The organism is Salmonella sp. 741265116_PST, from assembly GCF_046567715.1.
Classification (GTDB): domain Bacteria; phylum Pseudomonadota; class Gammaproteobacteria; order Enterobacterales; family Enterobacteriaceae; genus Salmonella; species Salmonella enterica.
The window spans coordinates 1-42,957 of sequence record NZ_JBKFPH010000032.1; the positions used below are offsets into that span (position 1 = coordinate 1).

Consider the following 42,957-nt stretch of genomic DNA (forward strand, 5'->3'; position numbering starts at 1 on the left):
GAATATGCGCTGGAGCCAGTTCTGCAATATACATCGGTGAGAGCATCGAGGCTAAACCTACGCCAATACCGCCGATGATGCGATAAATAACAAATTCGGGGACGTATCCGGCCAAATAAACAGGTACGGCATTATCTGGGTTAATCGTGGTAAATCCTAATTCTGGCCATGCGGAACCAATACCAGAAATAAAGAACAACAGGGCGGCGATTTTCAGCGAGTCCCGACGACCAAAGCGGTTACTGCAATAACCGCCCAGCGCACCGCCGATGATGCAGCCAATCAACGCACTGGCGACGCAGAAGCCCAATAGCGAGTTGGCGGCGGGTTCACTTAAATGTTGCGGAGCGACAAACACGGTATTTAAGGATTCTACCGTTCCGGATATGACGGCAGTGTCATAGCCGAATAATAACCCTCCTAATGTTGCGACTAAGGTAATGGAAAAAATATAGCGGGAATTATAGTGGGTGTTCATTCAGACCTGCCTTAGAGGATACAGCTCTTTTGATCAGTGTCGTGATGGTGAATTTAACAGGCAGGGAAGACAATTATCATTTTTTACATTGCAATTATGTTTTGTCTTTTCTGTGATCTTAATTCTGTTTAATTTGTCTGTTTTCAGGCGGTAAATATAATTGCAGTGATGGGGGCCACGAAAGGAAATAATCGTAACAGCAATGTAAAATAACATAAAAAAAGCGCTCCGAAGAGCGCCAAAATACGACCATAAGTGGGGATAACATAAGTTGAGGGCAGTGGCATTGCCCGTTGCCGGGCAGGTATAACGAAGATTAGCCTTTTACACCCCCTGCCGTCAGGCCGTTGACCAGCCAACGCTGCGCCAACAGGAACACCAGGGTGATAGGAATCGCGGAAAGGACGGCGGCGGCGGCAAAGTCGCCCCACAAATAGTTTTGCGGGTTGAGATATTGCTGCATACCCACGGCCAGCGTATAGCTGTCCACATCACGCAGTAACAACGAGGCGACCGGAACTTCGGTAATCGCCGCGATGAACGACAAAATAAACACTACCGCCAGAATCGGTACGGAAAGCGGCAGCAGCACCAGGCGAAACGCCTGCCACGGGGTTGCGCCATCCAGCGCGGCGGCCTCTTCCAGCGAACTGTCGATAGTTTCGAAGTAGCCTTTAATCGTCCAGACATGCAGCGCGATGCCGCCAAGATAGGCGAAGATCACGCCGCCATGCGTATTCAGGCCGATAAATGGAATGTATTGTCCCAGGCGGTCAAATAACGCATACAGCGCCACCAGAGACAAAACCGCCGGAAACATCTGGAAAATCAGCATCCCTTTGAGCAGCGTTGCTTTACCTGGAAAACGCATTCGTGCGAAAGCGTAGGCGCAGGTGGTGGAGAGCGCCACGATGCCGATGGCGGTAATACCGGCGATTTTCACCGAGTTCCACAGCCACAGCAGGACCGGGAAGGGAGGCGGCGTTACCCGACCATCCGCATGTTCCACGCTGAAACCCAGCGCCAACCGCCAGTGTTCCCAGGAGATTTTGTCCGGGATCAGGCTTCCGGTGGCGAAGTTCCCTTCACGTAGCGAGATAGCGATGACCATCAGCAGCGGGAACATGATCGCCGCGATGAAAATCAGCAGCCCCAGGTGCGTGATGAAGAGACGCAGTTTCTGAGATTTGGGTTGGACCATAGCCATTGTTATTATCTCCCTTAATCAAACTTCATACGCGTGGCTTTCAGGTTCACTATTGCCAGCGCGCCTACCAGCAGGAAGATCAGCGTGGCAATGGCCGCCGCCAGACCGAAGTCCTGACCGCCGCCGCCTTCAAAGGCGATACGGTAGGTGTAGCTGACGAGCAGATCGGTATAACCGGCTGGCGTGGTGGTGCCGAGACGGTCTGGCCCGCCGTTGGTCAATAACTGAATCAGGACAAAGTTATTAAAGTTAAAGGCGAAGCTGGCGATCATCAGCGGCGTTAGCGGCTTAATCAGCAGCGGTAAGGTGATCTTAAAGAAATTCTGAAATGGACCGGCGCCGTCCATTGCGGAGGCTTCGTACAGGTCGTCCGGAATCGCTTTCAGCAGCCCCATACACAGGATCATCATGTAGGGATAGCCCAGCCAGGTATTCACGATAATCACCATTGCCCGCGCGGTGTTGGGGTCGCTGAACCAGGCAGGTTTAATGCCGAACAGCGCGCTCAGCATCATATTGATTTCACCAAAGCTTTGGTTGAATAACCCTTTGAAAATCAAAATTGAAATAAACGACGGTACGGCGTAGGGCAGAATCAGCAGGACGCGGTAGATAGCTTTACCTTTCAGCGCTTCCCACTGTACGAGGCAGGCCAATACCATCCCAACCGCCACGGTTAACACCACAGTGAGGACCGAAAAGACCACGGTCCAGACGAAGATAGCGAAAAAGGGCTTCTGAATCCCTTCGTCGGTAAAGACGCGCGTAAAGTTTTTCGCGCCGATAGTAACGGTATAACCAGGACTGAGTTTTTCATCACCCCAGCTTCCGTCGGCGTTGATCGACTGATAATAACCGCTATCGTTGTTTGGCCGGTATTTTACGCCGCTCTGGTTATTGGTAAGCAGGCCGTCATCAGCCAGTGTGTACAGCGGACGGGTACCGGAAAACTGACGTAGCGAGCTCATAATCACTTTACTTTCATCCGGCAGGACGGCGGTTATCTGGTTCAGTGCCAGACGGTTCTGGGTGATTATCCGCAGATTGGCGCGTTCGCCGCCCGGCAGGGCATCGGTCTCTTTCAGCTGTAATTTTTGTTCGCCGCCGAAGGAAAATGCGTCAGACAGGTAATGTTTGCCCGTTTCTCCGTCGGTGAGGGCCAGTTGCCACTCGTCGCCGGCCGGGTAAAGACCGAAGTTATAGGTTTTTCCCGCCTGATAAGAACGGTCCATCAGCACTTGCTGGGCGCGTTCAAAGGTGAGCTGGTTGGTGCTGCTGTAGTTAGTAAAGGCGATGGCGATGGTGCACACCAGCGGGAATAGCACAAACAGCCCCATGCCGGCAAGGCCAGGGTAAACGTAGCGCCAGGCATAGGTTTTACGATTTGCGAAAATATACAGGCCAGCAGAGCTTAAAATCAGCGTCATGATGGCGAACAGATACTCCCCTTGTACGTACATTAAAACTACAAGGTAACCCACCAGCAGGCCCAGCAGACCAATAACTGACCATTTAAGCTGGTCGCTTTGCCACCAGTGTTTCTTTTTAATGACATCCATGGGGGTTTTCCTCTACAGCGTTGAAACTTCCTGGCCGGAGATGTGCCTGATGGCGCTGCGTTTATCAGGCCTACGGTGTGTTGTAGGCCGGATAAGGCATTTATGCCGCCATCCGGCACAGGCTCGCGGCATTACTTGGTGATACGGCTTTGTGCATCTTTCAGCGCGGCATCCACGGTTTGACGGCCGCTGGCGGCGTTGATCACAGCCGTACGTACCGCATACCAGAAGGCGGACATCTGCGGAATATTCGGCATGATCTCGCCTTTCTGGGCGTTATCCATGGTGGCGGCGATACGGGGGTCTTTCGCTAACTGCTCCTGGAAAGATTTCAGCGCCACGGCGCCCAGCGGTTTATCTTTGTTCACTGCCTCCAGACCCTGATCGGTCAGCAGGTAGTTTTCGAGGAACTCTTTCGCCAGCTCCTTGTTCGGGCTGGCAGCGTTAATCCCCGCGCTCAGCACGCCGACGAACGGTTTCGAGGGTTTACCTTTGAAGGCCGGCAGCAGGGTGACACCGTAGTTGACTTTGCTCTTGTCGATGTTCGACCATGCCCACGGGCCGTTGATGGTCATTGCCGTTTCGCCTTTATTGAAGGCTGCTTCGGCGATGGAGTAATCGGTATCGGCGCTCATATTTTTGTTCTTGATCATATCGATCAGGAAAGTCAGACCCGCTTTCGCGCCGGCGTTGTCGACGCCAACGTCTTTCACGTCATACTTACCGTTTTCAAATTTGAACGCGTAACCGCCGTCAGCGGCGATCAAAGGCCAGGTGAAATACGGTTCTTGCAGGTTGAACATTATCGCCGACTTCCCTTTCGCTTTTAGCTCTTTATCCAGCGCCGGGATCTCTTCCCAGGTTTTCGGCGGGTTCGGGACGAGGTCTTTGTTATAAATCAGGGAGAGGGCTTCAACGGCGATGGGGTAGGCGATCAGCTTGCCGTTATAACGTACCGCATCCCAGGTAAACGGATAGAGTTTGTCCTGAAACGCTTTATCCGGAGTGACCTCCGCCAGCAGACCAGACTGCGCGTAGCCGCCAAAACGGTCGTGCGCCCAGAAGATAATGTCAGGACCGTCGCCGGTGGCTGCCACCTGCGGGAATTTCTCTTCCAGCTTATCCGGGTGCTCAACGGTCACTTTAATGCCGGTGTCTTGCTCAAATTTTTTACCGACCTCGGCCAGACCGTTATAGCCCTTGTCGCCGTTGATCCAGATAACCAGTTTACCTTCTTCAATTTTGGCGAGAGCCGGGGCGGAAATCATCATCGTCGTAAGTGCGGATAATGCGAGGATGCCTACGCCAGTTTTAATCTTCATATCTCCCATCCTTTTTGGTGATGTACACAGAGGTGGTTTAACGGTCTCTAGTTTCTTTATACGACAACCTCTTTCCATCCTCCCCGCCCCTACGCCCCACCCCGGCTTTATGTGATCTGTGTTACATAAATGTGAGTAATGCGTGCTGGCGCACATAAAAACACGCCGATTTTTGCGGGCGGCATCACGAAATTCCTTTTCTGCCCGCACCCGTGGTCTCAGGCGCTGTGTCCTCATCCTCCCGCCTCCTCCCCCATAAAAAAGCCGGGGGGTGGAGGATTTACCCCAGTCAGGGATCGCGCATAGTCAGGCCATCATGAATGTTGCTGTCAATGACAGGTTGTAACGAAGGGAGAAAGGCATGGCGAGCGTACAGCTACGAAATGTAACGAAAGCCTGGGGTGACGTGGTGGTATCGAAAGATATTAACCTCGATATCCATGACGGGGAGTTCGTGGTGTTTGTGGGACCGTCAGGCTGTGGTAAATCGACCTTGCTGCGTATGATCGCCGGGCTTGAAACCATCACCAGTGGCGACCTGTTTATCGGGGAAACCCGTATGAATGATATCCCGCCTGCCGAGCGCGGCGTGGGCATGGTATTCCAGTCTTATGCGCTCTATCCCCATCTCTCCGTTGCAGAAAACATGTCTTTCGGCCTCAAGCTGGCGGGCGCCAAAAAAGAGGTAATGAATCAACGCGTCAATCAGGTGGCGGAAGTGCTGCAACTGGCGCATCTGCTGGAACGTAAGCCAAAAGCGCTTTCCGGCGGGCAGCGTCAGCGCGTAGCGATTGGCCGCACGCTGGTGGCGGAGCCGCGTGTGTTTTTGCTGGATGAACCGCTCTCTAACCTGGACGCCGCGCTGCGCGTGCAGATGCGTATTGAAATTTCTCGCCTGCATAAACGTCTGGGCCGCACGATGATTTACGTCACCCACGATCAGGTCGAGGCGATGACGCTGGCCGACAAAATCGTGGTGCTGGACGCCGGTCGCGTCGCGCAGGTCGGTAAGCCGCTGGAGCTGTACCACTATCCGGCGGACCGCTTTGTCGCGGGCTTCATCGGCTCGCCGAAGATGAACTTCCTGCCGGTGAAAGTGACCGCCACCGCGATTGAACAAGTCCAGGTCGAACTGCCGAATCGCCAGCAAATCTGGCTGCCGGTCGAAAGTCGCGGCGTGCAGGTCGGCGCCAATATGTCTTTAGGCATTCGGCCGGAACACCTGCTGCCGAGCGATATCGCCGATGTCACCCTGGAAGGTGAAGTCCAGGTTGTCGAGCAGTTAGGGCACGAAACACAAATTCATATCCAGATCCCCGCCATCCGTCAAAACCTGGTTTATCGCCAGAATGACGTGGTGTTGGTAGAAGAGGGCGCCACATTCGCTATCGGCCTGCCGCCAGAGCGCTGTCATCTGTTCCGCGAGGATGGCAGCGCATGTCGTCGTCTGCATCAAGAGCCGGGTGTTTAAGGCCTCCATAAAAAAACGAAACGCAAAACCATTCGCAGTTTTAGAAGGTGGCAGCGTTTAAAGAAAAGCAATGATCTCAGGAGATAGAATGATGATTACTCTGCGCAAACTCCCACTGGCGGTTGCTGTCGCAGCGGGCGTAATGTCCGCTCAGGCAATGGCTGTCGATTTCCACGGTTACGCCCGTTCCGGTATTGGCTGGACGGGAAGCGGCGGCGAACAACAGTGTTTCCAGGCAACGGGTGCCCAAAGTAAATACCGTCTCGGTAACGAATGTGAAACCTATGCGGAACTGAAACTGGGCCAGGAAGTGTGGAAAGAGGGCGATAAGAGCTTCTATTTCGACACCAACGTCGCCTATTCGGTTAACCAGCAGAACGACTGGGAATCGACCGATCCCGCCTTCCGCGAAGCGAACGTGCAGGGTAAAAACCTGATTGAATGGCTACCGGGCTCTACCATCTGGGCCGGTAAGCGCTTCTATCAGCGTCATGACGTACACATGATCGACTTCTACTACTGGGATATTTCAGGTCCTGGCGCGGGTATCGAAAATATCGATCTGGGCTTCGGTAAGCTTTCACTGGCGGCGACCCGCTCTCAGGAAGCGGGCGGTTCTTACACCTTCAGCAGCCAAAATATTTACGATACTTCTAAAGATACCGCGAACGACGTCTTTGACGTACGTCTGGCTGGTCTGCAAACGAACCCGGACGGCGTACTGGAGCTGGGCGTTGATTACGGCCGCGCCAATACGACCGATGGTTATAAGTTGGCTGATGGGGCATCGAAAGACGGCTGGATGTTCACCGCCGAACACACGCAAAGCATGTTGAAAGGCTATAACAAGTTTGTCCTTCAGTATGCGACTGACGCGATGACCACGCAGGGTAAAGGCGGGGCGCAGGGTACCTATGGGTATGCCTATGATACAAAAGACGATGACGGTAATGTCATCCACCACGTTGACGACTACGTCAATAACAACGGCAAACTATGGCGTGTGCTGGATCACGGCGCGATTTCGCTGGGCGATCGTTGGGATCTGATGTACGTCGGTATGTTCCAGAAACAAGACCTGGACAATAAACTCGGTACCGATTGGTGGACTGTAGGCGTACGTCCGATGTTCAAATGGACGCCAATCATGAGTACCCTGCTGGAAGTGGGTTATGACAACGTGAAATCTCAGCAGACTGGCGATCATAACAATCAATATAAAATCACCCTGGCGCAACAGTGGCAGGCGGGCGACAGCATCTGGTCGCGTCCGGCTATCCGTATTTTCGCCACCTACGCGAAATGGGATGAGAAATGGGGCTATATCAAAGACGGCGATAACATTTCCCGTTATGCCGCAGCGACTAACTCCGGCATTTCCACCAACAGCCGTGGCGATAGCGATGAGTGGACCTTCGGCGCCCAGATGGAAATCTGGTGGTAATACGATGGTCATCTGACGTAACGAGGGGCACAAGCCCCTCTGAAACATCAGGTCTGATGATGCTTGTAAGCCGAATAAGGCGCCAGCCGCCATTCGGCGATATGTTTGGGTTGGCGCGCTATTGCCTGGCTACCGCTGAACCCGCCTTATTGAGGTGAGAATAATGAAAATGAAGAAAAGTCTCGTCGCCCTCTGTTTAACCGCAGGGCTGTTCGCCAGCGTGCCGGGTATCAGCCTGGCGGAAGTGAACTATGTACCGCAAAATACCAGCGCCGCGCCCGCTATTCCTGCTGCCGCGCTACAGCAATTAACCTGGACGCCTGTAGATCAGTCAAAAACGCAGTCTACCCAACTGGCGACTGGCGGCCAGCGCCTTGACGTCGCCGGCATTACCGGCCCGGTCGCCGCTTATAGCGTTCCGGCGAATATCGGCGAGCTGACATTAACTCTGACCAGCGAGGTCAATAAGCAAGCCAGCGTTTTTGCGCCAAACGTGTTGATTCTTGACCAAAATATGACGCCTTCGGCGTTCTTCCCCAGCAGTTACTTTACTTATCAGCAGCCGGGCGTCATGAGCGCAGACCGGCTGGAAGGCGTGATGCGCCTGACGCCTGCGTTGGGGCAGCAAAAACTCTATGTTCTGGTGTTTACGACCGAAAAAGATCTTCAGCAAACTACTACGCTGCTCGATCCGGCAAAAGCCTATGCCAAAGGTGTCGGTAACTCTATCCCGGATATACCCGATCCAGTTGCTCGCCATACCACTGACGGCGTGGTGACACTGAAGGTAAAAACCAACAGCAGCTCCAGCGTATTGGTCGGGCCGTTGTTTGGCTCGTCCGGTACCGGGCCGGTAACGGTAGGCAATACCGCCGCGCCGGTCGCTGCGCCAGCGCCAGTCGCGCCGAAGAAAAGCGAACCGATGTTGAACGATACGGAAAGCTACTTTAATAAAGCGATTAAGGATGCCGTAGCGAAAGGCGACGTCGATAAAGCGCTGAAACTGCTTGATGAGGCCGAACGTCTGGGATCGACATCTGCCCGTTCCACCTTTATCAGCAGTGTAAAAGGCAAGGGGTAATTGTTTCCCCACAGTGCTGATTTTGCAGCAACTGGTGCGTCTCCTGGCGCACCTTTTTTTATCATTTCATGCGAATTGTTATTTTTTTGTTGCGCAATAGATCACTTAATTGTGATTGCGCCCCCCGTAATGTCTTTTCTGAGATACAATGACTTTAAGTTATGAATCGGAGAGTAAGGCATGTCACACCCTGCGTTAACGCAACTGCGTGCGCTGCGCTATTTTGATGCGATTCCTGCGCTTGAACCCCATTTGCTGGACTGGCTGTTGCTGGAAGATTCTATGACTAAACGTTTTGAGCAGCAGGGAAAGCGGGTAAGCGTGACGCTGATTCGGGAAGCGTTTGTCGGCCAAAGTGAGGTCGAGGAAGCATCAGGTTTACTGCCATCCGAATCCCGCTACTGGTTACGTGAGATACTGCTTTGCGCTGACGGCGAGCCCTGGCTTGCCGGACGTACCGTGGTACCGGAATCCACGCTGTGCGGACCTGAACAGGTCTTACAACATCTGGGTAAAACCCCGCTTGGACGTTATCTATTTACATCATCGACACTGACCCGCGATTTTATTGAAATTGGACGCGATGCAACGCTGTGGGGGCGCCGCTCTCGACTGCGGTTGAGCGGAAAACCGCTGTTGCTTACCGAGCTTTTTTTACCTGCATCGCCGCTGTACTGAGAGGAAGATAAAGATGGAGTGGAGTCTGACGCAGAGTAAGCTGCTGGCGTTTCACCGTTTGATGCGTACAGATAAGCCTATTGGCGCGTTGCTGCTGCTCTGGCCGACGCTTTGGGCGCTATGGGTGGCGACACCGGGTATGCCTCAGCTGTGGATTTTGGCGGTTTTTGTCGCTGGCGTGTGGTTAATGCGCGCGGCGGGCTGCGTGGTAAATGATTATGCCGATCGTAAATTTGACGGACATGTAAAACGTACGGTCAACCGGCCTTTACCCAGCGGCGCCGTGACAGAGAAAGAAGCGCGCAACCTGTTTGTGGTGCTGGTGCTGCTGGCGTTTCTGTTGGTGCTGACGCTGAACGCCATGACGATTCTGCTTTCCGTGGCGGCGCTGGCGTTGGCCTGGGTTTATCCCTTTATGAAACGCTACACCCACCTGCCGCAGGTCGTGCTGGGGGCCGCTTTCGGCTGGTCAATCCCCATGGCGTTCGCCGCGGTGAGCGAATCCCTGCCGTTGAGCTGCTGGCTGATGTTCCTCGCCAATATTCTCTGGGCAGTGGCTTACGATACGCAATATGCGATGGTCGACAGAGATGATGATATCAAGATAGGCATTAAATCGACGGCGATCCTGTTTGGTCGTTATGACACATTGATTATCGGGATTCTGCAGCTTGGTGTCATGGTGTTAATGGCGCTGATCGGCTGGTTGAATGGTCTGGGATGGGGATATTACTGGGCTGTGCTGGTGGCGGGCGCGCTGTTTGTCTACCAGCAAAAACTGATTGCGAACCGTGAACGTGAAGCCTGCTTTAAAGCCTTTATGAACAATAACTACGTTGGCCTGGTGCTATTTTTAGGGCTGGCGATGAGTTACTGGCACTTCTGATGTCATGCCGGGCGAACCCGGCCTGCAAAGCCAAAATTTTCAATACGTCATATCAGTTGCCCGATAAGCTTACGCCATCGGGCATTTCAGGCACTGGCTTACTCGCCCTGCGTCGCGCTTTCAATCGTCAGACGGACATCAGAGGTAATCAGATCGGCAAGCATCTGATATATCTTCATCGTTTCTGCCGGTTCGGCATCGCCCGTATCACTGATATAACCCTCATCCCGTAGCGTCAACACGAGTGAACTGAACACCGCTTTGTCGAAAAACTCCGGCGCGTTAATACCGTGCAGGACAGACAGACGTTGCGCCACGGTACGGCTTTCTTTCTCCAGCGTACTGCGGTTGATGGACGGATTGGCGCTCAACAGCCAGAACGTAATGGCATAACGCTGTAGCGTTTCGCGCGCGCCTGCCGCCAGCAGCTGCAGCGTACGGGAATGCGCCGGGTTGATATGCAGTTCATCATCCTGCAGGGTGATTAGCCCCTGACGCTGCATTTCACTGGCCAGAGCGTCAATGACCGAGGCTAACTCCTCGCGCTCCCAGCGCAGGAACAGCTCCGCTTTTAACATCGGATAGAGCGCTTCAACATGCTGCTGCAACGCATCACGCGAAATGCGACGATGCTGGGTGATAATCGCCGCCATCAGCGAAGGCATAATCAACATATGCGCGATATTGTTACGATAATAGGTCATCAACACCGCCTGCTCGCGCGGCAGGATGATGATATCGCCAATGGTGTCTTTCTCGACCTCAAACTTATTCATCTGCAGCGCGTGAGCGATGAGCTCGCCAGCGCTGGCGGCAGGAACGGTTGAGTCTGTGGAATAAGGGACATTGCGCATCAGATCGAGATAGCAATCAAGCTGCTCGGTGAGCTGCTCGCGGGTGAGCGAGCGCTGACGCGACGCTAACAGCGCGGTACAACACAGGTTCATCGCGTTTGCCGCGCCAGCGTTGTTAATACGCACCATCAGATCGGCGGCGATACTATTTACCGTCGGCGTCAGCCAGGCTGGGCGTATGGCCTCTATAGGGTCGATAGATTCGCGCCACTCCGGCACATGCTGATTCAGGTACGTCATGAGCGGCATCGGTTCGCCAAAGTTAACGTAGCCCTGACCCAGATTGCGCAGCTTGCTCAAGCCTTTCAGCATCTGCGGTAGACTCTCTTTCTCTTTTGTCGCGCCGCGCAGCTCTTTCGCATAGGTGCCCACTTCCATGACGTGCTCATAGCCGATGTAAATAGGCACTAACGTAATTGGACGGGTACCGCCGCGCAGCATCGCCTGGATAGTCATCGACAGGGTGCCGGTTTTCGGGTCTAACAAACGTCCGGTACGCGAACGTCCTCCTTCGACAAAATACTCAACCGAGTAACCGCGGCTGAACAGCTCGCCCAGGTATTCGCGAAAGACGGTGGAATAGAGTTTATTCCCCTTAAAGGTGCGACGAATAAAGAACGCGCCCAGACGACGGAAAATCGGGCCAGCGGGCCAGAAATTAAGGTTAATACCGGCGGCAATGTGCGGCGGAACCAGTCCCTGGTGATACAGCACATAAGAAAGGAGCAAGTAGTCCATATGGCTGCGATGACAGGGCACATAGACGATTTCATGCCCGTCGTGCGCCAGTTGGCGTACGCGCTCGGCGTTATGCACGTTAATCCCCTGGTAAAGTCGGTTCCAGGTAAACCCCAAAATCCTGTCGGTCAAACGAATCATCTCGTAAGAGAAGTTCGCCGCGATCTCTTCCATCAGCGCAATGGCGTTTTGCTGCGCTTTTTCATGAGAGATTTTCTTACTACGCGCTTCGTCTTCTACCGCGCGGGCGATCGCTTTCGAGGCCAGCAGTTTGTTAAACAGATCCTGACGGGCGGGCAGGCGTGGGCCAACCGCCGCCAGGCGCAGGCGGGCAAAGTGCATACGCGCCACGCGAGCCAGCTTCTGCGCGATGATTTTATCGGTGCCGTGTTCATCAGCCATACGACGCAATGAGACGGACGGCGAGAATCGGACAAAGCTATCGCGACCCAGCCAGGAGATGGCAAAGAATTTCTGTACGCCGTTCAGCATGCGTAAAGGCGGGTTCTCTTCTCCCTTTTCACGACCCGGCGCGCGGCCAAACATCACGGAAACGGGCACCATCTGCACGTCCAAAGCCGGATTACTCCGATGCAGATCGAGATAATCGTGAAAAAGTTTCACCGACTCTTCTTTTGGCGTGTAATAGGTAAAGACACGCGGTCCGCCGTGAATAAATACATAGCGCGGCAACAGCGCGCCGTCGATCTCCAGCGGCTCCAGCGGATCCGGGAGATCGTGCGCCAGACATTGCGCCCGCAGCGTCAGTAAGTCCGCTTTTGAGTTGTATGGCAAGACATACATAATGGGGCGAGAAGTATCGAGCCCCAATTCCTGGGCGGGTTCCGCCGGAATAGACTTGCTTTTTACCAGTATGCTTAATGGTAAATTCAGTAATTTGTAGTAAATTCGTGGCCAGCCGGACATAAACGATGTAAAGCCTCTGGTTAATAATGCAAATGCGCTGCAAGGATATCAGAAAGTTTAGCGAATTTCTGTTGTATCCCGTCATACTTCGCGCTGCGTTACGGCAGTCCGAATCGTGTAGGGCAACCGTATAATGTCATTGACGTTAATAATGTAAAAAGGTTCTTTTGATGGCCAATAATACCACTGGATTCACCAGAATTATCAAAGCGGCAGGATATTCCTGGAAAGGATTTCGCGCCGCATGGACTCACGAAGCGGCGTTTCGCCAGGAAAGCCTCGCGGTATTGCTGGGTGTCATCATCGCCTGCTGGCTGGATGTGGATGCGATTACCCGTGTGTTATTGATAGGTTCCGTTTTACTTATCATGATTGTTGAAATCCTCAACAGCGCTATTGAAGCGGTCGTGGACCGCATCGGTTCTGAATACCATGAGCTTTCCGGCCGTGCGAAAGATATGGGATCGGCTGCGGTGCTGCTGTCTATTTTCGTTGCCCTGATGACCTGGGGCATCCTGTTATGGTCACATTTTCGATAAAGGTTCCAAATTTTATAAATCTCTTGTTTTTTGCGCCGTTTGTGGTTCCAAAATCACCTTTAACTGTATATACTCACAGCATGACTGTATATACACCCAGGGGGCGGAATGAAAGCGTTAACGGCCAGGCAACAAGAGGTGTTTGATCTCATCCGGGATCACATCAGCCAGACAGGTATGCCACCGACGCGTGCGGAAATCGCGCAGCGTTTGGGGTTCCGTTCCCCAAACGCGGCGGAAGAACACCTTAAAGCGCTGGCGCGCAAAGGGGTGCTTGAAATCGTTTCCGGCGCATCGCGAGGTATCCGTCTGTTACAGGAAGAAGAGGACGGATTACCGCTTGTCGGGCGTGTCGCGGCGGGTGAACCGCTTCTGGCGCAGCAGCATATTGAAGGCCATTACCAGGTCGATCCTTCACTGTTCAAACCCAGCGCCGATTTCCTGCTGCGCGTGAGCGGTATGTCGATGAAAGACATCGGTATTATGGATGGGGATTTGCTGGCGGTACATAAAACGCAAGACGTCCGTAATGGCCAGGTGGTTGTCGCTCGCATTGACGATGAAGTGACAGTAAAGCGCCTGAAAAAGCAGGGCAATAAAGTGGAGCTGCTGCCGGAAAACAGCGAGTTTACACCGATAGTGGTGGATCTGCGCGAACAAAGCTTTACGATTGAAGGGCTGGCGGTAGGCGTCATTCGCAACGGGGAATGGTTGTAATCTCTTTTTAATCTCCTTGTAAGCCGTCATCCGGCAATCGTGCAGCCTGATGGCGCTACGCTTATCAGGCCTACGGGAATGCAGTTCCTGAGATGATTAATTTGTAGGCCGGATAAGGCGTTACGTCGCCATCCGGCAATGCGCTCGTTTCGTTTAACTCCTTGTCAGGCTTTTCTCCATGCCGCTTTTTACCTCCTCTGATAAAGCTCTCTGGCGTCTCGCGCTGCCGATGATTTTTTCTAACATCACCGTCCCCTTGCTGGGGCTGGTCGATACGGCGGTGATTGGTCATCTGGACAGCCCTGTTTTCCTGGGCGGCGTGGCGGTGGGCGCGACTGCCACCAGCTTTCTTTTCATGCTGCTGCTATTTCTACGTATGAGCACCACCGGACTAACGGCGCAGGCATTTGGCGCCAAAAATTCGCAGGCGTTAGCCCGGGCGCTCATTCAACCGTTATTGCTGGCACTGGGTGCAGGCGTGATGATTGTGCTATTTCGCACGCCGCTTATCGAGCTGGCTTTACATATTGTCGGCGGGAACGACGCTGTCCTGGTGCAGGCGAGACGCTTCCTTGAAATTCGTTGGCTAAGCGCTCCCGCGTCACTGGCGAATCTGGTACTGCTCGGTTGGCTGTTAGGCGTTCAGTATGCGCGGGCGCCGGTTATCTTGTTGGTCGTGGGCAATATTCTCAACATCGCGCTCGACCTGTGGCTGGTGATGGGACTTCATATGAACGTGCAGGGCGCCGCCCTGGCGACGGTCATCGCAGAATATGCCACGTTACTGATCGGCCTCATGATGGTACGTAAAGTTCTCCATCTCCGCGGTGTGTCGCTGGATATGCTAAAACAGGCCTGGCGCGGCAACGTGCGCCGCCTTTTGGCGCTCAATCGCGATATCATGCTGCGCTCATTGCTCCTTCAGCTTTGTTTTGGCGCAATCACGGTGTCAGGCGCGCGGCTGGGCAGCGATATTATCGCGGTAAATGCAGTCCTGATGACCTTACTCACCTTTACGGCCTATGCGCTGGACGGTTTTGCTTATGCGGTGGAGGCGCACTCCGGTCAGGCTTACGGCGCGCGTGACGGTAGCAAGCTACTGGACGTCTGGCGAGCGGCGTGTCGTCAGTCGGGAATTGTGGCCTTGTTGTTTTCCACAGTCTATGCCCTGGCAGGCGAACATATTGTCGCGTTACTGACCTCATTGCCGCAAATACAGCTACTGGCGGATCGGTATCTTATCTGGCAGGTGGTATTACCGCTGGTGGGCGTATGGTGCTATCTGCTCGACGGTATGTTTATTGGCGCGACGCGCGCTGCCGAAATGCGCAATAGCATGGCAGTCGCCGCGGGAGGATTCGCGCTGACGCTCTTCGCCCTGCCGGTATTAGGAAATCATGGTTTATGGCTGGCATTAACCGTGTTCCTGGCGCTTCGCGGTCTGTCGTTGAGCCTTATCTGGCGTCGTCACTGGCGCGAGGGTACATGGTTTGCCAGATCGTGACGGTTAAAAATTCTGAATATAAAACCGAAGGCCGAATTCCTGCCTACAATTATTATCACGTCCAGCAGAAATTGCAGTGCATTTGGGCGAATAACACCTGCTATTCCTAACCGAATGATGAGGACAAGATGATGAATAAAGACGAAGCCGGCGGTAACTGGAAACAGTTTAAAGGTAAAATGAAAGAACAATGGGGCAAACTGACCGATGACGATATGACCGTTATCGAAGGTAAACGCGACCAACTGGTAGGTAAAATCCAGGAGCGTTACGGTTACCAGAAAGATCAGGCGGAAAAAGAGGTTGTTGACTGGGAAACCCGTAACAACTATCGCTGGTAATACGTTTTCCCCTACCAGGAGTACATGGATGTGCTTCCCACTGTTTGCTTATGAATGCGGGCGTGCTCCTCTCTACTGCCGCCCGTTTTTCCGTTCAGGCTAACGCGGTTTTTTCTTCACCAGCACCGAGTGATCGTGACCACAGTCGCCCGGATGGCGACACGCTTCCACTTCTACGCACGCAGGGCACAGACCGTGCGCCTCAATAACGTTATGTCGTAGCGCAAAGCCCATTTTAGCCGCCAGCGTATGCATGATGTCTTCCACGCCCTCGGCACACTCTTCCTTCACCACGCCGCAACGATCGCAGATAAACATGGCCGAGCTGTGCGTCGGCTGGTCGAACAGGTGGCAAACCACATAACTATTGGTGGATTCCACTTTATGGACAAAACCCTGTTCGAGCAAAAAATCCAGCGCGCGGTAAATGGTGGGCGGTTTGGCCTGTGGTTCCGTTTCGCGCAGCAAATCGAGCAAATCGTATGCGCTGATGGCACCCTGTTGCAGACTCATCAGGCGCAGCACTTCGAGGCGCTGAGGCGTCAGGCGCACGTTGCGCTGCGCGCAGAGTTTTTCAGCTTGCGCCAGTAACTCTTGCGTTGTGGTCTTTTCCATGTAGCACCTCGAATGGCATGAAAGTCTAATCCGCTACTTTACCACGAGCTGCTTAAAACTCTGAAATTACCCCGCGACAAGATATCGACTGCTAAGCTTTTCCGCGCCAGTATTCTCATCTATACCTAATGAGGGTCGATATTATAACAACAGGATTTAACATCACTATTTCACAGCAATAGTTCGCCTCTGTCCGGTAAAGCGTGGCGGAGGGATTACTTCACCTGATAATAAGATGGGCTAACTGTGAACAAAAACGTCAAACTTTCACTGATTGCTATCGCGGTCTCGCTTTTTATGGCAAAGCAGGCGAGCGTCGCCAATACCTGGACGGAAGCGCGTAATGACGCAATGGGCGGGACGGGCGTTGCGTCCGCGAATTATGGCAGCGGAGTACTATTAAATCCGGCGTTACTGGCAAAAGCCAAACCGGAAGACAATATCACTGTTGTCCTTCCTGCGGTCGGCGTCCAGATTACGGATAAAGACAATCTCCAGGATGAAATTGACGATATCAGCGATAAAGTGGATTACTACGATGAGGTCGTCGATAACCTTACGCTGGGGCAAATTCTGCTCAATCCGCGAGGCGTGCTGAATCAATTTCAGGGCGCCGCGCGCGACCTGGCCGATGAGCTGGAATATCTCAACGGAAAAACCGCCCGCGCCAATGCCGGCGCCGGGTTGGCGGTAAGTATTCCAGGGCAAACGCTTTCCGTGGCGTTTATCGCCAAAGGTTATGCGCATGGGCGCGTGAGTTCGTCCATTGATCAGAACGATATTCAGTATCTGCGTGATATCCAGCATGATGAACGTGTCGCGCTTCGTGAAGCAGGACGCGCTGCTTTGCTGGGGTCTGACGAAATTACAAAGCATTTAAACTCTACCGCGTCGGGGCGGGTAGCGATTGTATCTGACTACGGTATTGCGCTGGCGAAGCAGTTTGTGGTGGGCGAGGTGCCTGTTTCCATTGGCGTTACGCCAAAACTGCAAAAAACCTGGCTCTATAACTACACCACCTCAATTTATAACTACGACAGTAGCGACTGGAATAGCAGCCGTTATCGCAATGATGATACGGGTTTTAACATTGATGCGGGGCTTGCTGCCGATATCGGTGAAAACTGGACGCTGGGGCTGAGCGGGCAAAATCTGGTATCTCGCGATATCGATACGAAAGATATTTACATCACTAATGGTATGACGGGAGAAACCACCAACTACAAAGATACATACCAAATCCGCCCCCTGGTTACCGCGGGCGTCGCATGGCATAACGATTTGCTGACCGTAAGTGCCGATGGCGATCTGACGGAAACGAAAGGCTTTAAGAGCGAAGACAATTCACAGTACGTGGGTGTCGGCGCTGAAGTTCGACCGTTGTCATGGCTGGCGGTGCGCGCAGGGTATCGTGCGGATGTGAAAAATAACGATAGCAATGTGGTTACCGGCGGTCTTGGCTTTGCGCCCTTTAACCGTGTGCATCTCGATTTAATGGGACTGTACGGCGAAGATGAAACCTGGGGGGCAGGCGCGCAGCTTACAATGACATTCTGAGGTGCTTTCACCGGAGGCGCTACGCCTCCGGTTTAGCGTTATGCTATAGTAACGCCCCTTTTTTAACCGGATGCTTATTTATTCGTCATGCAGCCTGAAACCCAGTCCTCCGCTTTTCCTGCTTATCGCTTCTCCATCGCACCTATGCTCGACTGGACGGACAGACATTGCCGCTATTTCCTGCGTTTGCTGTCTCGCCAGACGCTGCTCTACACCGAAATGGTGACCACGGGCGCAATTATTCACGGTAAGGGTGACTATCTGGCTTACAGCGAAGAAGAGCATCCGGTCGCTCTACAGCTTGGTGGAAGCGATCCGGCTCAGCTTGCGCATTGTGCAAAGCTGGCGGAAGCGCGTGGCTACGATGAAATTAACCTCAACGTGGGGTGCCCTTCCGATCGCGTGCAAAACGGTATGTTTGGCGCCTGTTTGATGGGCAATGCGCAACTGGTCGCCGATTGTGTTAAAGCCATGCGTGATGCCGTCTCGATTCCGGTAACGGTAAAAACCCGCATTGGTATTGACGATCAGGACAGTTATGCGTTTTTGTGTGATTTCATTAATACGGTTTCCGGTCAGGGTGAATGCGAGATGTTTATTATCCATGCGCGCAAAGCCTGGCTTTCTGGCTTAAGCCCCAAAGAAAATCGTGAGATCCCGCCGCTGGATTACCCGCGCGTCTATCAGCTAAAGCGGGATTTTCCGCACCTGACCATGTCCATTAACGGCGGCATCAAATCGCTGGAAGAGGCGAAGGAGCACCTGCGCTATATGGATGGCGTCATGGTTGGCCGCGAAGCTTATCAGAATCCGGGTATACTGGCCGCGGTGGATCGGGAGATCTTTGGCGCCGATACCACCGATGCCGACCCGGTTGCGGTGGTTCGCGCGATGTATCCCTATATTGAGCGTGAATTGAGCCAGGGAGCGTATCTGGGGCATATCACTCGCCATATGCTGGGGTTGTTCCAGGGCATCCCCGGCGCGCGGCAGTGGCGTCGCTATCTGAGCGAAAACGCCCATAAAGCTGGCGCGGATGTTGCTGTACTGGAGCAGGCGCTAAAACTGGTAGCAGACAAGCGTTAAAAGTTCGCCAAAAATTAGTCAATCTCACCACGCTCTGTGCAGTCTTGCAGGGCGTTTTCTTTATATATCAAGAATATAAATATTGGCATGATTTTTGTAATAGCTTACCTGACCAGACCCGGTAAGCGCCGTGCCGCCGGGCAATGTCATCTTTATGGGGAACGACTATGCTGGAACTACTTTTTGTGCTTGGCTTTTTTCTGATGTTAATGGTGACGGGCGTCTCCTTGCTGGGCATTCTGGCCGCGCTGGTCGTAGCGACTGCCGTCATGTTCCTGGGCGGAATGTTCGCCCTGATGATCAAGCTGTTACCGTGGCTACTGCTGGCGGTGGCTGTGGTGTGGGTGATCAAAGCAGTAAAAACGCCAAAAATCCCACAGTATCAGCGCAATAACCGTCGGTTTTACTAAGGTATTGAGCGGTTCGTCACAACCTGGAACTTTGCCCTCACAGGCAAATAGGAATCGATTATTAAATCTGTCATGATTGCGCAGGTAACGAATTCATCGCGCTGTACCCTACATACAGCCGAACAAAAAAAGAAAGGGCTTCCCGGGTGGAAGCCCAATTTCTTTGCAGAGCTATTACGGAATCAGCAGGCTTGAGCCCTGTGTGGCCCGGCTTTCCAGCACCTCATGCGCGCGACGGGCATCTTTTAACGCATAGCGTTGATTTTCAGCCACATCAACTTTAATCACGCCGCTGGCGATCAATGAGAACAATTCATTGCTGGCTTCGGTCAGTTCTTCACGTGTCGTAATATACCCCTGTAGTGAAGGTCGCGTGGCATACAGGGAACCTTTCTGATTCAGAATACCTAAATTCACGCCGGTGACGGGGCCGGACGCATTGCCGAAACTGACCATCAGTCCCCGACGTTGCAGGCAGTCCAGTGAGGCTTCCCAGGTATCTTTCCCCACGGAGTCATAGACCACGCGGACTTTTTTGCCGCCAGTGATCTCTTTTACCCGTTCTACAATGCTCTCCTCACGGTAATTAATTACCTGCCAGGCACCGGCGTCCAGCGCCCGCTGCGCTTTTTGCGCGCTACCGACGGTACCGATAAGCTTCGCGCCCAGCGCTTTCGCCCACTGGCAGGCGATCAGACCGACGCCGCCCGCAGCGGCATGAAACAGGAAGGGTTCGTCGGGTTTCACTTCATAGGTTTTGCGCAACAGGTAAAAAACGGTCAACCCCTTGAGAAAAGAGGCTGCCGCCTGTTCGAAGGAAATGGCGTCAGGTAAAATCGCGGCTTTATCTGCGGGGACGTTATGGACGGAACTGTAAGCGCCGAGCGTTGACTGCGCGTAGACGACGCGATCGCCCACGCGAATGTGCTCCACGCCGTTGCCGACTTTACTGACCACACCCGCAGCTTCGGTTCCCAGGCCCGCAGGCAACGACGGGGGCGGATAGAGTCCGCTACGGATATAGGTGTCGATGAAGTTGATACCAATGGCTTTGTTCTCAACCTGGATTTCGTGTTCCGCCGGTTCCGTTGGCGTAAACTCCACGGTCTGAAGCACTTCCGGACCACCATGCTTGTGAAATTCAATACGCGTTGCCATGCTTCCTCCAAAAGAAATGTGGTAATCTTTCGACCCAATCACTATCTCGGTAACTCCATTCACTATGGCAGGAAATAAACCCTTCAACAAACCACAGACTGATGCCCGCGACCGCGATCCGCAGGTTGCCGGGATAAAAGTGCCGCCGCACTCGATTGAAGCGGAACAGTCGGTGTTGGGCGGTTTAATGCTGGATAACGAGCGCTGGGACGATGTGGCCGAGCGCGTGGTGGCGGAAGATTTCTATACCCGTCCGCATCGCCATATCTTTACGGAGATGGGGCGCTTGCAGGAAAGCAGCAGTCCAATCGACCTGATTACGCTCGCGGAATCGCTGGAGCGGCAGGGCCAACTGGACAGCGTCGGCGGTTTCGCCTATCTGGCGGAGCTGTCTAAAAACACGCCAAGCGCGGCGAATATCAGTGCTTATGCGGACATTGTGCGCGAACGCGCCGTGGTCCGCGATATGATCGCGGTGGCGCATGAAATTGCGGACGCCGGTTACGATCCACAGGGGCGCAATAGCGATGAACTGCTGGATCTGGCGGAGTCGCGCGTCTTCCAGATCGCGGAAAACCGGGCCAACAAAGACGAAGGTCCGAAAAGCATCGACCAGATTCTCGACGCTACCGTGGCGCGTATTGAGCAGTTGTTCCAGCAACCGCACGATGGCGTTACAGGCGTGGATACCGGCTATCAGGATCTCAATAAAAAGACAGCAGGGTTGCAGCGTTCGGATTTGATTATCGTCGCGGCGCGTCCCTCCATGGGTAAAACCACTTTTGCGATGAACCTCTGCGAAAATGCGGCGATGTTGCAGGATAAACCGGTACTGATCTTTAGTCTGGAGATGCCCGGCGAACAGATCATGATGCGTATGCTGGCCTCGCTGTCCCGCGTCGATCAGACACGTATTCGTACCGGTCAACTTGATGATGAAGACTGGGCGCGAATCTCCGGCACGATGGGCATTCTGCTGGAGAAACGCAATATGTATATTGACGACTCCTCAGGTCTTACGCCGACAGAAGTCCGTTCGCGCGCGCGGCGTATTTTCCGCGAACATGGCGGGTTAAGTCTGATTATGATCGACTACCTGCAATTGATGCGCGTGCCGTCGCTTTCTGATAACCGTACTCTGGAAATCGCCGAAATTTCTCGCTCGTTGAAAGCGCTGGCGAAGGAACTTCAGGTGCCGGTCGTGGCGCTATCGCAGCTTAACCGCTCCCTGGAACAACGCGCGGATAAACGTCCGGTGAACTCCGACCTGCGTGAATCCGGCTCTATTGAACAGGATGCCGACTTAATTATGTTTATCTACCGTGATGAGGTTTATCACGAGAACAGCGACTTAAAAGGCATTGCTGAAATTATTATTGGTAAGCAACGTAACGGTCCTATCGGTACGGTTCGTCTGACGTTCAATGGTCAGTGGTCGCGCTTCGATAACTATGCGGGACCGCAATACGATGATGAGTAACTCTCCGTCATTCTGTTAACAAGGAATTCAAATGCAAGCGGCAACAGTCGTCATTAACCGCCGCGCTCTGCGACACAACCTGCAACGTCTGCGTGAACTGGCGCCTGCCAGTAAGCTGGTTGCGGTGGTGAAAGCGAACGCTTATGGACACGGTCTTCTGGAGACCGCGCGAACGCTCCCTGATGCTGACGCTTTTGGCGTGGCGCGTCTTGAAGAGGCTCTACGTCTGCGAGCGGGCGGGATCACGCAGCCTATCCTGCTGCTGGAGGGTTTTTTCGACGCCGCCGATTTGCCGACCATTTCCGCGCAATGTCTGCATACCGCCGTACATAATCAGGAGCAGCTTGCCGCCCTGGAGGCGGTGGAGCTGGCGGAGCCGGTAACGGTCTGGATGAAACTGGATACCGGTATGCATCGTCTCGGCGTGCGTCCCGAAGAGGCGGAGGCGTTCTACCAGCGTCTGACGCACTGTAAAAATGTACGCCAGCCGGTGAATATCGTCAGCCATTTTGCCCGTGCGGATGAGCCGGAATGCGGCGCTACCGAACATCAGCTCGACATTTTTAATGCCTTCTGTCAGGGTAAACCCGGTCAGCGCTCTATTGCCGCGTCTGGCGGTATTCTGCTGTGGCCGCAGTCTCACTTTGACTGGGCGCGTCCGGGCATCATTTTGTATGGCGTATCGCCGCTGGAGCACAAACCCTGGGGGCCGGATTTTGGTTTTCAGCCGGTGATGTCCTTAACCTCCAGTTTGATCGCGGTGCGTGACCACAAAGCGGGCGAACCGGTGGGCTACGGCGGGACATGGGTGAGTGAGCGCGACACGCGCCTGGGCGTGGTGGCGATGGGGTATGGCGATGGCTACCCACGAGCGGCGCCTTCCGGTACGCCAGTACTGGTCAATGGCCGTGAAGTCCCGATTGTCGGGCGGGTGGCGATGGATATGATTTGCGTGGATTTGGGGCCAAACGCGCAGGATAACGCGGGCGATCCGGTGGTCTTATGGGGTGAAGGTCTGCCGGTTGAACGTATCGCTGAAATGACAAAAGTAAGTGCTTACGAACTTATCACGCGCCTGACCTCAAGGGTGGCGATGAAGTATATTGATTAAATACGCGGCGGGCCGGGTGGCGCTTGCGCTTATCCGGCTTGTATCGCGCATTGGCTGCAGGCCGGATAAGACGTTCACGCCGCTATCCGGTAATATGCGCATCCACCACAACATCCTCTCGATCTTCTCGTCCTTCCGGTTTATTGTGTTATTTCCTGCCCTCTGTAAACCTGGAGAACCATCGCGTGTTTCAAAAAGTTGACGCCTATGCCGGCGATCCGATTCTTTCACTGATGGAGCGTTTTAAAGACGACTCCCGTCACGACAAAGTAAATCTGAGCATTGGCCTGTATTACAACGAAGACGGGATTATCCCACAGCTTAAAACGGTGGCCGAAGCCGAAGCCCGGCTTAACGCGCAGCCGCATGGCGCTTCGTTGTACCTGCCGATGGAAGGACTCAATACTTATCGCCATACTATCGCGCCTTTGCTCTTTGGCGCCGATCACCCGGTTCTTCAGCAACAGCGCGTGGCCACTATCCAGACATTAGGCGGTTCCGGCGCGCTGAAAGTGGGCGCGGATTTCCTGAAGCGTTATTTCCCCGACGCAGGCGTATGGGTGAGCGACCCCACCTGGGAAAACCATATTGCGATATTTGCCGGGGCAGGATTCGAAGTGAGTACTTACCCCTGGTATGACGACGCGACTAACGGCATCCGTTTTAACGATCTGCTGGCCACGCTGAATACGTTACCTGCGCGCAGTATCGTGTTGCTGCACCCCTGTTGTCACAACCCGACCGGGGCGGATTTAACGCCTTCGCAATGGGATGCGGTGATTGAAATAGTGAAAGCGCGCGATCTGATTCCGTTCCTTGATATTGCCTATCAGGGATTTGGCGCAGGCATGGACGAGGATGCTTACGCTATTCGCGCCATTGCCAGCGCCGGGTTACCTGCGTTAGTCAGTAATTCTTTTTCGAAGATTTTCTCGCTGTATGGCGAGCGCGTCGGCGGCCTGTCCGTGGTGTGTGAAGATGCCGAAATCGCCGCGCGGGTTCTGGGACAGCTAAAAGCGACGGTGCGCCGAATTTACTCCAGTCCGCCGTGTTTCGGCGCTCAGGTGGTCGCTACGGTCCTGGGCGATGAGGCGTTAAAAGCGAGCTGGCTGGCGGAAGTCGACGCGATGCGTAACCGCATTATATCGATGCGCCAGACGCTGGTGAAGGAGCTGAAGGCGGAGATGCCTGACCGCAACTTTGATTACTTGTTACAGCAGCGCGGTATGTTCAGCTATACCGGGTTAAGCGAGGAGCAGGTCGAGCGGTTGCGCGATGAGTTTGGCGTTTACCTGATTGCCAGTGGCCGCATGTGTGTCGCCGGGCTTAATACTTCAAATGTACACCGCGTGGCGAAGGCATTTGCCGCTGTCATGTAATATTCAGGCCGGACGGCGATAACAGTGCCCTCCGGCCTGACAATAGCTGTTGTGATCATCCTCTTTTTTCGTAACAAAACCGCAGATAATCCTTCCTTTTGACCGTTACTGGCGTTATGGTCAGATAGTTTTTTGAGCAAAGACTCATCTTGATAATTATAATATTTTGAATTTTAAGGGAAAAGTATGAAAAAAATAACCCTGGCGCTGAGTGCCGTCTGTTTATTGTTTACGCTAAACCATTCCGCGAATGCGTTAGTATCTTCCCCTTCGACGCTCAATCCGGGCACTAACGTTGCAAAACTCGCGGAACAAGCGCCTGTCCATTGGGTCTCTGTCGCCCAGATTGAAAACAGCCTCACCGGACGACCGCCGATGGCGGTCGGCTTTGATATTGACGACACCGTGTTATTCTCCAGCCCCGGATTCTGGCGCGGAAAGAAAACCTACTCCCCGGACAGCGACGATTATCTGAAAAATCCGGCCTTTTGGGAAAAAATGAACAACGGCTGGGATGAGTTCAGTATTCCAAAAGAAGTGGCCCGACAGCTCATTGATATGCATGTTCGTCGTGGCGACAGTATTTACTTTGTCACTGGTCGTAGTCAGACGAAAACGGAAACCGTGTCGAAAACGCTGGCGGATAACTTCCATATTCCGGCGGCGAATATGAATCCGGTGATTTTCGCCGGCGATAAACCGGGACAAAATACGAAAGTTCAGTGGCTGCAGGAGAAGAACATGCGTATCTTCTACGGCGATTCGGATAACGATATTACTGCGGCTCGTGATTGTGGTATCCGCGGTATTCGTATCCTGCGCGCGGCTAACTCCACCTACAAACCGCTGCCGCAGGCAGGAGCGTTTGGCGAGGAAGTCATTGTCAACTCGGAGTACTAAAAATCAGGAGAGCGACAGGCTCTCCTTTTTTGCATGATTTTTGCACAAACTTGCCCCGCCAGCTTTTACCTTTTCCGGACTTGCTGCACACTATTCAGGAGACGTTTGTTTTTAGGAAGGAGCAGCCTATGTGGTATCAGCGCACCATTACACTGAGCGAGAAGCCGCGCGGGTTTCATCTGATAACAGATGAAATTATCGATAAATTGTCTGGCTTACCGCCTGTCGAAACGGGTTTGCTGCATCTGTTGTTGCTACACACCTCGGCCTCGCTGACGCTAAACGAAAACTGCGATCCCACCGTGCGCGCTGATATGGAGCGCCATTTCCTGAAAACCGTTCCCGATAATGCGGCGTATGAACATGATTACGAAGGCGCGGATGACATGCCTTCGCATATTAAGTCGTCAGTATTGGGCGTCTCGTTGCTGCTGCCTGTACGCCAGGGGCGTTTACAGTTAGGAACATGGCAAGGTATCTGGTTGGGAGAGCACCGTATTCAAGGCGGTCCACGTAAAATCATCGCGACACTACAAGGGGAATGATAATGACCATTTCGGAATTACTGCAATACTGCATGGCAAAACCTGGCGCAGAGCAGAGCGTCCACAGCGACTGGAAAGCGACGCAAATTAAAGTGGAAGATGTACTTTTCGCGATGGTAAAAGAAGTTGAAGGACGCCCGGCAGCCTCTCTCAAAACCAGCCCGGAACTGGCAGAATTGTTACGTCAGCAGCACAGCGATGTACGACCGAGTCGGCACCTTAATAAAGCGCACTGGAGCACGGTCTATCTGGACGGATCGCTGCCGGATTCACAACTCTATTATCTGGTCGATGCCTCTTATCAACAGGCGGTAAATGCGCTGTCGGAAGATAAACGCAAGCAGTTGCCGCAGTCCTGATTATAGCGCGCCGACCAACAACGCCAGGGCGATATCAATGAGGCGGATGACCGTAGACCGGATACGGCTGCCGAGGGCGATTTGCGCATTATTGGCGCGTAGCCTGGCGAGGTCCCGCTGTCCTTCCAGCAGAATAATCATATCGTCGTCGTCCAGCCAGCCGCGAGCATGTTCCTGAAGCGCGCGGGCGATAAACGCGGCGGACTCGCGGATACCGTCGTCGCTGTCTTCTCTTGCCTGCTTATACGCCTGGATAAACTCGGCAATCGCCGAGGAAACTACAGGATGTTCGGACCGGGTGGTGGTAAGCAGGTTATGTATTTCGTTAATAGACGCCATTTTCATCTCCCTGAGTGCAGCGAGCGCCCCAATGCAGACACTCACCCTGTATGGCTAATTTCCAGACCTGATTATTTTGCTGTTGGTATCTCTCAGCCTGGATGTAAGTAAGTGGTTGCTTACGTTGCATAACCCGCGCATAAAGACGCAAATAGTGATTTTTCAGCAGCGCCAGATTATCGAGTCGGTGTTTATCCCCACCTTGACGGGCGACCCGCTCAGCCTGAAAAAATGTCTGGCGGATATCGCGGTCATCCTTGAGCAGTGTCTCTTTTGGCCACGGTATTCGCGCCGCGTCCTGCAGGAAGTGGGTTGAGCGCGCTTGTAATAGCGTCAGTTGTTGAAAAGCCACGGCGCTAAAGTGGTCAGGCAGCGTACAGGCGGATAAAAACAGGCACAGCAGTAGTGTGATTGCGTAGGGCAACTTCATGGTGTTTTCCATAACAGACCGTTTGCGCTATCACATGTCAGAGCGAGGCGGCACGCAAATCACAAATGCTCAACACGGATACAATGAGGTGGGATGAGGAAAAATGATGCCGCTTCCCGGCGAATCGGAAAGCGGCGTGAAGGTTATTTGAGCATAGGTTTAAGGAAGCGGGCGGTATGCGACGCCTCGCACTCCGCCACGGTTTCCGGCGTACCGGAGACGAGAATTTCGCCGCCGCCGCTGCCGCCTTCCGGGCCGAGGTCGACAATCCAGTCCGCCGTTTTAATGACGTCCAGGTTGTGTTCGATCACCACGATGGTGTTGCCCTGATCGCGCAACTGATGCAGAACGTCAAGCAACTGCTGAATATCGGCAAAGTGCAGGCCGGTGGTCGGCTCGTCGAGAATATACAGCGTCTGCCCGGTACCGCGCTTCGACAGTTCGCGCGCCAGCTTCACGCGCTGGGCCTCGCCGCCGGAAAGCGTCGTCGCCGACTGACCAAGACGAATATAGGTCAGCCCCACGTCCATCAGCGTCTGCAGCTTACGCGCCAGCGCCGGAACCGCATCAAAGAACTCACGCGCTTCTTCAATGGTCATATCCAGCACTTCGTGGATGGTCTTGCCTTTGTACTTAATCTCCAGCGTTTCCCGGTTATAGCGCTTGCCTTTGCACTGGTCGCACGGCACGTAAATATCCGGCAGAAAGTGCATTTCGACTTTAATGACGCCATCGCCCTGGCACGCTTCGCAGCGACCGCCGCGCACGTTGAAGCTGAATCGCCCTGGCGTATAGCCGCGCGAGCGAGACTCCGGCACGCCAGCAAAAAGCTCGCGAACCGGGGTAAAGACGCCCGTATAGGTCGCCGGGTTGGAGCGCGGGGTACGGCCGATCGGGCTCTGGTCGATATCGATCACTTTATCGAAATGTTCCAGCCCCTGAATATCCCGATACGGCGCCGGTTCGGCGATAGTCGCCCCGTTTAACTGACGCTGGGCGATGGGGAACAGTGTGTCGTTAATCAGCGTCGATTTACCGGAACCTGAGACGCCGGTGATACAGGTAAACAGCCCTACCGGTAGCGTAAGGGTCACATCTTTCAGGTTGTTGCCGCGCGCGCCGGTGAGTTTGAGCACTTTTTCTGGATTTGCCGGTACGCGTTGTTTCGGCACTTCAATTTTGCGTTTACCGCTCATGTACTGGCCGGTCAGCGATTCCGGTACCGCCATAATGGCTTCCAGCGGGCCTTCCGCCACCACCTCGCCGCCGTGAACGCCTGCGCCGGGGCCAATATCAATCACATGGTCGGCGGCGCGGATGGCGTCTTCATCGTGTTCCACCACGATCACGGTATTGCCAAGATTGCGCAGATGAATCAGCGTACCCAGCAGCCGTTCATTATCGCGCTGGTGCAGACCGATGGACGGTTCATCCAGCACATACATCACGCCGACTAACCCGGCGCCTATCTGGCTCGCCAGACGAATACGCTGGGCTTCGCCGCCGGAAAGCGTTTCTGCCGAGCGGGAGAGCGTGAGATAGTTCAGGCCGACGTTCACCAGAAACTTGAGGCGATCGCCGATCTCTTTTAGCACTTTTTCGGCGATTTTCGCCCGTTGCCCGGAAAGCTTGAGATTAGTGAAAAAATCCATCGCATGGCCAATGCTCATATCGGAAATAGCAGGCAGCGGCGTATTTTCCACAAATACATGGCGCGCTTCGCGATTCAGTCGCGTTCCTTCACAGCTGGCGCAGGGGCGATTACTGATGAATTTCGCCAGCTCTTCGCGCACCGCGCTGGATTCCGTCTCTTTATAACGACGCTCCATATTATGCAGCACGCCTTCGAACGGATGGCGGCGCACGGAGGTATCGCCGCGATCGTTCATGTATTTAAATTCAATATTCTCTTTGCCGGAACCGTATAGCACGACTTTATGTACGTTGGCGCTGAGGCTTGCCCACGGCGCATCCACGTCGAACTTATAGTGTTCCGCCAGCGACTTGAGCATTTGAAAGTAGTAAAAATTGCGACGATCCCAACCACGAATCGCGCCGCCTGCCAGCGACAGGTCGGGATTCTGGATCACGCGGTCCGGATCGAAATATTGCTGAACGCCGAGCCCGTCACAGGTCGGGCAGGCGCCTGCCGGGTTGTTGAACGAGAACAGACGCGGTTCCAGCTCGCGCATACTGTAGCCGCAAATCGGACAGGCAAAATTGGCGGAGAACAGGAGTTCCTCCGCTTTCTCATCGTCCATATCGGCAACAACCGCCGTGCCGCCGGATAATTCCAGCGCCGTTTCGAACGACTCCGCCAGGCGTTGGGAAAGATCGTTGCGAACTTTGAAGCGATCGATCACCACCTCAATGGTATGTTTCTTTTGCAATTCCAGCTTCGGCGGATCGGAGAGATCGCAGACTTCGCCGTCAATACGGGCGCGAATGTAACCCTGGCTTGCCAGATTTTCCAGCGTTTTGGTGTGTTCGCCTTTACGCTCTTTAATAATCGGCGCCAGCAGCATCAGACGTTTGCCTTCCGGCTGTGACAGTACGTTATCGACCATCTGGCTAACGGTTTGCGCCGCCAGCGGCACGTCATGGTCCGGACAACGCGGCTCGCCCACGCGGGCAAACAGCAGGCGCAGGTAGTCGTGAATCTCGGTAATGGTACCCACCGTAGAGCGCGGGTTGTGAGATGTCGATTTCTGTTCAATTGAGATCGCGGGCGATAGCCCCTCAATATGGTCGACATCCGGTTTTTCCATGAGCGACAAAAACTGCCGCGCGTAAGCGGAGAGCGATTCAACGTAACGACGCTGCCCTTCGGCATACAGAGTGTCGAAAGCCAGTGAGGATTTGCCTGAACCCGAAAGCCCGGTCACGACAATCAGTTTGTCGCGGGGGATGACGAGGTTAATATTTTTGAGATTATGGGTGCGGGCGCCCCGAACTTCGATCTTATCCATTCACCTTTCCCGGTAGAGACTCGGATGCCTGGTTTGTTTGAAGGACAAACGGCAGAAACGGCTAATTATGACACAATTTAACCTGTTTGAATATACAGTATTGGAATGCATCTTCAGCTAAAGTATGCAACAATATGAGGTTCGCGCGAGTGACCTGGAACCTGCATCGCAGCTATTAAAATGCTACGTGGAAATGGTACACTCACGCGTTTACACTATTTATGAAACGTATTCAGGAGACTCAATTATGGCCAGCAGAGGCGTAAACAAGGTGATTCTCGTTGGTAATCTGGGCCAGGACCCGGAAGTACGCTATATGCCAAGTGGCGGCGCTGTCGCCAACTTAACGCTGGCTACTTCTGAATCCTGGCGCGATAAGCAGACCGGCGAAATGAAAGAGCAGACTGAATGGCACCGGGTGGTGATGTTCGGCAAACTGGCGGAAGTGGCCGGCGAATATCTGCGTAAAGGTTCTCAGGTGTATATCGAAGGTCAATTGCGTACCCGCAAGTGGACCGATCAGAGTGGCCAGGAACGCTATACGACTGAAATTAACGTTCCGCAGATCGGCGGCGTGATGCAAATGCTGGGTGGTCGCCAGGGCGGCGGCGCACCGGCAGGCGGTCAGCAGCAGGGGGGTTGGGGCCAGCCGCAACAACCTCAGCAGCCGCAGGGCGGTAACCAGTTCAGCGGCGGTGCGCAGTCACGTCCACAGCAATCCGCGCCAGCGCCGTCTAACGAACCGCCAATGGATTTTGACGACGACATTCCGTTCTGATTTTTGGTAAAAAATCAAAGCGTTATTTGCATTTTCGCTATAGCTCTCGTCTGCTGAAATGCCTGGTGTAAACCAGGCATTTTCTTACCTGGTATTATTGTCTTAGAGCCTATCCCACCAGGCGTTATTGGCGCAGCCAGTTTGGACACGGACAGCGCGCAAAAACCGGAGCGTACACGTAGTACGTGAGGATTTTGAGCACTGCCCAGGACCAAAATGGCAAGTAAAATAGCTCTAATGGGATAGGCTCTTAGTATCCCTTTCAAAAAAGAGAAGCGCATATCTCACGGAATGACTTACGGAAAAATGTCGCTTATCACCTCTGGCCGACTTGTCAGTCCAGGCCCCCCTCTGCACATCATTATCCAGCCGAATTTCATAAATGTACTGCAATAACCCGGATTATCTTAAATATGAAAGAGAAATCTCATCTGCAAAATATATAATTTATAGCCATTTTTTAACAACTAACAGGTATTATAAAATAACGGTAGAGAATGGTCGGTATCATCAATAGTTAATTAAATGTTTGTTTTAGCTTGTGATGAGGTCGAATATGATATGTTCACCTTGCTTTATTTTTAATCGCTGAAGATAAAATTGTTACTTATAGCTGATTTTATATAAAAAATGGTTTTATTTATGTGTTTTTTTACGCAATTCTGATTTTTTGCTCCCCACTTACTATATTTTCAACAACTTAAGTTATATTGAAGTCCCTGTGACCCTATGTTTTAATTGTGAAAATTCACTTTATTCTCTGGAGGCAAATTTATTAAATACTTATGTTTATAACGCGTATTAAAACGAAACATGGCCTTAAAATTATTTAATGTTTAAATGATTAGCTAACAAATCTATTTATTGGCGGGTGGTTTTAATTTGCTGATGGCTATCTTTTATTTATGAGCTGAGATCTTATGTAATACCTATTATTTGGAAAGATATAGTTAGCATAATAATTGATGTCTATCTAATCAAATAAATGAAGAGTGTTTTAATTAAATCGCTCATCTTTGTTGTAGGCGTATAAAAATAGCGTCGTTGTTTTTATTTTTATGATTACGAGATGTAAGAAAACCGAAATCTATACCCAAAATAATTCGAGTTGCTTAAAGGCGGCAAGGGAGTGAGTCCCCAGGAGCATAGATAACTATGTGACTGGGGTGAACGAGCGTAGCCAACACATAAGCAACTTGAAGTATGAAGGGTATATAAAGCGTATTGGTAGCAGGAAGCCAAGGGCGGTAGCGTTCACTTTCTGAATAACCTGAGCATCCTTTATCCTTTCTAATCCACAAAAACTTTTTATTCACAATGTAATATCAGGAGACAACATGGAAGACGAAAGTAATCCGTGGCCTAGTTTTGTTGATACATTTTCTACTGTATTGTGCATTTTTATATTTCTTATGTTGGTATTTGCACTTAATAATATGATTATCATGTATGATAACTCAATTAAAGTTTATACGGCAAATATAAAGAATAATACTAAATCTTCTGCTCAAAATAGCGGAACCAATGACAATTCAAATGCTAATGAAATAGTTAATAAGAAAGTGAATACACAAGATGTGTCGGACGGAATTACTGCAATGCCAGGTAAGGAGGTTGGAGTATACGATATCGCCGATGGTCAGAAAATTGATATAACGTCTACAAAAAATGAGCTTGTTATTACGTATCATGGCAGGCTGAGAAGCTTTTCAGCAGAGGACACTCATAAAATAGAGGCTTGGTTAGAAGACAAAATCAATAGTAATTTATTGATAGAAATGGTTATTCCTCAGGCAGACATCTCTTTCTCTGACTCTTTACGACTGGGATATGAACGGGGAATTATTTTGATGAAAGAGATTAAGAAAATATATCCTGATGTAGTTATTGACATGAGTGTTAACTCCGCAGCATCAAGTACAACGAGTAAAGCTATCATCACTACTATTAATAAAAAGGTGTCAGAGTGAAATATATAAACCATTACCGCTATTTTTTCATCTGTTTTTTACTTGCCATACTCCCTTTTTTAGCTTTATCTTTTCCCGGTATAAGAGAGTATATTTTTGATAACTTTATGGTTTCTGCAATTTACAATGGGGTCATTATTTCCATTTATATTACAGGTTCTTTGTGTGCATTATTCACTATTCTTAAAAATATTTCAGCAAAAGACATATTAATAGCTCAGGACGCCAGTAGAAAAAATAGTATTCTTTCTAACCTCAATCAGATTTTGTTTTCCGGGGAACCCAAACAGTGTGATTTTAATTTGCTGATGGAATTAGATGACAATGTGTCTACTGCCCGTAACCAACGATTGTCATTTATTATGAGCTGTAGCAATGTGTCGACGCTTGTTGGCCTGTTGGGGACGTTTGCGGGTCTGTCTATTACGATTGGTTCAATCGGGAACTTATTGAGCTCGCCATCAGATGTTGGCGGTGATAATGCAAGTAATACACTCAATATGATCGTGACAATGGTAGCGTCGCTTTCTGAACCATTGAAAGGGATGAATACCGCATTTGTATCTTCTATCTATGGTGTTGTTTGCGCCATACTCCTGACCTCACAAAGTGTTTTTGTTCGCAGCTCCTATTCCCTTGTTTCTACGGAAATTAAAAAATTAAAAATCATAAGTAACAGATCCAATAATAAACAACGAAGTCTGCGGGTTGAATCAGAGACGCTTGTGGAATTTAAAGAGTTGTTTAAAGCGTTTTTTGATAACTACCTGACAGTTGAAAATTTACGGACGCAGGATGAAGAAAAGAAACGAGTGATGCTATCAGATAGTTTTGTCACTTTGCAAAACCGGCTATTGGATAACTCAGCAAAACTGGAACAACTTTCTACGCTGATTGATGGTTATCTGGTAAGCAATAACGAAAATACCAAAAAATTAGTTGACGGTGTAATAACAATTACCTCTCGTTTATCTGAAGGGAATACCCTGCTTGCTGATAATAATGCACGACTGGAGGCAATGAGTACAATACAAAATATTATAGACAAAAAGAATGATTCAATAATGGCATCAGTTGATAAATGTTATCAGGAATCTCTTTCACATGGTAAGACCATAAGCGATATTGCCGCTGGCAGTGCCGATATTTCTCATACTCTCGATGGGCTTAGAAAAGAAATGGATGAGGATATGAACAGTGTTCATTTAGCACTATCCGATCTATCGGCTACTGATAAAAAGATTATTGCCAATACTAAAGAGATTAGTGCTGAAATGGTTAGCTACCGTGATACCTATATGCCATTAATGGAAAAAATAACATCTATGCATCAGGAAATAGTAAAGCAACGTTTGTTAAACAAGGAGGAAAAAAATGAAGATTAAGATGTTTTTTCTGACGACTGCTTTTATTACACAAAGCACATACGCCAGCGAGCTTCCGGTCATTCCTCTAAGAGATTTAGTTAATGCCGCATTAACGCATCAGCCCTCTGTTGCTGTTTCATATTATGAGACTGAAAAGAAAAACAGTGACTTAGATCTTTCACGGGCAGCACTTTATCCTACCCTGGATCTAACATCTGGCCTTAATAATAACAGAAAAGAGTCATCAGGTACCGAGAGAAACGTTGAAAATAAGGTGTCTTTATCATACCGAATAACGGATTTTGGAGTGAGGGGGGCTAATATCAGGAAATCTGAATACGAACGAGATAATAGTAAAACTGACTATGAAAAAACAAAGAATATAGTGTCTCAGGAGGTTGTGACAACCTATTATAACATCAGTAAATATCGTGAAATGATTGATGGCGTAAATCTGGAGAAAGAGTTTTATAAAAAGATGCTGGAAACTTTTTCGCTGCTGGTATCTTCCGGTGTCGCTATGCAATCTGATATGCGTAAAGTACAAGTATCTATCGATGCATTAAATACCAGAAGCATTATGTATCAGTCGATGTTGGATGATGAAATGTATAAAATGCAGAATATGACTGGTCTGAATTTATCACCAGTTCAGATTCAAAGCGATGAAAAATTCAATCTCTTCAAAAAATATATCTTTGTCGAAAGCCCTGAAAAACTTATGGACATGGTGATGAAATACAACGATGACTATAAGATGCTTGTCAATACCCGAAAAGCCGCGACCGAAGATATTAATGCCGCAAAATCATCCTATTTTCCGACTGTAGATCTCGTTTCCAGCTATGTACAGAATAATCCGAGCGGTAGTGCCAAAAAAAGTGATTATGAAGATGAATTTAAAACGGGTATCAATGTCAGTTTCAACATTTTTAATGGGTTCAGAAATTCAGCCCAGGAAAGAAAAATGGTGGCAAGTTACTCGCAGGCTAAGCTGCAAATTGACGATTTTTTGATTAAAACTCGTTATAACATTGATTCACAACTTTCAAAATATACCGCTGCAAAAGAGACTTACTCAGTGGCGGAACGTTCACATACAAACGCGTTACAGCTTACTGAATTATATGAGCAGGAGTTTCAGTTAGGGCAAAAAAGTTTGCTTGATTTAATTTCAAGCCGTAATGAAGCATTTCAGGCATATGTAAGCATGATCGACAGCAAATATAGCCTGTATATTTTAAAGTTACAACAACTCTCATTGATTTTCCATTTGATGGATTATTTAAAAGGAAATGCTGAAAGTGAGCTAAATGGAATGAAATGAATAGAAGACAAAGCGATCATCTCATGATGATAATTATTTCCTTGACGATCTTAATTATTATCCTTACCTACTTTATAGAAATTAATTCAGTGGTTCATGGTCAGGGTGTTATCACTACTAAAGATAATGCTCAGTTAATATCTCTTTCTAAAGGAGGGACGATACAAGATATTTATGTGGCTGAGGGTGATACTGTAAAAAAAGGAGAACTCCTTGCAAAGGTCGTTAACCTTGATCTACAAAAGGAATATCAAAGGTATAGAACTCAAAAAGGGTATCTGGATAAAGATGTTAACGAAATATCTTTCATTCTTGATAAAGAAAATGAGAGTGGATTGATTACCCTGGATGGCACCCGTTCTTTAAGCAACAAAGAGGTAAAAGCGAATATTGAATTAGTGCATAGTCAGATAAGAGCTAAAGAGTTAAAAAAAACCTCTCTTGATTCTGAGATTAGCGGATTACAAGAGAAGCTAAGTTCGAAAGAAAAAGAACTGGCATTGCTTGCCGAAGAAATAAATATTCTTTCCCCACTGGTAAAAAAAGGAATTAGCCCATATACCAATTTTCTTAACAAGAAACAGGCGTATATAAAAGTTAAGTCTGAAATTAATGATATTGAAAGTAGCATCACTTTAAAAAAAGATGATATTGAGCTGGTTGTTAATGATATTGAGGCGCTTAATAATGAATTGCGACTATCTTTATCTAAAATAATATCTAAAAATCTTCAGGAACTTGAGGTTGTTAACTCTACATTAAAAGTAATAGAGAAGCAGATAAATGAGGAGGATATCTATTCACCGGTTGACGGCGTAATTTATAAAATCAACAAAAGTGCCACTACTCATGGTGGTGTGATCCAGGCGGCGGATTTACTTTTTGAAATAAAACCAAAAGTAAGGACTATGCTGGCTGATGTGAAAATACTACCCAAATACCGTGACCAAATATATGTAGATGAAGCCGTTAAGCTGGATGTCCAGTCAATTATCCAACCAAAGATAAAATCGTATAATGCGACTATCGATAATATTAGCCCTGATTCCTATGAGGAAAATACCGGAGGAACAATTCAGCGTTATTATAAAGTAATTATTGCATTCGATGTTAATGAAGATGATTTACGGTGGTTAAAACCAGGTATGACTGTTGACGCCAGTGTAATTACCGGAAAACACAGCATTATGGAATACCTGTTATCTCCTTTGATGAAAGGCGTGGACAAAGCCTTTTCAGAACCAGTTAATACTAAACGATTAGATACACCTTGAGAGTGAATATAATATTATGGGAAATAAAAGCATACAAAAGTTTTTTGCCGATCAAAATTCTGTAATTGATTTATCTTCTTTGGGTAATGCCAAAGGCGCAAAAGTTTCTCTTTCTGGGCCAGACATGAACATTACCACGTCGCGTGGTTCAGTGATTATTGTCAATGGTGCTCTTTATTCAAGTATCAAAGGCAATAACCTCGCTGTTAAGTTTAAAGATAAGACTATTACCGGCGCTAAAATTCTGGGCAGCGTAGATTTAAAAGATATTCAACTAGAGAGAATTGACAGCTCATTGGTTGATACTGCTCAGGCAGAAAAAAAAGGTAATGGCAAACAACGAAATAAGAAGGAAGAAGAGGAATTAAAAAAGCAGTTTGATGATGCTGAAAATGCAAAGAAAGAAGCTGACAAGGCGAAGGAAGAAGCAGAGAAAGCTAAAGAGGCTGCAGAAAAAGCACTCAATGAAGCGTTTGAAGTACAGAACTCGTCAAAGCAAATTGAAGAAATGCTGCAGAACTTTTTGGCTGACAATGTAGCAAAAGACAATCTGGCTCAGCAAAGCGATGCTTCTCAGCAAAATACACAGGCTAAAGCAACGCAGGCTTATAAACAGAACGATGCTGAAAAAGTTCTTCCTCAACCTATTAATAAAAATACCAGCACTGGCAAAAGTAATAGCAGTAAAAATGAGGAAAATAAGCTCGATGCCGAGTCTGTTAAAGAGCCGCTTAAAGTCACATTAGCGCTTGCGGCTGAGAGTAACAGCGGTAGCAAAGATGATAGTATAACTAATTTTACCAAACCTCAGTTTGTCGGTAGCACTGCTCCCAATGCCACGGTCATTATTAAAATTAATGGTATTGCTGTCGGTCAGGCTGTAGCGGATAGTTTGGGTAACTTCACCTTCACAGCGCCTGAAACATTGACTGATGGAACATACAATCTGGAGGCAGAGGCCAAGACTGCTGATGGGAGCGGTAGCGCCAAACTTGTCATTACTATCGATTCCGTTACCGATAAGCCAACATTTGAACTTTCGCCTGAAAGCAGTGTGTCCGGTCATAAGGGCTTAACGCCGACCTTGACGCCTTCAATTGTTGGTACGGCGGAAGAGAATGCTAAGGTTGACATTTATGTAGATAATAAACTGGTTGCCAGCGTTGATGTCGATAAAGATGGAAACTGGAGTTATGAATTTAAAGATAATGAATTATCTGAGGGCGAAAATAGTATAAAAGTCGTTGCCGTGGATAAAGCAGGTAATAAAAACGAAACGACGGATAGTATCATAACCGACACCATTCCTCCGGAAAAGCCGACGATTGAGCTGGATGATAGTAGTGATTCCGGTATTAAAAATGACAACATTACTAATAGCACTCTGCCAACATTTATTGGTGTGGCGGAACCCGGTTCTACAGTCTCTATTTATCTTGGACTTAAACATCTTGGTGAGGTCATTGTTGCTAAAGATGGGACATGGAGCTATACGCTTACTACGCCGCTCAAGGATGGCGAATACAATATAACAGCAACAGCTACTGATATTGCCGGACATACCTCAGCGACGGCAAATCTGCCTTTTACTATTGATACACGTATCAGCTATTTCAGCGCTGAGATTGAAACGACTGATGATAGCGGTATTGTTGGAGATAACGTTACTAACAATACTCGTCCAACCTTTACAGGTAAAACTGAGCCAAATGCTATTATCAGTGTCATAAATAGTGAGACTGGCGAAGAGGTTATTTTTAAAGCGAATGACCAGGGCGAATGGACGTTCAATTTCACTTCAGACTCAGTGGAAGGGATTAACAATCTTACGTTCACTGTTGAAGATGTCGCTGGCAACAAAAAGAATTTTTCCTTTAGTTACGTTATCGATACTGTTGCCCCTGTACCTCCGACGGTTTCTTTGGATGATTTTGTTGTTTTACCGAATGGTATAATTTTATCAGGGAATGATTTACCGGCTTTAGTCGGTACGGCAGAGCCAAAGTCTACCATCTTATTGATGCGAGATGGCAAATTATATGACAGCATTGAGGTTGATTCAAACGGGACCTGGAATTATCAGTTTAGTAATAAATTTCTTCAGGGCGCCTATGATATTGAAATCATTTCTCAGGATGCCGCCGGTAACAAATCCTCTACTGTTAAATATTCTTTTACTATTCAAACTGAAGTTGTACTTCCAAAAGCGGAACTCGATGCCAGTGATGATTCCGGTGCAAAAGGCGACTGGATTACCAATAAACATAATGCTCTGACATTACTGGGAACAGCGGATAGGTTTGCTACCGTAAATATCCTTATCGATGGTAAAACGATAGGCGTGACGACTGCAGATGCAGACGGTAACTGGAGTTTTGATATTTCCCGAAATCTGTCTGACAATGTTTATAAGATTACGGTTGAAGCCATCGATCCTTTAGGAAGAACGTCATCTGTAGATTATCAGCTTACCATTGATAGCTTTACGCCGATCCCTACTGTTATGTTGCATGATAGCGCTGATTCTGGCGTTAAAGGCGATATGATTACTAAAATTAATACGCCGTTGTTTACCGGGATGGCTGAAGCTAATGCTAAGGTTTCCATCTATGTCGACGGTGTTTTAAGTGGCGAGGCTATTGCTGGCGATGATGGTGTATGGAATTTTCAATTTACCACAACGTTATCCGATGGCTCGCATAACGTAACGGTAAAGGTAGAAGATATTGCCGGTAATACTGCCTCCTCATCAGCGTATAATTTCCAAATCGTAACGCAAACGCAAAAACCAACAATAGAGTTGATCAACGATACGGGGGTTGATAATACAGACCATATTATTAATGAAAAGAGTCCGGCCCTGACAGGGACCGCTGCACCCTATTCAACGGTTAAACTTTATATTGATGGCGCACTGATCGCTGAGGTCAGAACAAATAAAGATGGCAGATGGGAGTATACCCTGAAAGCCGATCAAGGTTTGGTTGATGGCGATCATAAAATAACCGCTTCAGTTGAAGATGTCGCTGGCAACATTGCCCATTCGGATCCTTTCTTAATTAGCGTTGATACTACTATTTCAATACCGATAGTTTCATTGAGCCCGGATTCAGATTCGGGAATTTCAGATGATAATTTAACGAATATCGTTAAACCTACCTTGCACCTAAAAGATATTGATCCGGACATTATCAGTGTTCAGGTATGGGATGCCGCGTCTGATACGCAGATCGGTGTTGCCACGCAACAACCTGATGGTTCATGGGCCTATACCTTTACTTCAGATTTAACGGAAGGCTTGCATCAGGTTTATGTCAAGGTTGAGGATATCGCGGGTAATAAAGCGAACAGCGCGGTATTCGATTTTACTATCGATACCACAATATCAATGCCGGTGATTTCCCTGCTTTCTAAGGATGATACGGGGGTTACAGGCGATAACCTGACCAATATCAATAAGCCAGGTTTTGCTATTTCCGGTGTTGATGCCGATGTGCATCGGGTCGTCGTACAGGTGATGCACAATGGCGTGAGCGAAGAAATCGAACTTTCCCATCTCAACGGTAGTTGGTTATTTACACCAGGGAATACGTGGGTGGATGGCAGCTACACGTTAACGGTGAAAGTAGAAGATAAGGCAGGAAATACTAGCTACTCAGCGCCGCTGACGGTCGTTATCGATACCCAAATCGCCATTGATGGGGTGGAACTGGTCAACGATAGCGGCGTGAAAGGCGACAATATGACCAACGACGACCGTCCCCACTTTCGTGTGACGGTACCCACGGATGTCAATGAAGTCCGTCTGAGCATTGACGGTGGTAATTCGTGGGTTCAGGCAACTCCGGGCGTGGCAGGAAGCTGGGAGTATATCTGGCCGACAGACCTGGCAGATGGTCAATACACGCTAACGGTGGAAGCGACCGATAACGCAGGCAATACAGTGACGAAGACCATCGATTTCGCGGTGGATACCACGCTGTCAGTGCCGGTCATCGTACTGGATAGCGCGGACGACACCGGCATCCAGGGCGATAACATGACGAATAGCACCCAGCCGACATTTGCCCTGCAGCATATTGATGATGATGCCGTTCGCGTTACGGTCAGCGTAGAGCATGGCGGCGTCACCACCACATTTGACGCCACGAAAGGCACAGGCGGATGGAGCTTTACGCCGACAGGGGCGTGGGCGGATGGTGATTATACCCTGAGTGTGTCAGTCGAAGATAAAGCGGGGAACACCAGCCATTCTGCATCGCTGACGGTGACGGTGGACACGCAAATCGCCATTAATAACATTGAACTGGTCAATGACAGCGGTATTCCCAACGATAATCTGACTAATAACGTGCGTCCGCACTTCCAGGTGACGGTACCGACGGATGTCAACGTGGTGCGCCTGAGCATTGACGGCGGCAAGACGTGGTTCAACTCTACCCAGAGCGCGACGCCGGGCGCCTGGGATTATATCTGGCCGGATGATGTGCCCGATGGCTCCCATACCGTGACGGTGGAAGCAACCGATGAGGCGGGAAATAAGGCAACACAGACGCTCGATTTCACCATCGATACCACTCTGTCTGTGCCGACACTCTCGCTGGACAGCGCAGATGACAGCGGCATCGCGGGCGATAATATCACCAATGTTAAAACGCCGGGCTTTACCCTCAACAATATTGATACCGATGTCAGCCGGGTGATGGTGGAGGTAATGCATAATGGCATTAAACAGGAGGTGCAACTGGTTCAGACCGGCGGACAGTGGCGCTTTGCGCCGACCAGTGACTGGGCGGACGGCGACTATATTCTGACGGTGAAGGTAGAAGATAGGGCCGGAAATGTGAAGCAGTCCGCGCCGTTGACGGTGACAGTGGACACGCATATCGCCATTGACCGTATTGAACTGGTTAACGACAGCGGTATCCCCGACGATAATCTGACCAATGAAGCGCGCCCGCACTTTCAGGTGACAGTACCGGCGGATGTTAACGGTGTAAGACTGAGCATTGATGGCGGCAAAACGTGGTTTGACGCCACGCAGAGCGCGACGTCGGGCGTCTGGGATTACACCTGGCTGACGAATGTGGCTAACGGCCCTCACACCCTGATGGTGGAAGCGTCCGACAAGGCGGGAAACAAAACGACGCAGAAACTGGACTTCACCATCGATACCCTGCTGTCAGAACCGACGATTACCCTGGACAGCGCGGATGATAGCGCCGCTGGCGATAACATCACCAACGTTAAGATGCCAGGCTTTACCCTCGGTAATATCGACGCCGACGTGACCAAAGTGGTGGTGACGGTGGCGCATGATGGTAAGAACCAACAGATAGAGTTGATTAAGAACGGCGGTGTGTGGCGCTTTACGCCGGGCGCAGCCTGGACCGATGGCGACTATACGTTGACGGTAAAGGTAGAAGATAAGGCGGGTAATACAAATTATTCTGCGCCGCTGACGGTGACTATCGATACGCAAACGTCTATTGATCGCATTGAGCTTCTTAATGACACGGGTATTGTCGGGGATAACCTGACCAATGAAGCACGTCCACAGTTTCATATTACGGTACCGACGGACGTGAACTCTGTGCAACTGAGTCTTGATGGCGGCATCAACTGGGTTAACGCAACGCTGACGTCTGACGGCGTTTGGGAGTATATATGGCCGACAGATCTGGTCGAAAATACGTATACCCTGACAGTGAAAGCAACCGATGTTGCAGGCAACACGGCGACGGAAACGCTCAATTTTATCATTGATACCACATTGTCGACACCGACCATCACGCTGGATAGCGCAGATGATAGCGGCACCGCCAACGATAATAAGACTAACGTTAAAACGCCGGGTTTTATTATCGGCGGTATTGATTCTGACGTGACTCAGGTCGTCGTGCAGGTGATGCGCGATGGTCACAGCGAGGAGGTGGAGCTGACGCAGACTAACGGGCAGTGGCGTTTTGTACCCGGCAGCGCGTGGACTGATGGCGACTATACGCTGACGGTAACGGTGAAAGATGAGGCGGGTAATATTCGCCACTCAGCGCCGTTGACGGTCACCATCGATACGCAAATCACCATTGACCATATTGAACTGGTCAATGACAGCGGTATTCCCGACGATAATCTGACCAATGAAGCGCGCCCGCAC

34 protein-coding genes and 1 pseudogene are annotated in these 42,957 nt (G+C 50.3%); 25 read left to right on the forward strand and 10 right to left on the reverse strand.

All coding sequences use genetic code 11. The annotated features are described in order from the left end of the window. From ACLD11_RS18290 to malE, 4 genes are all read right to left on the reverse strand, one after another. On the reverse strand, positions 1 to 478 hold a 478-nt coding region (locus tag ACLD11_RS18290; protein WP_411015223.1), incomplete at its 3' end, for an MFS transporter. Between the two features lie 316 nt (positions 479 to 794). Further along, on the reverse strand, positions 795 to 1,685 hold the full coding sequence (gene malG, locus ACLD11_RS18295) for a maltose ABC transporter permease MalG (protein ID WP_001252081.1): 891 nt from the start codon (positions 1,683 to 1,685) through the stop codon (positions 795 to 797). Between the two features lie 14 nt (positions 1,686 to 1,699). Further along, a complete protein-coding gene (gene malF, locus ACLD11_RS18300) occupies positions 1,700 to 3,244 on the reverse strand; it encodes a maltose ABC transporter permease MalF (RefSeq protein WP_000382565.1) in 1,545 nt (514 codons plus the stop codon). Positions 3,245 to 3,375: 131 nt separating this feature from the next. Further along, entirely contained in the window at positions 3,376 to 4,566 is a 1,191-nt protein-coding gene (gene malE / locus ACLD11_RS18305; RefSeq protein WP_411015224.1) for a maltose/maltodextrin ABC transporter substrate-binding protein MalE, read from the reverse strand. A gap of 361 nt (positions 4,567 to 4,927) precedes the next feature. Between malE and malK the strand changes: the two genes are divergently transcribed. The 5 genes from malK to ubiA all read left to right on the forward strand — a co-directional run bounded on the left by malK (position 4,928) and on the right by ubiA (position 10,126). After that, positions 4,928 to 6,037, forward strand: a complete 1,110-nt coding sequence (gene malK, locus ACLD11_RS18310; RefSeq protein WP_000179176.1) for a maltose/maltodextrin ABC transporter ATP-binding protein MalK — start codon at positions 4,928 to 4,930, stop codon at positions 6,035 to 6,037. 88 nt (positions 6,038 to 6,125) lie between these two features. Continuing rightward, complete coding sequence (locus ACLD11_RS18315; RefSeq protein WP_411015225.1) at positions 6,126 to 7,481, forward strand: maltoporin; 1,356 nt, start codon at positions 6,126 to 6,128, stop codon at positions 7,479 to 7,481. A gap of 163 nt (positions 7,482 to 7,644) precedes the next feature. Next, positions 7,645 to 8,562 carry a maltose operon protein MalM gene (gene malM, locus ACLD11_RS18320; protein ID WP_156010328.1) on the forward strand — a complete coding sequence of 306 codons (918 nt, stop codon included), beginning with the start codon at positions 7,645 to 7,647 and terminating at the stop codon, positions 8,560 to 8,562. A gap of 180 nt (positions 8,563 to 8,742) precedes the next feature. After that, positions 8,743 to 9,240 carry a chorismate lyase gene (ubiC, locus tag ACLD11_RS18325; RefSeq protein WP_000019219.1) on the forward strand — a complete coding sequence of 166 codons (498 nt, stop codon included), beginning with the start codon at positions 8,743 to 8,745 and terminating at the stop codon, positions 9,238 to 9,240. Positions 9,241 to 9,253: 13 nt separating this feature from the next. Further along, positions 9,254 to 10,126, forward strand: coding sequence for a 4-hydroxybenzoate octaprenyltransferase (gene ubiA, locus ACLD11_RS18330; RefSeq protein ID WP_183060019.1), 873 nt, complete (start codon positions 9,254 to 9,256; stop codon positions 10,124 to 10,126). A 98-nt stretch (positions 10,127 to 10,224) separates the two neighbouring features. Here ubiA and plsB read toward each other — a convergent pair whose 3' ends face one another. Further along, positions 10,225 to 12,645, reverse strand: a complete 2,421-nt coding sequence (gene plsB, locus ACLD11_RS18335) for a glycerol-3-phosphate 1-O-acyltransferase PlsB (RefSeq protein ID WP_411015226.1) — start codon at positions 12,643 to 12,645, stop codon at positions 10,225 to 10,227. 170 nt (positions 12,646 to 12,815) lie between these two features. Here plsB and ACLD11_RS18340 point away from each other — a divergent pair, with 170 nt between their 5' ends. The 5 genes from ACLD11_RS18340 (at position 12,816) to ACLD11_RS18360 (ending at position 15,746) form a co-directional block, all read left to right on the forward strand. Continuing rightward, positions 12,816 to 13,184, forward strand: a complete 369-nt coding sequence (locus ACLD11_RS18340) for a diacylglycerol kinase (protein ID WP_000002902.1) — start codon at positions 12,816 to 12,818, stop codon at positions 13,182 to 13,184. A gap of 108 nt (positions 13,185 to 13,292) precedes the next feature. Then, positions 13,293 to 13,901: a transcriptional repressor LexA gene (gene lexA / locus ACLD11_RS18345; protein WP_000646079.1), complete on the forward strand. Its 609-nt coding sequence runs from the start codon at positions 13,293 to 13,295 to the stop codon at positions 13,899 to 13,901. A 178-nt stretch (positions 13,902 to 14,079) separates the two neighbouring features. Beyond that, positions 14,080 to 15,405, forward strand: a complete 1,326-nt coding sequence (gene dinF / locus ACLD11_RS18350; RefSeq protein ID WP_411015227.1) for an MATE family efflux transporter DinF — start codon at positions 14,080 to 14,082, stop codon at positions 15,403 to 15,405. Continuing rightward, a complete protein-coding gene (locus tag ACLD11_RS18355; protein WP_001575282.1) occupies positions 15,402 to 15,515 on the forward strand; it encodes a hypothetical protein in 114 nt (37 codons plus the stop codon). Before dinF ends, ACLD11_RS18355 begins: the two co-directional genes overlap by 4 nt. A 21-nt stretch (positions 15,516 to 15,536) precedes the next feature. After that, positions 15,537 to 15,746 (forward strand): CsbD family protein, encoded by a 210-nt coding sequence (locus ACLD11_RS18360; RefSeq protein WP_001030592.1) that lies wholly within the window; start codon positions 15,537 to 15,539, stop codon positions 15,744 to 15,746. 99 nt (positions 15,747 to 15,845) lie between these two features. On the opposite strand, the gene zur is transcribed toward ACLD11_RS18360, so the two are convergent. Continuing rightward, positions 15,846 to 16,361 (reverse strand): zinc uptake transcriptional repressor Zur, encoded by a 516-nt coding sequence (zur, locus tag ACLD11_RS18365; protein WP_000416271.1) that lies wholly within the window; start codon positions 16,359 to 16,361, stop codon positions 15,846 to 15,848. A 246-nt stretch (positions 16,362 to 16,607) separates the two neighbouring features. On the opposite strand from zur, the gene ACLD11_RS18370 reads away from it, so the two are divergent. The 3 genes from ACLD11_RS18370 to pspG all read left to right on the forward strand — a co-directional run bounded on the left by ACLD11_RS18370 (position 16,608) and on the right by pspG (position 19,414). Then, a complete protein-coding gene (locus ACLD11_RS18370) occupies positions 16,608 to 17,918 on the forward strand; it encodes a conjugal transfer protein TraF (RefSeq protein ID WP_411015228.1) in 1,311 nt (436 codons plus the stop codon). An 87-nt stretch (positions 17,919 to 18,005) separates the two neighbouring features. Further along, complete coding sequence (dusA, locus tag ACLD11_RS18375; protein WP_411015229.1) at positions 18,006 to 19,004, forward strand: tRNA dihydrouridine(20/20a) synthase DusA; 999 nt, start codon at positions 18,006 to 18,008, stop codon at positions 19,002 to 19,004. Positions 19,005 to 19,171: 167 nt separating this feature from the next. Beyond that, positions 19,172 to 19,414, forward strand: a complete 243-nt coding sequence (gene pspG / locus ACLD11_RS18380) for an envelope stress response protein PspG (RefSeq protein WP_000891414.1) — start codon at positions 19,172 to 19,174, stop codon at positions 19,412 to 19,414. Between the two features lie 174 nt (positions 19,415 to 19,588). Here pspG and ACLD11_RS18385 read toward each other — a convergent pair whose 3' ends face one another. Further along, entirely contained in the window at positions 19,589 to 20,572 is a 984-nt protein-coding gene (locus ACLD11_RS18385) for a quinone oxidoreductase (RefSeq protein ID WP_000235555.1), read from the reverse strand. A gap of 64 nt (positions 20,573 to 20,636) precedes the next feature. Between ACLD11_RS18385 and dnaB the strand changes: the two genes are divergently transcribed. The 6 genes from dnaB (at position 20,637) to ACLD11_RS18415 (ending at position 26,346) form a co-directional block, all read left to right on the forward strand. Continuing rightward, positions 20,637 to 22,052, forward strand: coding sequence for a replicative DNA helicase (gene dnaB, locus ACLD11_RS18390; protein WP_411015230.1), 1,416 nt, complete (start codon positions 20,637 to 20,639; stop codon positions 22,050 to 22,052). Between the two features lie 31 nt (positions 22,053 to 22,083). After that, positions 22,084 to 23,163, forward strand: coding sequence for an alanine racemase (gene alr, locus ACLD11_RS18395; RefSeq protein ID WP_001147297.1), 1,080 nt, complete (start codon positions 22,084 to 22,086; stop codon positions 23,161 to 23,163). A gap of 185 nt (positions 23,164 to 23,348) precedes the next feature. Then, positions 23,349 to 24,542 carry an aromatic amino acid transaminase gene (tyrB, locus tag ACLD11_RS18400; protein WP_024797334.1) on the forward strand — a complete coding sequence of 398 codons (1,194 nt, stop codon included), beginning with the start codon at positions 23,349 to 23,351 and terminating at the stop codon, positions 24,540 to 24,542. Between the two features lie 186 nt (positions 24,543 to 24,728). Next, complete coding sequence (gene aphA, locus ACLD11_RS18405; RefSeq protein WP_000724436.1) at positions 24,729 to 25,442, forward strand: acid phosphatase AphA; 714 nt, start codon at positions 24,729 to 24,731, stop codon at positions 25,440 to 25,442. Between the two features lie 128 nt (positions 25,443 to 25,570). Next, entirely contained in the window at positions 25,571 to 25,987 is a 417-nt protein-coding gene (locus ACLD11_RS18410) for a secondary thiamine-phosphate synthase enzyme YjbQ (RefSeq protein ID WP_411011977.1), read from the forward strand. Positions 25,988 to 25,989: 2 nt separating this feature from the next. Beyond that, complete coding sequence (locus ACLD11_RS18415; protein WP_000155666.1) at positions 25,990 to 26,346, forward strand: MmcQ/YjbR family DNA-binding protein; 357 nt, start codon at positions 25,990 to 25,992, stop codon at positions 26,344 to 26,346. Here ACLD11_RS18415 and ACLD11_RS18420 read toward each other — a convergent pair whose 3' ends face one another. From ACLD11_RS18420 to uvrA, 3 genes are all read right to left on the reverse strand, one after another. Then, positions 26,347 to 26,685 carry a hypothetical protein gene (locus ACLD11_RS18420; RefSeq protein WP_411011978.1) on the reverse strand — a complete coding sequence of 113 codons (339 nt, stop codon included), beginning with the start codon at positions 26,683 to 26,685 and terminating at the stop codon, positions 26,347 to 26,349. It lies immediately after the preceding gene. After that, positions 26,672 to 27,127, reverse strand: coding sequence for a hypothetical protein (locus ACLD11_RS18425; protein ID WP_183053038.1), 456 nt, complete (start codon positions 27,125 to 27,127; stop codon positions 26,672 to 26,674). Before ACLD11_RS18425 ends, ACLD11_RS18420 begins: the two co-directional genes overlap by 14 nt. Positions 27,128 to 27,258: 131 nt before the next feature. After that, positions 27,259 to 30,084: an excinuclease ABC subunit UvrA gene (uvrA, locus tag ACLD11_RS18430; protein WP_000357725.1), complete on the reverse strand. Its 2,826-nt coding sequence runs from the start codon at positions 30,082 to 30,084 to the stop codon at positions 27,259 to 27,261. Between the two features lie 247 nt (positions 30,085 to 30,331). Here uvrA and ssb1 point away from each other — a divergent pair, with 247 nt between their 5' ends. The 6 genes and pseudogenes from ssb1 to siiE all read left to right on the forward strand — a co-directional run. Continuing rightward, positions 30,332 to 30,862 carry a single-stranded DNA-binding protein SSB1 gene (gene ssb1, locus ACLD11_RS18435; RefSeq protein ID WP_000168322.1) on the forward strand — a complete coding sequence of 177 codons (531 nt, stop codon included), beginning with the start codon at positions 30,332 to 30,334 and terminating at the stop codon, positions 30,860 to 30,862. Positions 30,863 to 32,199: 1,337 nt separating this feature from the next. After that, positions 32,200 to 32,832, forward strand: coding sequence for a hypothetical protein (locus ACLD11_RS18440; protein WP_183060026.1), 633 nt, complete (start codon positions 32,200 to 32,202; stop codon positions 32,830 to 32,832). Next, positions 32,829 to 34,217 (forward strand): hypothetical protein, encoded by a 1,389-nt coding sequence (locus ACLD11_RS18445; protein WP_411011979.1) that lies wholly within the window; start codon positions 32,829 to 32,831, stop codon positions 34,215 to 34,217. The genes ACLD11_RS18440 and ACLD11_RS18445 overlap by 4 nt, the downstream gene beginning before the upstream one ends. Then, positions 34,207 to 35,526, forward strand: a complete 1,320-nt coding sequence (gene siiC, locus ACLD11_RS18450; protein ID WP_411015231.1) for an SPI-4 type I secretion system protein SiiC — start codon at positions 34,207 to 34,209, stop codon at positions 35,524 to 35,526. The genes ACLD11_RS18445 and siiC overlap by 11 nt, the downstream gene beginning before the upstream one ends. Further along, positions 35,523 to 36,800 (forward strand): SPI-4 type I secretion system protein SiiD, encoded by a 1,278-nt coding sequence (gene siiD / locus ACLD11_RS18455; protein WP_001081935.1) that lies wholly within the window; start codon positions 35,523 to 35,525, stop codon positions 36,798 to 36,800. The genes siiC and siiD overlap by 4 nt, the downstream gene beginning before the upstream one ends. A 16-nt stretch (positions 36,801 to 36,816) precedes the next feature. Beyond that, a pseudogene (siiE, locus tag ACLD11_RS18460) lies at positions 36,817 to 42,957 on the forward strand (non-fimbrial adhesin SiiE); the annotation flags it as partial.

Bases quoted from the DNA above. Each gene is read 5' to 3' on its own strand.
- malG (WP_001252081.1), bottom strand. From the start codon at position 1,685: ATGGCTATGGTCCAACCCAAATCTCAGAAACTGCGTCTCTTCATCACG.
- malF (WP_000382565.1), bottom strand. From the start codon at position 3,244: ATGGATGTCATTAAAAAGAAACACTGGTGGCAAAGCGACCAGCTTAAA.
- malE (WP_411015224.1), bottom strand. From the start codon at position 4,566: ATGAAGATTAAAACTGGCGTAGGCATCCTCGCATTATCCGCACTTACG.
- malK (WP_000179176.1), top strand. From the start codon at position 4,928: ATGGCGAGCGTACAGCTACGAAATGTAACGAAAGCCTGGGGTGACGTG.
- ACLD11_RS18315 (WP_411015225.1), top strand. From the start codon at position 6,126: ATGATGATTACTCTGCGCAAACTCCCACTGGCGGTTGCTGTCGCAGCG.
- malM (WP_156010328.1), top strand. From the start codon at position 7,645: ATGAAAATGAAGAAAAGTCTCGTCGCCCTCTGTTTAACCGCAGGGCTG.
- ubiC (WP_000019219.1), top strand. From the start codon at position 8,743: ATGTCACACCCTGCGTTAACGCAACTGCGTGCGCTGCGCTATTTTGAT.
- ubiA (WP_183060019.1), top strand. From the start codon at position 9,254: ATGGAGTGGAGTCTGACGCAGAGTAAGCTGCTGGCGTTTCACCGTTTG.
- plsB (WP_411015226.1), bottom strand. From the start codon at position 12,645: ATGTCCGGCTGGCCACGAATTTACTACAAATTACTGAATTTACCATTA.
- ACLD11_RS18340 (WP_000002902.1), top strand. From the start codon at position 12,816: ATGGCCAATAATACCACTGGATTCACCAGAATTATCAAAGCGGCAGGA.
- lexA (WP_000646079.1), top strand. From the start codon at position 13,293: ATGAAAGCGTTAACGGCCAGGCAACAAGAGGTGTTTGATCTCATCCGG.
- dinF (WP_411015227.1), top strand. From the start codon at position 14,080: ATGCCGCTTTTTACCTCCTCTGATAAAGCTCTCTGGCGTCTCGCGCTG.
- ACLD11_RS18360 (WP_001030592.1), top strand. From the start codon at position 15,537: ATGAATAAAGACGAAGCCGGCGGTAACTGGAAACAGTTTAAAGGTAAA.
- zur (WP_000416271.1), bottom strand. From the start codon at position 16,361: ATGGAAAAGACCACAACGCAAGAGTTACTGGCGCAAGCTGAAAAACTC.
- dusA (WP_411015229.1), top strand. From the start codon at position 18,006: ATGCAGCCTGAAACCCAGTCCTCCGCTTTTCCTGCTTATCGCTTCTCC.
- pspG (WP_000891414.1), top strand. From the start codon at position 19,172: ATGCTGGAACTACTTTTTGTGCTTGGCTTTTTTCTGATGTTAATGGTG.
- ACLD11_RS18385 (WP_000235555.1), bottom strand. From the start codon at position 20,572: ATGGCAACGCGTATTGAATTTCACAAGCATGGTGGTCCGGAAGTGCTT.
- dnaB (WP_411015230.1), top strand. From the start codon at position 20,637: ATGGCAGGAAATAAACCCTTCAACAAACCACAGACTGATGCCCGCGAC.
- alr (WP_001147297.1), top strand. From the start codon at position 22,084: ATGCAAGCGGCAACAGTCGTCATTAACCGCCGCGCTCTGCGACACAAC.
- aphA (WP_000724436.1), top strand. From the start codon at position 24,729: ATGAAAAAAATAACCCTGGCGCTGAGTGCCGTCTGTTTATTGTTTACG.
- ACLD11_RS18410 (WP_411011977.1), top strand. From the start codon at position 25,571: ATGTGGTATCAGCGCACCATTACACTGAGCGAGAAGCCGCGCGGGTTT.
- ACLD11_RS18415 (WP_000155666.1), top strand. From the start codon at position 25,990: ATGACCATTTCGGAATTACTGCAATACTGCATGGCAAAACCTGGCGCA.
- ACLD11_RS18420 (WP_411011978.1), bottom strand. From the start codon at position 26,685: ATGGCGTCTATTAACGAAATACATAACCTGCTTACCACCACCCGGTCC.
- ACLD11_RS18425 (WP_183053038.1), bottom strand. From the start codon at position 27,127: ATGGAAAACACCATGAAGTTGCCCTACGCAATCACACTACTGCTGTGC.
- uvrA (WP_000357725.1), bottom strand. From the start codon at position 30,084: ATGGATAAGATCGAAGTTCGGGGCGCCCGCACCCATAATCTCAAAAAT.
- ssb1 (WP_000168322.1), top strand. From the start codon at position 30,332: ATGGCCAGCAGAGGCGTAAACAAGGTGATTCTCGTTGGTAATCTGGGC.
- ACLD11_RS18440 (WP_183060026.1), top strand. From the start codon at position 32,200: ATGGAAGACGAAAGTAATCCGTGGCCTAGTTTTGTTGATACATTTTCT.
- siiC (WP_411015231.1), top strand. From the start codon at position 34,207: ATGAAGATTAAGATGTTTTTTCTGACGACTGCTTTTATTACACAAAGC.
- siiD (WP_001081935.1), top strand. From the start codon at position 35,523: ATGAATAGAAGACAAAGCGATCATCTCATGATGATAATTATTTCCTTG.